Raw genomic sequence first — 57,671 nt, 5'->3', positions numbered from 1 at the left:
TGGAGATGATCCGCGCGGTGCGCGAGGTCGTCGAGGTGCCGCTGATCGCCAGCGGCGGTGCCGGTGCGGTCGAGCACTTCGCGCCGGCGGTGCACGCGGGCGCGGACGCCGTGCTGGCCGCCAGCGTCTTCCACTTCGGACAGCTGCGCATCGGCGAGGTCAAGGACGCGATGCGCGCGGAAGGGATCACGGTCCGATGAGCGAGCTCGACCCGGCGATCGCCGAGAAGCTCAAGCGCACCGCCGACGGGCTCGTCGCCGCGATCGCGCAGCAGCGCGGCACCGGCGAGGTGCTGATGATGGCGTGGATGGACGACGAGGCGCTGCACCGCACCCTCACCACCCGGCGCGCAACCTACTTCTCCCGCAGCCGCGGCACGTACTGGGTCAAGGGCGAGACCTCCGGGCACACCCAGCACGTCCACGAGGTCCGCCTCGACTGCGACGGCGACACCCTGCTGCTGGTCGTGGACCAGCAGGGCGCGGCCTGCCACACCGGCGACCGCACCTGCTTCGACGCGGACGTCCTGCTCGCCGAGTCCTGACCGCCGCCCCGTTCTCAATTTCGCGCGAAATTGAGAACGCCTCCGCGCCCGGGCGCGTCTGTGCGGTTCAGGGTGCGCGGGCGGCTTGGGACTCAATTTCGCGCGACATTGGGAGCGAGGGTGGTCCTCGCGGGTGGGTCAGCGGAGGTTGGCGAGGTCCCCGGTGAGGTAGCGCTGGAGGTTGGGGCCGATGGTGGCCGCGACCGTGTCGGCGTCCGCTGAGGCGAGCGGTTCGATGCGGACGACGTAGCGGGCCATGCCCAGCCCGACCAGCTGCGAGCCGCACAGCGCCACCCGCAGCTCCGGGCGGTCGACCTCCAAGACCGCGACCAGGCGGTTGAACAGGACGTTCTGCACGAACTCGCGCAGCATCGTGACGGCCTGCTCGTTGCTGGCGACGCTGCGCATGAGCGCGGCGAACTGACCGCCGCCGACGGTGTCCCACGTCGAGACGAACCGGCGCATGATGCGCTCGCCGATCTCCTCGCGCGGCCCGTCCAGGACCTGGCGCAGGATCTCGGCGGGGTTGATCGGGATCTGCACGGCTGCGGTGAACAGGCCCTCCTTGCCGCCGAACCAGTGCTTGACCATCGCCGGATCCACCCCCGCGCTGCCCGCGATGGCGCGCACGGTGGCGGCTTCGTAGCCCTGCTCGGCGAACACCTCGCGCGCGGCGGTCAGCAGCGCTTCCTTGGTGTCGGTGCCGTTGGGCCTGCGGCCTCGGCGCTTCGGTTCGGTCGTGCTCACCCACCCATCCTGGCCGCACCGGCGGCGGGGAGGCAAAGCGGAGGTCCCGCACCGGGCCCGTTCGGCTGCGCGGCACAATGACACGCATGGTCGGCGATGGTGAGATCGGCAGTATCAGCCCAGGACGCGAGGAGTTCCGAACCCTGGCGGCGGACCGCAGGGTGATCCCGGTGGTGCGGCGGTTGCTCGCGGATGACGAGACCCCGCTGGGGGTCTACCGCAAGCTCGCCGGGAATCGCCCCGGCACCTTCCTCTTCGAGTCCGCCGAGAACGGTCGATCCTGGTCGCGATGGTCGTTCATCGGCGCCAGCAGCGCCGCCGCCCTGACGGTCCGGGACGGCGAAGCGCACTGGACCGGCACCCCGCCGGTCGGCCTGCCCAGCAGCGGCGACCCGCTGCAGGCGCTGCGCGAGACCGTCCGGTTGCTGCACACCGACCCGCTGCCCGGTCTGCCACCGCTGACCGGCGGGATGGTCGGCTACATGGGCTACGACACCGTGCGCCGGATCGAGCGGCTGCCCGAGCTGACCGAGGACGACCTGCAGATCCCCGAGATGGTGATGCTGCTGGCCACGGACCTCGCGGCGCTGGACCACCACGAGGGCACGATCACGCTGATCGCCAACGCGGTGAACTGGGACGACAGCCCCGAGCGGGTCGACGCGGCCTACGACGACGCGGTGCGCAGGCTCGACGAGATGACCGAGCGGCTGCAGACCCCGGCGGCGCCGACGGTGGCGACGTTCTCGCGACCGCCCGCGGACTTCCAGCGGCGCCGCCAGCCCGCCGAGCACCACGCGGCGGTGGAGAAGGCCAAGGAGGCGATCCGCGCGGGCGAGGCGTTCCAGGTGGTGGTCTCGCAGCGCTTCGAGATGGACACCCGGGCCGATCCGCTCGACATCTACCGGGTCCTGCGGACCACCAACCCGAGCCCGTACATGTACCTGCTGCGTCTCGACGACCCCAACGGCGGCAGCCCCTTCGACATCGTGGGCTCCAGCCCGGAGTCCCTGGTCACCGTGCACGACGGGCAGGCGACCACGCACCCGATCGCCGGGACCCGCTGGCGCGGCGCCGACGAGGACGAGGACGCGGTGCTGGAGAAGGACCTGCTGGCCGACGAGAAGGAGCGCGCCGAGCACCTGATGCTGGTCGACCTCGGCCGCAACGACCTGGGCCGGGTCTGCAAGCCGGGTTCGGTGCGGGTGGTCGACTTCTTCCGGATCGAGCGCTACAGCCACGTCATGCACCTGGTGTCCACGGTCACCGGTCAGCTCGCCGACGACAAGACGGCCTTCGACGCGATCACCGCCTGCTTCCCGGCGGGCACGCTCTCGGGGGCGCCGAAGCCGCGCGCGCTGGAGCTGATCGAGGAGCTGGAGCCGACGCGACGCGCCCAGTACGGCGGAGTGGTCGGCTACCTGGACTTCGCGGGGGACGCCGACACCGCGATCGCGATCCGCACCGCGCTGGTCCGCGACGGCCGCGCCTACGTGCAGGCCGGTGGCGGCATCGTGGCCGACTCGGACCCGGAGGCCGAGGACCAGGAGTGCCTGAACAAGGCGCGGGCGGTGCTCAACGCGGTCGCCACGGCCGAGACGCTGGCGGCCCCGAGCGACCGGGAGGAGGCGCGCGTTGACCAGCGCGTCTGAGCCGGTGCCGCCCTCGAAGGGCCTGCTGTGGTCGGTGCTGCTGCTGGTGCTGGCGGGCGCCGGGGCGCTGTGGGGCGCTTCGGGCCTGACCTGGGTCGGCCAGCGCTACCGCACGCCGTTCGGCACCGAGACGGTCAGCGGGGCCACCGGGGCGGTGCTGCGCCCGGAGCTGGTGCCGATGGCGCTGGCGGCGCTGGCAGCCGTGGCCGCGGTCCTGGCGACGGGAGGGTTGCTGCGGCGGCTGGTGGGAGTGCTGATCGCGCTGGCCGGAGCTCTGCTGGCGTGGCGGGCCTACCAGCAGTTCAGCGGTGGCTGGTCCACCCACGCCGGCGGTGACGTCCCGGCGGGCAGCTCGCCGATCGGCGAGCTCTCGACGCAGCCCGCCGGGCCTGCGCTGATGGCGCTGGGCGCGGTGCTGCTGCTGATCGCGGGCGTGCTGGTGGTGGTGCGCGCAGGCCGGATGCCGGCGATGGGCGCGCGCTACTCCGCGCCGGGAGCCGCCAAGGAGCAGAAGTCCCAGGATCCGGACCGGCAGCTGTGGAACGAACTGGACGCCGGACGCGATCCCACCGAGGAAGACGATCGCTGAAGGATCTCCGAGGCGGCGAAAACCGCTGTTCGACGTCGTCCGGAGCCGGACGTTCCGTCTGGCGACAGGGCCAAAGGTCCTTGCTGCGCTGGGACTCCGGGCCCACCCCTTGGTAAGGGGGCAGGTCGGCGAGGTTTAGCATCGGCCATGCGACGGCACGGCGGGAAGGGGAGTGTCGTGATCGAGCGCAATGAGTTCAACCGCGCATTCAGCAGGGTCTGGGCATTGCGGGTGAGTGTTCGGGGCACAGCCGGCGAGGTGTTCGCGTGACCGTTCTGGAAGACATCATCGAAGGCGTCCGCGAGGATCTCGCGGTGCGCGAGGCTGCGATCCCGTTCGACGAGATCAAGCAGCTGTCAGCGGCGGCGGTCCCGCCGCACGACGTGCTCGGCGCCCTCAAGGCGCAGGGCGTGGGCGTCATCGCCGAGGTCAAGCGGCGCAGCCCCTCGAAGGGCGAGCTGGCGGAGATCGCCGAACCGGCGGATCTCGCGGCCGACTACGCCGACGCGGGGGCCCGCGTGATCAGCGTGCTCACCGAGCAGCGCCGCTTCGGCGGTTCGCTGGCCGACCTCGATTCGGTGCGCAAGCGGGTTCCGGCCACGCCGATCCTGCGCAAGGACTTCGTGGTCAGCCCGTACCAGGTGCACGAGGCCCGCGCGCACGGCGCGGACATGGTGCTGCTCATCGCGGCCGCCATGGAGCAGAACGTGCTGGAAGCGCTGCTCGACCGGGTGGAGTCGCTGGGCATGGCCGCGCTGGTGGAGGTGCACACCGCCGAGGAGTCCGACCGGGCGCTGGAGGCCGGGGCGAAAATCATTGGCATCAACGCGCGCAACTTGCATACGCTCGAGGTGGACCGCGACGTGTTCGGCCGGATCGCTCCGGGACTGCCGCAGGACGTCCTCAAGATCGCCGAGTCGGGCGTGCGCGGCCCCAGCGACCTGATGGCCTACGCCGGTTCCGGTGCCGATGCGGTGCTGGTCGGTGAGGGCTTGGTGACCAGCGACAATCCCAAGTCGGCCGTCAACCAGCTGGTGACCGCCGGGTCGCACCCGGCATGTCCGCGTCCGAGCCGCTGAAGCTCGGGGCGCGGAGCAACACAGGAGGTAAGGCAATGACCGTCGGGGCTGACTCCGCGCGCTCGCACCGCCAGGGCGAGCCCGTGCCCGAAGGGCACGATCCGGACGGGCGCGGGCACTTCGGCGAGTACGGCGGCCGGTTCATGCCGGAGGCGCTGATCGCGGCGCAGGACGAGCTCGCCGCCGAGTACGCCAAGGCCCAGCAGGACCCGGAGTTCCTCGCGGAGCTCGACGAGCTGCTGCGCAACTACGCCGGTCGCCCGTCGTTGCTGACCGAGGCCAAGCGCTTCGCCGAGCACGCGGGTGGTGCCCGGGTGCTGCTCAAGCGCGAGGACCTCAACCACACCGGCTCGCACAAGATCAACAACGTGCTCGGGCAGGCGCTGCTGGTCAAGCGGATGGGCAAGAGCCGCGTCATCGCCGAGACGGGTGCCGGCCAGCACGGCGTCGCCACGGCCACGGCCTGCGCGCTGCTCGGCCTGGAGTGCGTCATCTACATGGGCGAGGTCGACACCCAGCGGCAGGCCCTCAACGTCGCCCGCATGCGGTTGCTGGGCGCCGAGGTGATCCCGGTGGCCAACGGCTCGGCGACGCTCAAGGACGCCATCAACGAGGCCCTGCGCGACTGGGTCGCCAACGTCGACCACACCCACTACCTGCTGGGCACGGCGGCAGGCGCGCACCCGTTCCCGATGATGGTGCGCAACTTCCACCGGATCATCGGTGACGAGGCCCGCGAGCAGGCGCTGGCGCTGGTCGGCAGGCTGCCCGACGCGGTCGTCGCCTGCGTCGGCGGCGGCTCGAACGCGATCGGGATCTTCCACGGCTTCATCGACGACGCCGACGTGCGGCTCGTCGGCTACGAGCCGGCCGGGCACGGCATCGAGTCCGGTGAGCACGGCGTGACCCTCGGCGAGGGCACCCCGGGCACGCTGCACGGCGCCCGCTCCTACCTGCTGCAGGACGAGGACGGGCAGGTCACCGAGGCGTACTCGATCTCCGCCGGGCTGGACTACCCGGGCGTCGGCCCCGAGCACTCCTACCTCAAGGACACCGGCCGGGCGGAGTACCGCTCGGTGACCGACGACGAGGCGATGCAGGCCTTCCAGCTGCTCTCGCGCACCGAGGGCATCATCCCGGCGATCGAGTCGGCGCACGCGCTGGCCGGGGCGATCAAGCTCGGGCAGGAGCTCGGGCCGGACGGGCTGATCATCGTCAGCCTCTCGGGCCGGGGCGACAAGGACATGGACACCGCGGCGAAGTACTTCGGTCTCGTCGATGACGAGTCGGAGGCGTGATGAGCCTGCGTGAGGTCTTCCAGACGTGCCGCGACGAGTCGCGGGCCGCGCTGATCGGTTACCTGCCCGCCGGGTACCCGACCGTCGAGGGCAGCAAGGAGCTGTTCCAGGCGATGCTGCCGGGCGACGGTCCGGGCTGCGACATCGTCGAGGTCGGGCTGCCCTTCTCCGATCCGGTGATGGACGGGCCGACGATCCAGGCGGCCAGCGAGACTGCGCTGAAGGCCGGTTTCCGGGTCCGCCAGGTCTTCGACATCGTCTCCTCCATCGCCGACGCCGGTGGCAAGGCGGTCGTGATGACCTACTGGAACCCGGTGCACCGCTACGGCGTGGACGCCTTCGCCCGCGACCTCAAGTCCGCGGGCGGGCTCGGCGTGATCACTCCGGACCTCATCCCCGACGAGGGCGAGGACTGGATCGCCGCCACCGACGAGCACGGGCTGGACCGGATCTTCCTGGTCGCGCCGTCCTCCACCGAGGAGCGGCTGGCGCTGACCGCCAAGGCCAGCAGCGGCTTCATCTACGCCACGTCGGTGATGGGCGTGACGGGTGCGCGCGATTCCGTCGGCACGGCCGCCTCAGGCCTGGTGGGTCGCACCCGCGCGCACACCGACCTGCCGATCGGCGTCGGCCTGGGCGTGCGCTCCCGCGAGCAGGCCGCCGAGGTGGCGCGCTTCGCGGACGGCGTGATCGTCGGATCGGCCTTCGTGACCCGCGCGGAGCAGGACGGCCCAGCGGGCGTCCGCGCCCTGGCCGCGGATCTCGCCGAGGGCGTGCGCGAAGCCTGACGCTTGACACGTTCTTCGCGAACGGGTCACGGGTTCGTTGTGCAGCCGTGATGCGGCGTGGGGGGTGCTCACCTGCGGTCGTGCGCCCGATACCGTAAGCGCTGTGAATGCCCCGGTTGTCGCTTCGGCGAGTCCCTTGCTGACCAACATCCCCAGCCCTCCGCAGGGGGTGTGGTACATCGGTCCGATCCCGCTGCGAGCGTATGCGCTGTGCATCATCGCCGGCATCGTGCTGGCGGTGTGGATCAGCAGCCGCCGCTGGATCGCGCGTGGCGGTCGTGAGGGCACGGTCGTCGACGTCGCCGTGTGGGCCGTGCCGTTCGGCCTCATCGGCGGTCGGCTGTACCACGTGGCCACCGACTGGTACAAGTACTTCGGGCCGGACAAGAACCCGCTGGACGCGCTGAAGGTCTGGGAGGGCGGCCTCGGCATCTGGGGCGCGGTCGCGCTCGGCGCCGTGGGGGCCTGGATCGGCTGCCGCCAGCGAGGCGTTCCGCTGCCCGCGTTCGCCGACACCGTCGCGCCCGGCCTGGTCCTGGCGCAGGCCGTCGGCAGGCTCGGCAACTGGTTCAACCAGGAGCTCTACGGCGGCGAGACGACGCTGCCGTGGGGACTGGAGATCTACCGGCGCATCGATCCGGGCACCGGCCTCGCCGACCCGATCGCGGGCGTGGCGGTCGACCCGACGCCGATCACCGTCGTGCACCCGACGTTCCTGTACGAGCTGCTGTGGAACGTCGGCGTCTTCCTGCTGGTGCTGTGGGCGGACCGCAAGTTCCGGATGGGCCACGGCCGCGTGTTCGCGCTCTACGTCGCCGGTTACACCGCTGGTCGCGTGTGGATCGAGATGATGCGCAGCGACGAGGCCACCCACATCCTGGGCATCCGCATCAACGTGTTCACCTCGCTGCTGGTCTTCATCGGCGCGGTCATCTACCTGCTGGTGGTCCGGGGCAAGCGCGAGGACCCGGCGCGACTCGCGGGCAAGCCCTACCCCGAGGACATCCCGTCCACGACAGCCCCCAAGTCGGACGATGACACCGAGTCCGCCCAGGACGACAAGCCGAACGCGGACGAGAAGTCGGCCCCGGACGAAAAGCCGTCCGGCACGGACGACAAGCCGTCGGACGAGAAGAAATCCGGCACGGAGGAGAAGCCGTCGGACGAGCAGAAGTCCGGTACGGACGACAAGTCGTCGGACGAGAACGACGAGGGCACCGCGGAACCGAACGACGAGAAGCCGGACGAGGAATCCGTCCGGCCCGAGAAGGACGCTGACGAGCCCGCGAAGTCCACGAAGGACGACGAGGACGCCAAAACCCAGTCCTAACGCCAGAGCTCTGAGCGAAGAGCGAAGAGCGAAGACCCGAGTGGGGGTGGGGAAGTTTTCATGAAAACTTCCCCACCCCCACTCGGGTCTCTCCTACCCCCACTCGACTCTTCCCCACCCCCACCCAGGTGGTGTCGGACCGGGTGATGCCGGAGGGGTCACGTTGTCATCGAGCGTGGGCAGGTCCCAGTTTTAGTCCAAACTGAGCGGACATTTCGGGCATGAAGGGTCCTCGGTTTGGACTAAGGGGTCGTTGCAGAATCACCTTGCTTGGCGGTGCGGGTGGCGGAACCTCACACGCCGTCTGGACTCCGTGCGCCACTCCTGATGTATGCCAATACACGGCGTCGCGGCGTACTCGCCAGACGACGTGTGAGAACCCGCGGCGGTGCCAGCTGAGTCCCACACCTGAAACAGCGGCTCCGCCGCATTCTGAAACGACTCCTAAAGCTGGGAGATGCCGAGGTCGAGGGCGGCAGGACTGTTCGCGGAGATCGGGACCCCGACCCCGTTGAGGTTTATGAGTGCTAGGGGTTGGGGATGTGGTGGGGAGGGTCAGTCGGTGCCGGGCGTGGAGTTGCGGGTGGGGGCTATGACCGGGGTGCCGTCGGGGGTGCGGAGGATCGCTGCGCGGGCGGCGTAGTGGGTGTGCAGCGCTTCCGGGGTGAGGACTTCGGCGGGAGTGCCGTGGGCGGCGGGGGTGCCGTCGGCGAGCAGCAGGAGGTCGTCGGCGTACTGGGCCGCGAGGGTGAGGTCGTGCAGGGTGGTGACGACCGTGGTCCCGAGCTCCGCGCGCAGTTCGTCGACGAGGTCGAGCAGGGACTGGGCGTGCCCGATGTCGAGCCCGGTGGTGGGTTCGTCGAGCAGCAGGACGCCCGCGCGCTGAGCCAGCGACCGGGCCAGCACGGTCCGCTGCCGCTCGCCGCCGGAGAGCGTGTGCAGCGCGCGCCCGGCGAGGTGGGTGAGGTCGAGCCGGGTGAGGAGCTCGTCGACGACGTCGAGGTCGCTCCGCCCCTCCCGGCCGAGCGCGCCGAGGTGGGGAGTGCGGCCGAGCAGGACGTAGTCGGTGACGGTCAGGCCGACCGGCAGCTGCGGGATCTGCGGCGCGTAGGCGACGGTGCGGGCGCGTTCGCGGCGGCGCAGCGAGGTCAGCGCACGCCCGTCGACCAGCACCTCCCCGGTGTGGCCGAGCAGTCCGGCGATGGCCTTGAGCAGCGTCGACTTCCCGGCTCCGTTGGGTCCTATGATGCCCAGCCAGCCACTGGTGTCCACAGTGGTCGACACCCCGGAAACCACCGTCGTGCGCCGGTATCCGGCCGAGAGGCCCCGGACCTCCAGCCGGCTCACGCTCGCCTCCGGTGCAGCAGGACGGCGAAGAACGGGGCGCCGGTGAAGGCGGTGATCACGCCGATCGGGATCTCCGCCGGTGCCAGCAGGGTCCGCGCCAGCATGTCGGCGAAGACCAGGAACACCCCGCCGACCAGCAACGACATCGGCACGACGATCCGGGAGCCGCCGCCCAGCGCCAAACGCACCAGGTGCGGCACGACGAGCCCGACGAACCCGATCAGCCCGGCCACCGACACCGCGGCGGCGGTGGCCAGCGAGGCCGCGATCAGCACCAGCGCGCGCACCCGGCCGGGGTGCACGCCCAGCGAGGCGGCCTCCTCGTCACCGGTTCCCAGCACGTCGAGCAGCCGCGCGCACAGGCACAGCACCACCGCCGAGATCGCGAGCTGCGGCAGCACGATCAGCACCTCGTGCCACCCGGTGGTGCTCAACCGCCCGAGGATCCACAGGTAGACCTGCTGCAGCGACTCCACGCGCAGCTGCTGCAGGAACGTCTGCCCGGCGGTGAGGAAGGCGCCCACCGCCACTCCGGCCAGCACCAGCGTCGCGGTGTCGCGACCTGCCGACCGGCCGACCAGCCAGGTGAGCCCGACGCCGCCGAGGGCGCCGGCGAAGGCCGCGGCCTGCACCGGGATCGACAGCCCGGTGTCCGGTGCAGCGGTGATCACCAGGGTGACGGCCAGGCCGGCACCGGCCGCCGAGCCCAGCAGGTAGGGGTCGGCGAGCGGGTTGCGGAACACGCCCTGGAAGGCCGCGCCGGACACGGCGAGCGCCGCCCCCACGAGCACTCCCAGCACGGTGCGGGGGACCCGCAGCTCCCACAGGATCGCCGCTTCGCGCTCGGACAGCGGGGACACGCCGCCGGTCAGCTGGGCGACGATCTCGGCCAGCACGCGCTGCCCACCGAGCTCGGCTGCTCCCAGCAGCACCGAGAGCAGCACGCTCCCCAGCAGCAACAGCGATCCGGCGGCGAGGTGCCAGGGGCGGAGCCGAGTGGGTGCGCTCAACCCTGCTGGGCCTTGCCCGCCGCTTCGCTGATGGCCCGCACCAGCTCGACGACGCGCGGGCCCCAGCGGCCCGCCACGTCGTCGTCGAGTTCCACCACGTGGTTGCGGCGGACCGCGTCGATTCCGTGCCAGCCGGGCCGCGCCGCGATCGCGCCGGCGTTGACGCCGCAGCACTTGGTGTCGGCGGCGAAGATCAGGTTCGGGTTGGCCTGCACGACGTGCTCCTGCGACAGCTGCGGGAACGGGCCAGGGGCCGAATCGGCGATGTTGACCATCCCGAAAAGCGAGTAGACGTTGCCCACGAAGCTTCGCGAGGTCGCCGTGTAGAGATCGGGGCTGACCTCGTGGAAGTAGGTCATCGGCTGCGGCGGCTTGGGGGTGGCGGCCACGATGTCGGCGATCTCGGTGCGCATCTTCTGCACGAGCGCCCCGGCCTGGTTGCCGTGCCCGGTGGCCTGCCCGATCACCTGGATCTGCTGGTAGGCGTCGTCCAGGCTGGCGGCCGAGGGCGTCAGCAGAACCGGCACGTCCACGGCCTTGAGGCCCTCGGCGAGCTGGGTGGCGTTGTCCGGCGCGATGACCAGGTCCGGTTCCTTGCCAGCGACGGCGGCCGCGTCGGCGTTGAAGCTGGACAGCTCGGTGCGCGGGGCGTTCGCCGGGAAGTTCGAGGCCTGGTCGACCGCGACGACCTGGTCACCGGCACCGAGCGCGTAGAGCGTCTCGGTGGCCGACGGCGACAGCGACACGATCTTCTTTGGCTGTTGCAGCAGGGTGACCGGCTCGCCGCCGGGCAGCGAGACCTTCGCGGGGAAGGCCGAGGCGGGATCGTCGGGTACCACCGGTACCGGGGAGGGCTGGCGGGTCGCGCACGCCGTGATCATGGTGAACAGGGCGAACGCGGCCATCATCAGGGCGGCGAGACGGCGGAACCCGGTCATGTCTTCCCTCGGGTCGGAGCTGGCGAACGAGCGCTCACCGTGGTGAGTGCCCTGAGCTGGAAAGATATCAGCAAAGATCGGGTGGTGGCGTTGCTGGAGGTCACACCAGTGAGAGAGGTGCACAGGCGGCGACGCAGCAGGTAAATTCGATGACGGGCCGTGTCCGGCGACGAGCGGTTCGCTCGTGCTGCCGCCCGCCGACCGGCGCGGGGCCGTGTGACGTGTTCAGGCCGCCACGCCGCCCGCGGCATGACGCCGCGGTCTCCGCGGTGCCTCTGAGCAGCGAATTCGCCGGTGTTCGGTCAGCGCCGGGCGCAACAACAAGATGGTCGGCATCACGTTTCGCGTTGGTGCTTCCGGGTGTCCCGGCTGTAAAGTTTGCTCAACGCTCCGGTTACAGCGAACGGGCGAGAGCGCCCGACCTCATCTTCACGGCAGAACCGGATCTTTCAGCTGCGGGCCAAAGCCGTCCCGTGCCCAGAAGTCGAAGAAGTCAGGTCGAGGCCGACCGTCGACTTTCACGCACGAGCATGACGAGGAGGGCTGCGCAGTGGTCTTCTCTGCGATCCCAGCGGCAACGGGTTTGTACGACCCGGCAGCCGAGCAGGACTCCTGCGGTGTGGCGATGGTCGCCGACGTTCGCGGTCGGCGTTCGCACGGCATCGTGGCGGATGCGCTGACCGCCCTGGCGAACCTGGAGCACCGCGGTGCCGCGGGCGCCGAGCCCACCAGCGGTGACGGCGCGGGCATCCTGCTGCAGCTGCCCGACGAGCTGCTGCGCGCCACGGCGGACGTCGCCCTGCCCGAGCCGGCGGTCGACGGTGCGAGCCGCTACGCCGCCGGGATGGCGTTCCTGCCCGCCGACGCCGGGCAGCGCGAGCGCGTGGTGGCCCTGGTCGAGCGGATCGCGGCGGAGGAGGACCTGGAGGTCCTGGGGTGGCGGGACGTGCCCACCACGCCGGATGGCGCGGACGTGGGCACCACGGCGCGCGAGTGCATGCCGCACTTCGCGATCCTGATGGTCGCCGGCAAGGGCGGCGAGTCGGGCCTGGCGCTCGACCGGCTGGCCTTCTGCCTGCGCAAGCGCGCCGAGCGGGAAGCGGCGCGGCAGGACCTGGAGCTGTACTTCCCGTCGCTGTCGGGCCGCACGTTCGTCTACAAGGGCATGCTCACCACCGGGCAGCTGCCCGCGTTCTTCCCGGACCTCACCGACGAGCGGCTGGCCAGCGCCATCGCACTGGTGCACAGCCGGTTCTCCACCAACACCTTCCCGTCGTGGCCGCTGGCGCACCCGTTCCGCTACGTGGCGCACAACGGCGAGATCAACACGATTCGCGGCAACCGCAACCGGATGCGGGCGCGCGAAGCGCTGCTGGACTCCGACCTGATCCCGGGTGAGCTGTCGCGGCTGTACCCGATCTGCGCCGACGACGCCTCCGACTCGGCGTCCTTCGACGAGGTCCTGGAGCTGCTGCACCTGGGCGGGCGGTCGCTGCCGCACGCGGTGCTGATGATGATCCCGGAGGCGTGGGAGAACCACGCCGAGATGGACCCCAAGCGCAAGGCGTTCTACCAGTTCCACGCCAGCCTGATGGAGCCGTGGGACGGCCCGGCCTGCGTCACCTTCACCGATGGCGCGCTGGTCGGCGCGGTGCTGGACCGCAACGGCCTGCGCCCGGCCCGCTGGTGGCGGACCTCCGACGACCGCGTGGTGCTGGCCAGCGAATCCGGCGTCCTGGGCGTGGAACCCTCCGACGTGGTGGCCAAGGGTCGTTTGCAGCCGGGCCGGATGTTCCTGATCGACACCGAGCAGGGCCGCATCGTCGACGACGAGGAGTTCAAGACCGAGCTGGCCTCCGAGCACGCCTACGACGAGTGGTTGCACGCCGGCCTGCTCAACCTCGACGAGCTCGCCGACCGCGAGCACGTGGTCAGCACGCACGAGTCGGTGGTGCGCCGCGAGCTGTCCTTCGGCTACACCGAGGAGGAGCTGAGCCTGCTGCTCGCCCCGATGGCCACCGGCGGCGCCGAGCCGCTGGGGTCGATGGGCGCGGACACCCCGCCTGCTCCGCTGTCGCAGCGCTCGCGGATGCTCTACGACTACTTCGTGCAGCAGTTCGCGCAGGTCACGAACCCGCCGCTGGACGCGATCCGCGAGGAGATCGTCACCTCGGTGGCGCGGATCATGGGGCCGGAGCAGAACGTGCTGACTCCGTCGGCGGCGTCGTGCAGGCACGTCGTGCTGCCCAACCCGGTGATCGACAACGACGAGCTGGCCAAGCTCATCCACATCAACGACGACGGCGACCTGCCCGGGTTCGCCACGTCGGTGATCTCCGGTCTGTACGAAGTGGACGGTGGTGGGCAGGCGCTCGCCGAGGCCATCGAGCGGGTTCGGGCCGAGGCTTCCGATGCCATCGCCGGTGGTGCGCGGGTGCTGGTGCTCTCCGACCGCGACTCCGATCACCGGCTCGCGCCGATCCCGTCGCTGCTGCTGGTGTCGGCCGTGCACCAGTACCTGATCCAGACCAAGGAGCGGCTGCGCGTCGCGCTGGTCGTGGAGTCGGGCGACGCCCGCGAGGTGCACCACGTGGCCGCGCTGCTGGGCTACGGCGCGGCGGCGGTCAACCCGTACCTCGCCTTCGAGGCCATCGAGGACATGATCTCGACCGGCCAGATCTCCGGCGTGCGCCCCAAGATCGCCATCCGGAACTACGTGCAGGCCTTGGTCAAGGGCGTGCTGAAGGTGATGTCCAAGATGGGCATCTCCACCGTCGGCGCCTATACCGCCGCGCAGGTCTTCGAGGCCGTCGGCCTGTCGAAGGACGTCGTGGAGTCCTACTTCCTGGGCACGACCTCCAAGCTCGGCGGCGTCGGTCTGGACGAGCTGGCCGAGGAGGTCGCGCAGCGGCACCGCAGCGCCTACCCGGACAACCCGACCGAGCGCGTGCACCGGAAGCTGGAGATCGGCGGCGACTACTCCTACCGCCGCGAGGGCGAACTCCACCTGTTCACCCCGGAAACCGTGTTCCTGCTGCAGCACTCCACGAAGACCGGCCAGTACGACAAGTTCCGCGAGTACACCGCGGAATGCGACCGGCTCGCCGCCGAGGGCGGGACGCTGCGCGGGCTGTTCGGGTTCGACAGCGGCCGCGAGCCGATCGACGTCGACGAGGTCGAACCGGCTTCGGCGATCATGCGGCGGTTCTCCACCGGTGCGATGAGCTACGGCGCGATCTCCGCGGAGGCCCACGAGGTCCTGGCGATCGCGATGAACCGCATCGGCGGCAAGTCCAACTCCGGCGAGGGCGGCGAGGACGTCGACCGGCTCCACGATCCCGAGCGGCGCTCGGCGGTCAAGCAGGTCGCCTCCGGCCGCTTCGGCGTGACCAGCGAGTACCTGGTCAACGCCAGCGACATCCAGATCAAGATGGCCCAGGGCGCCAAGCCCGGCGAAGGCGGTCAGCTGCCCGCGCACAAGGTGTACCCGTGGATCGCCAAGACCCGGCACTCCACGCCGGGCGTCGGGCTGATCTCGCCGCCTCCGCACCACGACATCTACTCGATCGAGGACCTGGCGCAGCTGATCCACGACCTCAAGAACGCCAACGAGCAGGCCCGCGTGCACGTCAAGCTGGTCAGCGAGGTCGGCGTCGGCACGGTCGCGGCGGGCGTGTCGAAGGCGCACGCCGACGTCGTGCTCATCTCCGGTCACGACGGCGGCACCGGTGCGGCGCCGCTGACCTCGCTCAAGCACGCGGGCACGCCGTGGGAGGTGGGGCTGGCCGAGACGCAGCAGACGCTGGTGCTCAACGGCCTGCGCGACCGGATCACGGTGCAGTGCGACGGTGGTTTCAAGACCGGTCGCGACGTGGTGGTCGCCGCGCTGCTGGGCGCCGAGGAGTACGGCTTCGCCACGGCTCCGCTGGTGGTGGAGGGCTGCATCATGATGCGGGTCTGCCACCTCGACACCTGCCCGGTCGGCGTCGCGACCCAGAACCCGGACCTGCGCAAGCGTTTCACCGGCCAGGTCGAGCACGTGGTGAACTTCTTCGAGTTCATCGCCCAGGAGGTTCGGGAACACCTGGCGCAGTTGGGTTTCCGGACGCTGGACGAGGCCATCGGTCAGGTCTCGGCGCTGCGTCGCGACGAGGCCGTGCAGCACTGGAAGTCCCGGGGCCTGGACCTGGAACCGGTGTTCGCCGAACCGCGGACCCCGTACTCGCCGGTGCGCCGCCGGGTCCGCGAGCAGGACCACGGTCTCGACCGGGCGCTGGACCGCACGCTGATCCAGCTCGCCGAGGCGGCGTTGGAGGACGCCCATCCGGTGCGGCTGCGGCTGCCGGTGCGCAACGTCAACCGGACCGTCGGAACGCTGCTGGGCGCGGAGGTCTCGCGCCGCTTCGGCGGTGACGGCCTGCCGGACGACACGATCCACGTCGAGCTGGAGGGATCGGCCGGGCAGTCGCTGGGCGCGTTCCTGCCGTCCGGCGTCACGCTGGACATGGTCGGCGACGCCAACGACTACGTCGGCAAGGGCCTCTCCGGCGGGCGGATCGTCGTCCGCCCCGACCCGCGGTCGGCGTTCCGCGCCGAGGACCAGGTCATCGCGGGCAACGTCATCGGCTACGGCGCGACCGGCGGTGAGATCTACCTGCGCGGCCAGGTGGGCGAGCGCTTCGGCGTCCGCAACTCCGGTGCGCAGCTGGTCTGCGAAGGCGCGGGCGACCACGCCTTCGAGTACATGACCGGCGGCCGGGCGATCGTGCTCGGCGGCACCGGCCGCAACGTCGGGGCCGGCATGTCCGGCGGCATCGCCTACGTGCTGGACCTGGATCCGGTGCGGGTGAACACCGCGATGGTGGACCTCAAACCGCTCAGCGCCAAGGAGCTCAAGTGGCTGCACGAGGTCGTGCACCGGCACCACGAGCTGACGGGGTCGGCCGTGGCCGCCTCGCTGCTGGGTGACTGGCGGCGCAGGTCGGCGGCCTTCACCAAGGTGATGCCGCGCGACTTCCAGCGGGTACTGGACGCCATGCGGATGGCCAAGGTCGAGGGCAGGGACGTGAACGAGGCGATCATGGAGGCTTCCCGTGGCTGACCCCAAGGGCTTTCTGAAGCACGCGCGGACCAACGCCCCCAAGCGGCCCACCGACGAGCGGCTGGGCGACTGGCGCGAGGTCTACGCCGCGCTGTCCACCGAGGACCGCAACGAGCAGGTCGCCACGCAGGCGGCGCGGTGCATGGACTGCGGAATCCCCTTCTGCCACTCGGGTTCGGCGGGCTGCCCGCTGGGGAACCTCATCCCGGAGTGGAACAACATGGTCCGCCGAGGCCAGTGGGAGATGGCCGGCGAGCGCTTGCACGCGACCAACAACTTCCCGGAGTTCACCGGGAAGTTGTGCCCGGCGCCGTGCGAAGCCGGTTGCGTGCTGGCGATCTCGCCGGAGGCCGGTGGGGCGGTGGCGATCAAGCGGGTCGAGGAGACCATCGCCGAGGTCAGCTGGGAGAACGGCAACGTCGGACCGCAGTTCTCCGAGGAGCACACCGGCAAGCGGGTCGCCGTGGTCGGCTCCGGCCCGGCCGGCCTGGCCGCCGCGCAGCAGCTGACCCGAGCGGGCCACGAGGTGACCGTCTACGAGCGCGACGACCGCATCGGCGGGCTGCTGCGCTACGGGATCCCCGAGTTCAAGATGGAGAAGTCCGTCCTGGACCGGCGTCTCGCGCAGATGCGCGACGAGGGCACGAGGTTCATCACCGGGTGCGAGGTCGGCGCTGACCTGACCGTCGAGGACCTGCGCGCCGGCTACGACGCCGTGGTGCTCGCGGTCGGCGCGCTGCGCGGGCGTGACGACACCACCGTCCCTGGCCGCGAGCTGGGCGGTGTGCACCTGGCGATGGAGCACCTGGTCCCGGCCAACAAGGAGGTCGAGGGCGACGGCCCGTCGCCGATCTCCGCCGAGGGCAAGCACGTCATCATCCTCGGCGGCGGTGACACCGGCGCCGACTGCTACGGGACCGCGACCCGCCAGGGCGCGCTGTCGGTGACGCAGCTGGACAACTACCCGCAGCCGCCCACCGAGCGCGACGACGAGCGATCGCCGTGGCCGACCTGGCCGTACATCCTGCGCACCTACCCGGCGCACGAGGAGGCCGGCGAGCGGATGTTCGCCGTGGCCATCGAATCCTTCGCGGGCGACGAGGACGGCAACGTTCGCGCGGTGCGGTTGCGCCACGTCGAGGTCCGCCGCGACGAGAACGGCCGCCGCCAGGTGGTTCCGGTCTCCGACGAGGTCGAGGAGCTGCCCTGCGATCTCGCGCTGCTGGCCATCGGCTTCGAGGGCGTCGAGCGCATGCCGCTGCTGGACGGCCTGGGCATCGAGCTCACCAAGCGGGGCACGATCGGGTCGGGCTCGAACTGGGAGACCACCGCCCCGGACGTGTTCGTCTGCGGTGACGCCCACCGCGGCGCGTCGCTGGTCGTCTGGGCCATCGCCGAGGGCCGCTCGGTCGCGCACGCGGTCGACAGCCACCTGATGGGCACCTCCGAGCTCCCGTCCCCGGTCCACCCCACGGCGCTCCCGCTGGCGGTCTGAGGCGACCGTCCCGCGGAACCCCGGCAATCCTCGTGCGATTGCCGGGGTTTCGTCGTCGGGCTGGTCAAAGCTCGTCAAGAACCTGCTGCGGTCGCTGACGATGCGGATCGACGAGCGCGGGATCCTGATGCACCACTCCGCGCAGCGGGTGAAGGTGGAGCTGGGCTGGCAGTACGCGGCGCCGGTGCTGCGCCGAGGCTCACTCGAAGGAACGGGCCAGGCTGGGCGGCAGTTCGCCGGAGTGCACGATGCCCAGGCGCTGGGTGGCGCGGGTCAGGGCGACGTAGAGGTCGTTGAGGCCCCGGGCGGAGGATTCGGCCACCACCTGGGGTTCGACCAGCAGGACCGCGTCGAACTCCAGGCCCTTGGCCTCGTCCACGGTCAGCAGCACCACCGGGGCCTCCAGGTCGTCGGGCCGGGTGCCCACGACCGCCTCCGGCAACGCCTCCGCGAGCCCGGGCCCGATCTCGGCGAGCAGGTCCGGCGGCAGCAGCACCGCCAGCCTCCCGTCGGCGACCTCCGCCAGCTCCTCCGACACCACCTCGGGGAGCTCGGCGATCAGGTCCTCGCGCGGGACCTGCTGCGCCCAAGGAAGATTCCCGGTTGTGCGGACCGACTGCGGCGGTTCCAGGTCGGTGTCCATGTCGGACAGTACCTCGGCGGCCACGTCCATGATCTCCGCCGGAGTGCGGTAGTTGACCGTCAACTCGGCCTGCTTCCAGCGGTCCTGCACGTAGGGGCTGAGCACCTCGTCCCACGACCTCGCACCGGCTGGCGCGCCCGTCTGCGCCACGTCGCCGACCAGCGTCATCGACCGGCTCGGGCAGCGGCGCATCAGCACTCGCCACGCCATCTCCGAGAGCTCCTGGGCCTCGTCGACGATGACGTGCCCGAAGGTCCAGGTCCGGTCCTCGGCGGCGCGCTCGGCGGCGGTCAGGTCGCTGCTCGTGCGGAAGCGCTCGGCCAGCAGCTCAGCGTCCAGCACGTCGGAGACCCGGAGCCGCTCCTCGTCGGCGATCTCCTCGTCCTGCTCCATGATGTGCAGAACGCCTTGCGCGTAGGCGAGTTCTTCGCGCTCCTGGCGCTCGCGATCGGCGCGCTGCTGCGCGTCGTCCTCGCCGAGCAGCTCGGCCAGCTCGTCCAGCAGCGGCACGTCGGCCGGGGTCCACGGCGTGCCCGCCGGGCGCAGCAGGGCGTCGCGCTCGTCGTCGTCGAGGGACTTCGCGGTGGCCGTGGCCAGCCGGTCCGGCGAGCTGAGCAGCTCCTCGAGCAGCACCTGCGGGCTCATCTCCGGCCACAGCTCGTCGAGCGCGGTGGTCACGGCGGGCTCGGCCCGCAGCTCGGTGTTGATCTCGTCCAGATCGCGCCGGTCCAGCAGTTCCCGGCCGAGCCGGTCGGCGACCTGAAGGGTCAGAGCGCGGAACATCTCGTCCTGGAAGACCCTGCGGGCCAGGTTGTGCGGGCGGCGAGTCCGGCGGGCGCGGGTGCGCGCGGCGGTCGCGTCCTTGCGGCGCAGGTGCAGCGGCTCGCGGTCGAAGGTGACCTCGACGGCGTCGCGCGGCACCTGCTGCCGGTCCCGGACCGCGGCGGAGAGCACGTCGGTCATGCTGTGCCGGCCCTTGATCTCAGCGGTGCGCGCGGATTCGGTTCCGGTGGCGACGATCCCGGGGTAGAGACTGCCCACAGTGGACAGCAGGACGCCGGTCTCGCCCAGAGACGGCAGCACCTGGCCGATGTAGCGCAGGAACGTCGGGTTCGGCCCCACCACCAGCACACCGCGCTTGGAGAGCTGCTCGCGGAACGTGTAGAGCAGGTAGGCCGCGCGGTGCAGCGCGACGGCGGTCTTGCCGGTGCCGGGTCCGCCCTGCACGACCAGCACGCCGTTCATGCCCGCGCGGATGATGCGGTCCTGCTCGGCCTGGATCGTGGAGACGATGTCCTGCATCTGACCGGTGCGCCGCGCGTCGAGCCGCGACAGCAGAGTCGCCTCTCCCGCCAAGCCGAGATCGCTGCCCTGCTCGGCCGAGTCGAGGTCGAGGATCTCGTCCTCGTAGTCGAGGACCTTGCGCCAGCTGGTCTTGAGGTGCCTGCGCCGCTGCACGTCGTCGCGAGCGGCAGCGGTGGCCAGGTAGAACGGGCGCGCCGCCGGTGCGCGCCAGTCCAGCAGCAGCGGCTCGTACTCGTTGTCCTCGTCGAACAGGCCGAGCCTGCCGACGTGGAAGGTCTCGCCGCCGTCGAGATCCAGGCGTCCGAAGCACATCCCGTGTTCCACCGCGCTGAGCTGGGTCAGCTTGTCGGTGTACATCCGGGTGGAGATGTCGCGCTCGGTGCGGGCCTGCGGCGGGCCGCCGCTGTCGCGCAGCGTGTCCTTGAGCCGCTGGGTGGTCTCCGCTCTCAGGTCGTCGAGCTTGCCGTACAGCACGTTCAGGTAGCGCTGCTCGGCCGCGATCTCCTCGGCACGGACGGTTTCCCGATCAACTCGGGCGTCGGACAATTCGCCACCTCAAACCAGGCGCGGACAAGACAACCGGACCCCCAGGGCCCGACCTGCCAATATACCGCGCCTCCGAGACCCGGGCGTCCAGTCGAGCGCTGGTGCTTGCCGATCGGCGCGCAGGGGCCGGAAAGCGGTGAACCCCCTGGGCCCGGGGGACGGGGCCGCAGGGGGTTCACCTGGGTGGCAGTCGTCAGACGACTGCGGAGATTCCGAGGATCACGACGAAGGAGACCACCGACAGGAGGGTCTCCATCGCCGACCAGGTCTTGAGGGTCTGCCCGACGGTCATCCCGAAGTACTCCTTGACCAGCCAGAACCCGGCGTCGTTGACGTGCGAGAGGAACAGCGAGCCGGAGCCGATGGCCAGCGCGACCAGGGCGCCCTGCGCGGGCGGCAGGCCCACGACCATCGGGGCGACCATGCCGGCGGCCGAGATCGTGGCCACCGTCGCCGAACCCGTCGCGACGCGGATGCCGACGGCGATCAGCCAGCCCAGCACGAGCGGCGAGAGGCTGGCGCCGGTCGCCAGTCCGGTGATCGTGTTGTTCACGCCGGAATCCACCAGCGTCTCCTTGAAACCGCCACCGGCGCCGACGATCAGGATGATCCCGGCGATGGCGGGCAGCGAGCCGCCGACGACGTCGGAGAGCTGGTTGCGGGAGAACCGGGCGCCGCGGCCCAGCACCACGATCGCGATCAGGACCGTCAGCATCATCGCCACGACCGGCGTGCCGATGGTGTCCAGGATCGTGTACCCGAGCGAGTCCTCGGGAAGCGTCAGGTCGGCGACCGACTTGCACAGCATCAGCACGACCGGCAGCAGCAGCATCGCCACGGCGGCGACGAAGCTCGGCCGGTGCGGGTGCTCCTCCTTCTCCGGGGTCTTGCCCAGGAGCTGAGTGGCGGGCGGCAGGTCGACGCGCTGCGAGATGTAGGAGCCGAACAGCGGGCCGGCCACGATCGCGGTCGGGATGGCCACCACGATGCCCAGGGCCAGCGTGATCCCGAGATCGACGTGCAGCGCGTCGACGGCCGCCAGCGGTCCGGGGTGCGGCGGGACGAGCCCGTGCAGGATCGACAGGCCGGCCAGCGCCGGGATGCCGATCCGGAGCATCGGCTGCTCGGTGCGGGCGGCGACCATGACCACCACCGGCACCAGGAGCACGACGCCGACCTCGAAGAACATCGGCAGACCCAGCAGCGCGGCGATGAACACCATCGCCCAGGGCAACGTCTTGCTCGTGGTCCGGCGCATCACCGTCTCGACCACCCGGTCGGCACCGCCGGTGTCGGTGAGCAGCTTGCCGAGCATCGCGCCCAGCGCGACGAGCAGACCGACGTCGCCGACGGTCTTGCCCAGGCCCTCGGTGAAGGTGTCCACGAGGTCGGCGAAGGGCATCCCCGCGACCACGCCGAGGGTGGTCGCGCCGAGGGCGAGGGAGAGGAAGGGGTGAAGCTTCGCCCAGCTGATCAGCAGCACGATCACCGCGATGCCGGCGACCGCGGCGCTCAGCAGGCGGGTGTCGTGCGCCGTCCAGGCCGCTGCCTGGACGAGCGGGGCGGGAAGGCTGGAAAGCATGGGGTGGCTCCTCGTTGAGCAGCTGGTGCGCGCCACAGCCTAAGCAATAAGTATGACTTTTAGCTCTTCCTTACCGATTAAGTATGACTGTTACGCCCGTCACCCGGGGTCGCCGCCTACTCTCGGGCACTGGTCGAACGCGTTTTTCACCGGTGAAGGAGCGTGTCGGATGAGCGGCGGGCTGCACGGCAAGGTGCTGGAAGTGCTCGGGCGGGAGATCGCCGCCGGCACCCACGCGCCCGGCAGCGTGCTGCGCATCGAGCAGCTGGAGGAGCGGTTCGGGATCTCCCGCAGCGTCGCCCGCGAAGTCGTCCGCACGCTCGGTTCCATCCGGCTGGTGGTGGGCCGCAAGCGGGTCGGCATCGTGGTGCGCCCGCGCGACGAGTGGAACAGCTTCGACCCGATGCTGATCCGCTGGAGGCTGGCCGCCGACCGCTCGGCCGAGCTCAAGAGCCTCGCGGAACTGCGCACCGCCGTCGAGCCGGTCGCCGCCGCGGCCGCCGCCGACCGCGCGGCCGACGAGCACGCCGCCCGGCTGGTCACGCTCGCCGAGCGGATGGTGGCCACCTCCCGCGCGGGCGATCTCGACGCGTTCATGGACGCCGACGTCGAGTTCCACCGGTTGATCCTCAGCGCGTCCGGCAACGAGCTGTTCGCCCAGCTGCACGAGGTCGTCGAGGAGCTGCTGCGCTGGCGCGCCGGGCACGGCCTGATGCCGATCCACCCGCGCGCGGTCGCGGTCCGCCTGCACTGCGAGATCGCCGAGTGCATCCGCGCGGGCGACAAGGTGCGCGCCGAGTGGGCCATGCGCGAACTCGTCGCCGAAGCCCTCGAAGGCACGCTGGAGGGCCTGGATCCCTGAGCGGCACCAGGTCCCAGTTTTAGTCCAAACCGAGCCATGATCATGTCCGAAATGTCGGCTCAGTTATGACTAAAACTGGGACCTGGTGCGGGGGAGCCGCCGGACGCAGGAATCCCCCGCGGCCTCGGGGGAGCGGTCGCGGGGGATTCGCCGAGTCGGGATCAGCAGCCCAGGATCAGTAGCCCTGGTAGCTGCCGCCGGAGCGCAGACCCGAGACACCCGGAACGTCGGCGACGGAACCGTAGCGGTCGATCGAGTAGCGGGTGGCGGCGACGATGTTGTCGACGGGGTTGTAGATGTCCTGGTGGCCCGGAACGGCGAAGGACTCGAAGGTCGGCTCGATGGTCTGCATCAGACCGATCGACGGGGTGCCGGCCGCGGCGTTGGAGTCCCAGTTGTTCGTGGCGCTCGGGTTGCCGTTGGATTCCTTCATGATGATCGTCCGGATGGCCTCGGAGTCGATCTGGTCGCGGGAGACGCCGTGGCGCTCCAGAACCTTGATCGCTTCCTGGATCCAGGCGTCGACCTGGTCCTTGGGCTTGACCTCCGGCGCCGGAGCCGCTGCGGGAGCCGGGACGGACTCGGCGAGCGGGGCGGGCAGGTCGACCGGCGCGGGCTCGGCGACCGGAGCGGGCTGCGCGACGGGGGCGGGCTGCGCGACGGGGGCGGGCGCAACCTGGGGCTGGACGATCGGAGCGGGGGCAGGCGCGGGGTGCTGCGCCGCGGGGGCTGCGGCCAGCGGGGCGACCTCGGCGGCCTGGTGGACCGGCGCGCTCTGCGTGGCGACGTCCTCGCCGCCGGCTCCGGCGGTGAACACGCCGAGCACGCCGAACGCCGCGACGGCGGTTCCCACCTGCAGCGAGCGCATCTTGGGGGCGACGCGGTGCGAGCGGTCGCCGGGCTCACCGAGGAAGGTCGCGCGGAGTCGGCTGCCGAACGGCACCGTCCTCTCCCAACGGTGCCGGCCGGTAGAGCCCTGCGGGGTGTCGGGGTTGATCTGGTCGGAGTTCTTCGTATCGTCGGGGGTCACGAGGAACCAGACTCCGGAACGGAGAGTCACCCTGCATGGTGGTTTCTACGGGGTCGACTACCTAGATTGCGCCGTTCGGGCGGTTCGAAGAACGTTTTTAACTACCCAATGTGATAGTAGGCAAGAACGTTACAGGGCCTCGCTGTCGGCTCCGTCACCCGTTCGCTGACCCGCGACCCACCCCGCGATCTGCGCGCGGGAGGTGAAGTCGAGCTTGGTCAGGATGTTCTGCACGTGGCCTTCGACGGTCCGCTGGGCGATCACCAGGTTCTCGGCGATGTCCTTGTTGGTCCGCCCCTGGCTGACCAGATCGGCGATCTGCCGCTCCCGGCGGGTCAGCGGCATCGGGTGCACGTTGTCCTCGGACTCCGAACCGGAGGACGAGCGCCTGCCGCTCTGCTTGATCTCCAGCGCGTAGTCCACCGCGTGCGTCAGCGACATCTCCCGGCCGCGCTCGTACTGCTCGTCGAAGGACTCCGGCCCCAGCGCCGTGCGGATCTGCATCAGGTGCTGGTCGTGATCACCGGCGAACCGGGCCCAGAACCCGGGCGCCGAGCGCACCGCGTCCCACAGCGCCGAGGAGGTGCCCAGCAGCCGGGCGGCGCGCTCGAAACGCTGCTGCCGGTGCGCGATCCAGGCGAGCGTGTCGAGGCTGAACGCGCTGCCCAGCCGGTTGTCGAGCTTGCGCTGCAGGCGCAGCGCTTCCTTGACCGAGTTCTCCGCCCGGTCGGCGCGGTCGCGCAGCATCTGCACCTGCGCGATCGCCCACTGCGCGTAGGAGCGCCAGTACAGCTCGCCGTGCTCGGTGGACAGCTGGATGCACTCGGCGAGCAGCCGCAGTCCCGCGTCGGGATCGCCGCCCACCCCGTTGATCAGGCCGAGCGCGTGCAGCGACCAGAGCTCACCGGCCAGCTCCTCGTGCTCGCGGAACTGCTCCAGCGCGCCACCGGCCAGCTCGGCGCCGCGCGGCTGGTCGTTCTGGAAGAACGCGATCAGCCCGTGCAGCAGCGTCAGGTAGGCCCGCTCGATCTCGTCGCCGCGCTGGGTGGCGAGGACGGTCGCGCGCTCCAGCGCGGGCTGCACCTTCTCCAGGTCGCCCTGCAACAGCGCGAACCACGCGCTGACCCGCAGAGCTTTGGCGCGTTCTGGCAGGTCGCGCGGGGTTCCTTCGAGGACCTCGTCCAGCCAGTGGCGGGCCTCGGTGTTCAGGCCGCGGATTCCCCAGTACTGCCAGAGGTCGGTGACCAGCCGCAGCGCCGTGCCCCCGGTGTCGGTGCCCTCGGCGGCGTGCCGCAGGGCGATCCGCAGGTTGTCCTGCTCGTGCCGCATCCGCTGCACCCACGCGGGCTGGTCGGGGCCGATCCACTCGGCGGCGAATCGCGCGCTGAGCTCCGCGAAGAAAACGCAGTGCCGGTCGCGCACCAGCTCGACCTCGCCGTAGGCGGCGAGCTTGTCCATGCCGTACTCGCGCAGCGTGTGGGTCAGCCGGTAGCGGACCTCGCCGCCGTCCTCCTCGCGCATCAGCACCGACTTGTCGACCAGCGAGTGCACCGCGGTGAGGATGTCGACGCCCTTGCCGTCGCCCGCGACGTGCTCGGCGGCGGCGAGGTCGAAGCTGCCGGAGAACACCGACATCCGCGCCCACGCCCGCCGGTCGCGCTCGTCGAGCAGCTCGTAGCTCCAGTCGATCAGCGCCCGCAGCGTCTGCTGGCGGGCCGGAGCACCGCGGCGGCCCTCGGTGAGCAGGTCGTAGCGCTCGGCGAGGCGCTCCTCCAGCTGCTGCAGCGACAGCGACCGCAGCCGCACCGCCGCCAGCTCTATCGCCAGCGGGTTCCCGTCGAGGTGGTGGCACAGCCGCATCAGCGCCGGCGCGTTGTCGGCGGTGACCTCGAACTCCGGGACGGCGGCCTTGGCGCGGTCGACGAACAGCCGGACCGAGGCGAACTGCTCGTAGGCCTCGGCAGGCGGCAGGTGGTCGAGGTCGGGCACCTGCATCGGCGGCACGACGACGGTCGATTCGCCGGCCACGCCCAGCGACTGCCTGCTGGTGGCCAGCACGCGGACACCGGGGCACCAGCGCATGATCGCGTCGACCAGCAGCGCGACGTCCTCGATCACGTGCTCGCAGTTGTCCAGGACCAACAGCATCTCCCGGTTCTTGAGCTGGTCGACGATCGTCTCCAGGCTCGCGGCGGCCGACGGGCCGCCGAGGCCGAGCTGCTCGATGACGGCGTCGAGCACCAGCGCGCCGTCGTCGAGGTTCTCCAGCTCCACGAACCAGGCCTTGTCGCGGAACGAGCGGCGCATGTTGGCGGCCACGCGCACGGCCAGCCGGGTCTTGCCCACTCCGCCGGGCCCGGTGAGCGTGACCACCCGCGACTCGGAGAACAGCCGCTTGGTGAGGGTGATCTCACGACGCCGGCCGACGAAGCTCGTCACGTCGGCCGGGAGGTTGCCCGCCGATTCGCGCACGCGGGCCTTGGCAGTGGAGACCACGCATGCGAGCTTAGCTCGCGAACGGCCCGCTGACCTGGGATCTTGGTCCGGCCGCAGCCTCCACCCGGTCGGGTGGACTTCGAATTCGGCCAGCTCCGGTCGGTGAACCGCCCGCTGCGATGCGCCGACCGGGTCGTGTTCCACCGAACCCGGCCGGAGCGGCTGATCATCTCGATAGTGTTCGCTTCGTCACCCCTCGTGGTCGAACGGAGTCGTGTGGTGCTTGATGAGCAGCAGGCCGGGCCGACCACCACCGGCGGAGCCGTCCGGCATCCCGGTCATGACGCCTTCCTCTCCTACAGCCACGCCGCCGACGGCCGCCTGGCACCCGCGCTGCAGCGGGGCCTGCACCAACTGGCCAGGCCGTTCAACCGGCTGCGCGCGCTGCGGGTCTTCCGCGACCAGACCGACCTGTCGGCCAACCCCGACCTGTGGTCGACCATCGAAGCCGCGCTCGCCGGCTCCCGGCACTTCGTCCTGCTGGCTTCCCCCGAAGCGGCGCGCTCGGAGTGGGTGGGGCGCGAGGTCGAGCACTGGATCCGGAACCGCGAGCGGGAGAGCTTCCTGGTGGTGCTCACCGACGGTGAGATCGTCTGGGACGAGGAGGCCGGGGACTTCGACTGGGAGCGCACCACCGCGCTGCCCGAAGCGTTGCGCGGCTGGTTCGGCTCGGAGCCGCTGTGGGTGGACCTGGCCTGGGCGCGCACCGACGAGCACCTGTCCGTGCGGCACGCGCGGTTCCGCGATGCGGTCGCGACCATCGCCGCCCCGATGCACGGACGCTCCAAGGACGAGCTCGACAGCGACGACGTGCGCCGGTACCGCCGGTTCAACCGGATCCGCAACGCCGCGGTCGCGCTCATCGTGATCCTCGGCGTGGTCGCGGCCCAGCAGGCGTTCCGCGCGGAGTCGCGGGCCGACGACGCCCAGGCCGCGCTGGAACGGGTGATGTCCAGGGACCTGGCCGGGCGCAGCGAAGACCTGGGCGACACCGATCCGGCGGTGTCCAAGCTGCTCAGCGTCGCCGCGTGGCGGATCGACCCGAGCGCCGAGGCTCGCGGCGCGATGGTCGCTGCGCTGGACCGTCCGGGGATGGGGATCTTGGAAGCCGGCAACGGCGCGTTCGCGCTCAGCGCCGACGGCCGGGTGCTGGCCGTCGCCCGGCCCGACCGCAGCGTCCGGTTCTACGACACCGCTTCGCAGCGGCAGCTGGGCGCGCCGATCGACAACCGCGCCGAGATCTACTCGATGAAGTTCAGCTCGGACGGTCGGCGGCTGATCACCGGTGACGTCGAGGGACGGGTCCGGGCCCTCGACGTCATCACGCACGAGCAGATCGGCGATGACTTCGTCGCGCGCACGGATCAGGTCGTGGCCACCGCTCTCACCCGGGACGGCCGAACGCTGGCGACCGCCGGCACCTACGGCACGGTCCGGTTGCACGACCTCACCACCGGCACGCAGATCGGCAACGCGATGCCGAACTACACCAACGGGAACCTGGCCTTCAGCCCCGATGGGACGACGCTGGCCTACTACGACGGCGACGGCGTCCGGTTGTGGAACACCGCGACGCAGCAGCCCGTCGGAGCTCCGATGACGGCCCTCGGCGAGATCACGGCCATCGCGTTCAGCCCGGACGGTGCGATGCTGGCGATCTCCGGCTACGACGGCGCGATCCGCATCTGGGACGCGGCCACCCAGCAGCTGCGCGGCGATCCGATCGGCGGCGGGTTCCGGGGAGGCTCGGAAGGCGGCGGTGCGAGCGCCGTGGCCTTCACCGAGGACGGTTCGGTGGTCTCGGCCGTCGGCCTCGACGGGTCGGTGCGCGCGTGGAACGTCGCGGAGCCGCGCCGCGAGCTCGGTGCCGACCTGACCGGCAACGAGACCCTGCGCGGCGCGGTGTACAGCGCGGACGGTGGCACCCTCGCGGTGCTCAGCGAGAACGGCGACGGTATCCGGCTCTGGGACATCAACTCCTTCGCGCCGCGCGGTATCCCGGTCGGCGAGACCGACGAGAGCGTCATGGGAGCCGAGGTCAGCCCGGACGGGCGACTGCTGGCGACCGGCGATTTCCTCGGGCAGGTGCGTGTTTTCGACCTCGCCACCGGAGAACCGGTCGCAGGCCCGTTCCAGAAGGCCGATGGCGGGCAGGTCAGTCGGATCGTCTTCAGCCCGGACAGCCGCCGGATCGCTTTCGGCCACGACATCAGCACCGGCATCGGCAACGATCCCGTCGTCGAGGTCTGGGACGTCCCCGGCGAAGAGCGGGTCGGGATCTCCACCGGCACGCCGCTCTCGTTCAGCGCGGACGGATCGACGCTGGTGGCCGCCCTGGGGAATGCGGTGTTGGACCGGTGGGACCTCGAATCCGATCGGCACCGCCCGATCTCGACGCTGGGCGACGACTTCCAGAACGCGGCGCTGAGCGGAGACGGACTCCTGGCGCTGAGCGAGGCCGACGGCACGGTGTCGTTGTGGGACGCGGAGAAGGGGGAACGCGTCGGCGAGCTGCGCAACGGACCTGGTGCGCACCTTCTGGAGCTCGCCTGGAGCCCGGACGGCAGGGTGTTGGCGGTCGGCAGCACCGACGGCACCGTCCGGTTCTGGGACGTCACCACCCGCACGCCGCTGGGCGACCCGCTGCCGCTGGACGGGCCGGTCGACGCGCTCCGGTTCGGCCCGGGCGGTGACACGCTGGCGATCTCGGCGGGGTACGAGATCATCCTGTGGGACTTCCCGTCGCGCAGGCAGATCGGACCGGCGCGGTCGGCCCGCGGGGAGAGCCCGACCTCGCTGTCGTTCACCCCGGACGGCCGGGCCTTGGCGTCCAACACCGGTGCTGCACCCGGTCATCCGGCGGCCCGGCTCTGGGCGTTGCCGCCCAGGCAGGACCTCGACCGCGCGCTCTGCGACCGCGTGGGCCGTTCGCTGTCGGCCGAGGAGTGGCAGCGCTACCTCCCCGACCTGCCCCACCAGGAGGTCTGCCCCTGACCACTAGGGTGGGTGCGTGCGGTTCGAGGGTTTCGGTGACGGTGCGGTGGAGTTCTACGAAGGGCTCCTGGCGGACAACTCGAAGGCCTACTGGGCCGACAACAAGGAGCTCTACGCCGAGCACGTGCGGGCGCCGATGGAGGCGCTGCTGGCCGAGCTGGAGCCCGAGTTCGGTCCCGGCTTCGGCAAGGGCAAGGTGTTCCGGCCGTTCCGCGACGTGCGGTTCAGCCACGACAAGTCGCCGTACAAGACCCACTGCGGAGCCGTCATCGAGCAGGGGAGAGGTGGCGGTGCGTACTACGTCGAGGTCGGCCCGGAGGGCATGCGGGTGGCCGGCGGCTGCTACCACACCGAATCCGACCAGCTGGCGCGCTTCCGGGCCGCCGTGGACGCCGAGATCCACGGTGAGGAGCTGCGGAGGCTGCTCGACGCGCTGAGCGAACGCGGCTGGGAGATCGCCGGGACCGCGCTGGCGACGCGTCCGCGCGGCTTCGCGCCGGACCACCCGAGGCTCGACCTGCTCAGGCACAAGTCGCTCTACGCCACGCGCGCCTGGGAACCCGACGACGCGCTGCACGGCCGCGAGTGCCTGACGCGGGTGCGGGAGTCGTGGGAAGCCGTGCGCGACCTCAACCAGTGGTGCGCCGACCACATCGGGATCACCGAGAAGAAGCGCCGATGACGCAGACCAGTAGCAACGCAGCCTCCCCGAGGTGCGCGGTGCTCGGCCGGTCCCAGTTTTAGTCATAACCGAGCCATGATCATGCCCGAAATGTCGGCTCAGTTATGACTAAAACTGGGACCTGGTCACCGACGCTCATGGCGGGTCGCGGAGTGGAAGGTGAGGACCGCCCAGCCGATGAGGGCGCCGGCGACGTCCACGGCGGCGTCTAGGAGTTCGCAGCTGCGCCCCAGCGGTAGCGCGCCCTGCAGCACCTCTGACAGCGCGGCGTAGGCGATCAGGCTCGGGAGCAGCCACGCGGTGCGCGCGCCGGCGATCCGGCCGGTGACCGCGAGCGCCGCGAAGAGGGTGAAGTGCACCACCTTGTCGGTTCCCGGCGGAGCTGTCGGGACGCCCGATTCCGGCGTGAACAGCACGACCCAGCTCGCCAGCAGCGCGATCAGAAGCGGAAGCCGCCTGAACTGGCTTCTGTAATGATCCAGCAACGAAATCCCCGATCAGCTTCTTGGGGCGTGGCTGAGTGCTGCACCCGGGCGGCGAGAGACTACGCTGACGTGATGTGAGTCGACGAGCCAAGATCGTTTGTACCATGGGCCCCGCCACCGCCAATCCGGAGAAGGTGGCCGAGCTCGTCAGCAGCGGAATGGACGTCGCCAGGCTGAACTTCAGCCACGGCAGCCACGCCGACCACCAGCAGGTCTACGACATGGTCCGGGCCGCGGCGAAGGAATCCGGCCGCGCCGTGGGCATCCTAGGAGACCTGCAGGGACCGAAGATCCGGCTCGGGAAGTTCGCAGCCGGACCGGTCGAGTGGCGAACCGGCGACGTCGTGCGCATCACGGTCGATGACGTGCAGGGCACGCACGACCGGGTGTCCACCACCTACAAGGGCCTGGCCGAGGACGCCAAGAAGGGCGACCGGCTGCTGGTCGATGACGGCAAGGTCGCGATGGTCGTGTCCTCCGTCGAGGGCAACGACGTCGTGTGCGAGGTGACCGAGGGCGGCCCCGTCTCCGACAACAAGGGGATCTCCCTGCCGGGCATGGACGTCTCGGTGCCCGCGCTGTCCGAGAAGGACATCGAGGACCTGGAGTTCGCCCTGGAACTGGGCGTGGACTTCATCGCGCTGTCCTTCGTGCGCAGCCCCGCCGACATCGACCTGGTGCACCAGGTGATGGACCGCGTCGGTCGCCGCGCACCGGTCATCGCGAAGCTGGAGAAGCCGGAAGCGGTCGACAACCTCGAAGCCATCGTGCTGGCCTTCGACGGCGTCATGGTCGCTCGTGGTGACCTCGGCGTGGAGCTCCCGCTCGAACACGTCCCGCTGGTCCAGAAGAAGGCGATCCGCATCGCGCGGGAGAACGCCAAGCCGGTCATCGTGGCCACCCAGATGCTGGACTCGATGATCCAGAACTCTCGCCCGACCCGGGCCGAGACCTCCGACGTCGCCAACGCCGTCCTCGACGGGGCCGACGCGGTGATGCTCTCCGGTGAGACGAGCGTCGGCCGCTACCCGATCGAGACGGTGCAGACCATGGCCCGCATCGTCGAGGCCGTGGAATCCGGTTCGCCCACGCCGCCGCAGCTGAGCCACGTCCCGCGCACCAAGCGCGGCGTGATCTCCTACGCGGCCCGTGACATCGGCGAGCGCCTCAACGCCAAGGCTCTGGTGGCCTTCACGCAGTCCGGCGACACCGTGCGCCGGCTCGCGCGGCTGCACACCCGCCTGCCGCTGCTGGCGTTCACCCCCGAGGAGTCCGTGCGGAGTCAGCTCGCTCTCACTTGGGGGACGGAGACGTTCTTGGTGCCTAAGGTGGACACAACGGACCAGATGGTGCGGCAGGTTGACCAGGCGATGCTGTCCCTGGGCAAGTCGCAGCGCGGCGACATGGTCGTCGTGGTCGCAGGTTCGCCGCCGGGCACGGTCGGTTCGACCAACCTCATCCGCGTGCACCGGCTGGGCGAGGAAGACCACGTCTGATCGGCCTTCGGGCGGGAGCGATCAGCTCCCGTCCGGCCGGTCGGGCGCACGAATCTAGGAGCACCCAGTGACGGAAGCGGCCAGGGCCGCAGCAGCCGACCCGACCGGAACTCACCTGCAGGGCGAGGTTCCGCTCGACGCCAACGGCGTGCCGCACGGCCAGCCCGTGCTGGACAGCCTGGTGGCGCTGCTGGATCTGGAGCGCATCGAGGAGAACATCTTCCGCGGTGTGAGCCCCGCTTCGTCGACCATCCGCGTCTTCGGCGGCCAGGTCGCCGGACAAGCGCTGGTGGCAGCCGGTCGCACGGTGCCGGAGGAGCGGCGGGTGCACTCGCTGCACGCGTACTTCATCCGGCCCGGCGACCCGAGCATCCCGATCGTCTACGAGGTCGACCGCACCCGCGACGGTCGCTCGTTCACCACCCGTCGTGTCGTCGCGCTCCAGCGCGGCAAGACGATCTTCTCGCTGTCGGCGTCGTTCCAGGTCGACGAGGGCGGTATCGACCACGCCGAGTCGATGCCCGAGGTCCCCGACCCGGAGTCGTTGCCGACGTTCGGCGAGCGCCTGGGCGAGCTGTCGAAGTTCGGTCCGCCGCAGCCGCGGCCGATCGACGTCCGCTACGTCACCGAACCGCCGTGGGTGAGCCGGGAGACCGGACCCCGCGAGGCCCGCAACCAGGTCTGGATGCGCGCCGACGGCCGGCTGGCCGTGCCGGACGACGACCTGCTGCACGTCTGCATCGCCGCGTTCGCCTCCGACATGACGCTGCTCGACGCGCCCCTCGCGCGCCACGGCGTCTACTGGGGGCTGGACGACGTGGTCGGCGCGAGCCTGGATCACGCCATGTGGTTCCACCGCCGCTTCCGCGCCGACGAGTGGTTCCTCTACGACTGCGCCTCGCCCAGCGCCTCCGGCGGCCGGGGCCTGGCCACGGGCCGCTTCTTCTCCCAGGACGGCCAGCTGGTGGCCACGGTCGTCCAAGAAGGCCTCCTCCGCGTCAACGACTGACCCCCTTTCCCGACGGCCGGGCCCCTCCGTTTTCGGTGATGTGGTGGTGGGGAAGTTTTCATGAAAACTTCCCCACCACCACATCACCGAAAACGGGACTTCCTCAGGCGTGGGAAGGGTGTTCTTCCGAGGGATTCTCGGTTTCGTGGTGGGGCGCAGTTTTCATGAAAACTTCCCCCTCTTCACGTGCGCTTGCGGCGTTGGGGGCGCAGGTGCTTGGGGGCCGTCAGGGCTCGGGTGCGGAGCTGTTCCAGGACGATCGAGCTGGTGAAGTTGCGGACCTCCGTGCGGGAGGCGAGCTTGTCGACCAGGAACTCCTGCAGGTGCTTGGTGTCGGACACCGCGACGTGCAGCAGGAAGTCGGCCTGACCGCTCACGTGGAGCAGCGAGCGGGTCTCCGGCTGCGCCATGACGAACTCGCGGAACTGGTCGACGATCTGGCGCGTGTGCGGCCGGACGTTGACCGCCACCACCGCCTCCAGCGCGAGTCCCGTCGCGGCCGGGTCGACGTCGATGTGCGACCCCGTGATCACTCCCCGTTCACGCAGTCTGCGGACTCGTTGCAGGCAGCTGGACGGCGCCAGCCCGATTCGTTCGGCGAGGGTGCGGTTCGGCAGGGTCGCGTCGTTCTGCAACTCCTCCAGAATCCACCAGTCGACCGAATCAAGTTCTACGGATTCGCTCATTGCCGAACATCTTACGTGCGTGATGGAAAACCGGCGAATGAACGGCGGAGGATATGCGCATCCACTTCCCACACATTCTTCGAAGGAGTTCGTCGTGCACATCGCCTGGGGGTCGTTCCTGCTGGCGCTGCTGGTGATCGTGCTGGTCCCCGGTCCTGACTTCGTCCTGGTGACCCGCAACGCCGCCACCGGGCGTCGCTACGGCTGGCTCGCCGCCGCGGGCGTGAACTGCGGCCTCCTGCTGCACGCGACGGCCGCCACCCTCGGGCTGTCGGCCCTGGTCGCGGCGGTGCCCGCGGCGCTGTTCGTGGTCAAGGGGCTGGGCGTGGCCTACCTCGGGTGGATGGCGCTGCAGATGCTGCGCCACGCCGGTGCCCCGCAGGCCGAGACCGTCGTGGAGCAGCCGCGCTCGGGTCGCTCGGTGTTCCTGCGCGGACTGCTCACCGACGTGCTCAACCCCAAGGTGATGCTGACGTTCCTGACGCTGCTGCCGCAGGCGATGGACCCGAGCGCGGCGCCGATGCCGCAGGCCGCCCTGCTCAGCTCGGTCGCGGTGCTGGCCTTCGCCGCGTGGTGGCTGGTCGTGGTCCCGTCGGTCGGCAGGCTCGCGGCCCTGCTGGCGAGCCCCAAGCGCCGCGCGGTCTTCGAGCGCTGCTGCGGGGGAGCTCTGCTGGCGATGGCCACCTCGATCGCGGTGGGCTGATCCCGGTTTTCGATTTGCGACCTTCGGGTTGACTTCGTTGACCTCCCACATCCGGGCTGCCTAGTCTCCGTGATCTCGGAGAGGAGCCGGAATGCGGAGACGGTGGGCGTTCGTGGTCGGTGTGGCGGCGGCGTTCCCGCTGCTGGTGGTGCCTTCGACGGGTGCTGCGCCGACCGGGGTGGACGCGTTGAAGGTCGACCTCGACGACATCCTCGCCGATCCGCGGCTCGCCGGAGCGCAGGCCGGTGTGGTCGTGCGCGATCCGGCCACCGACGAAGTGCTCTACAGCAGGCAGGCCGCCGATCGCGCCACCCCGGCCTCCAACGCGAAGCTGTTCACCGCCGCCGCGGCGCTGCAGGCCCTCGGCCCGGACTACCGGTTCCGGACCCAGGTCCTCAGCGCCGCGCCGCAGCAGGGCTCGACGCTGGCGGGCGACCTCCACCTGCGCGGGACGGGCGATCCGACGGTGCTGGCCGCCGACTACGACCGGCTCGCCGCCCGGCTCGCGGAGCAGGGCGTCCGGGAGGTCCAGGGCAGGCTGCTGGCCGATGACACCTGGTTCGACGACGTTCCGCTCGGCTCGGGCTGGGCGTGGGACGACGAGCCCTACTACTACTCCGCTCCGATCTCGGCGCTCAGCGCCGCGCCGGACACCGACTACGACGCGGGCAGCGCGATCGTGCGGGTCACGCCCGCAGCGCCAGGGCAGGCGCCGGAGGTCGCGCTCGACCCGGGAACCGATGCGCTGACCATCGACAACAGGGCGTCCACGGTCGCAGGCGGCGAGCCGGACATCACCGTCGAGCGCGACCACCGCAGCGGCCGGGTCGAGGTCACCGGAACCATCCCGGAAGGCGCCGAGCCGTTCGAGGAATGGGTCGCCGTTCCCGATGCGACGGCCTACGCCACCGATGTCTTCGCCCGGGCGCTCGCCGCGCACGGCATCAGCGTCGCGGGCACCGGGAAGGCTCCCGTTCCGCCGGGTGCGCGCGAGCTCGCCGCGCGCGAGTCGATGCCGCTGCGCGATCTGCTGGTCCCGTTCCTCAAGCTCAGCAACAACGGTCACGCGGAGGTCTTGGTCAAGGCCATGGGCCGGGAGCGGGCCGGTGAGGGGAGCTGGGAGGCCGGTACCGGCGTGCTGGCCGAGGAGTTGCGCGGGCTCGGCGTGAACCCTGACGTGCTGAGCCTGGTGGACGGATCCGGGCTGTCCCGGATGGACGGTGTCACGCCGGAACAGCTCACCGTCCTGCTGGACAACGCCGCTGAGCGCCCGTGGGCCCAGGTCTTCCGCGATGCCCTGCCGGTCGCGGGTGAGCCGGACAGGCTGGTCGGCGGGACGCTGCGCAACCGGATGGCGGGCACCGCGGCGGCGGGCAACGTGCACGCCAAGACCGGTTCGCTGACCGGCGTCACCTCGCTGTCGGGCTACGTCACCGCAGCTGACGGCCGGCCGCTGGTGTTCTCGGTGGTGTTCAACGACCACCTCTCGGAGGCTCCGCAGGACCTGGAGGACGCGATCGCGATCCGGCTCGCCGAGCACGCGGGAGCCGAGGACCAGCCGCGCGGGCGCCCCCGGGTCCCGCATCAGCGCACGACCTCCGACGACCCGCGAACTTCGCGCGACGAGAGCGCGCTGGAGTGCTCCTGGACCAAGTCCTGCTGATCTGTTCTCCCGAAATCCCTTAGGGGCAACGGTTTCGGGTTCCGCTGTCGTATCCGTGCCATACCTGAGAACAGCTCATCGGTCCCCCGGTAGCGTGACCGCCGTCAGTTGCCGCGCTCAGCCGAGGAGCTCGTTCCCGTGACGTTCATCAGCGACACCCTGGCCATGATCGCCGGACTGTCCCGGCCGCTCCTGGTGCTGGTCACCGGTGCCCTGGTGCTCGGCGAGTGCACGATCGGGCTCGGGTTCCTGGTGCCGGGCGAGGCCGGGCTGCTGGTGGCCTCGGCAGCGGTGAACGACGTCGGCTTCTTCCTGACGCTGGCCGGGACGGTCGCGGCGTGCGCGGCGGTGGGCGACAACATCGGCTTCTGGCTGGGTCGCCGGTACCGGCTGAAGATGCGCGAGACGAAGGTGGTGCGCAAGCTCGGCCAGCACCACTGGGACCGCGCGGGCACGCTGCTGCGGCGCTGGGGGATCGGCGCGGTGCTGCTGGGCCGGTTCCTGCCGGTGGTGCGGACGTTGCTGCCCGCCGCCGCCGGCGCCAGCGGCATGTCCTACCTGCGGTTCTTCTTCTCGTCGCTGATCGGCGCGATCGCCTGGTCGGCGACGCACGTCGGCATCGGCTGGGCCGCGGGAGCCTCGGCGAAGTACGTCGAGTCGGTGTTCGGCCGGGCGACCTGGGTGCTGGCGATCGTGATCGTGCTGGTCGGGGTGGGTGTCTGGCTGTGGAAGCGGCGACACCCGCGCGGCCAGGTCGTGGCCCAGGAGCGGCAACCGGAAGACGTCGAAACCGCCGCTTAGGAGGTTCTGCTGTGGTTCAGCGAGATGCGGACGCCTCGGGTGAGCGCCTGCTGCTCCTGCGGGGTGGCGTAGCAGCGAGTCTCATTCATGTTTCTGGACTCTAATGCATGTTTTCTCCGCGAATCCAATGGTGAAGGGGCAGGAGGCCGTTGGTAGGCAGGCTCCGACTCCGTTGAGCGGAGTGCGCTTGGTCGCACGGGTGGGACTAGACTCGAATGCATGGCACACGCTGGCGCGAGCGACGTGACCGCAGGTTCAGAGGACAGCGATTTCGTGGAGTACCTCGAACGTCATCTGGCGGAACGCGGCTGGACCGTGCACGACTTCTGCGAGCACAGCGGGCTGAAGCCCAGCGTGGTCTTCCGCTGGCGGAAGGGGTATCGGCCCGACATCGGCAACGCCCGGATCATGGCCCGCTCCCTCGGCGTCCCGCTGCTGGAAGTGCTGGTCAAGGCCGGTCGGTTGAGTCCCGCCGAGGCCGGAGCCGAAGTGCGGCTCATCCCCGAACTCGACTCGGTGCCGACGCAGGTCCTGCTGCGCGAGGTCAGCGCGCGCGTGCAGCGGCTGGAGCGCTCCGCCGAGTCCGGGCACGCGGAAGCCGGGGTCTAGGCGCACGCCTTGGGAGAATCGGAAGCGGTTGGCTCTCGCAGCGGTTCGCGGTCCGGCAGCCGACCGGCGGAGGAGAGGTGACACCGTGAACCCACCGTCCAGCGCGGCCGCCATCGCGGCTCCGCGAACGGGAGAGCGACTGCACGTGGCGGTCGAGACCTCGGCGGGTGAGACCTACCTGATCGCGTTCATCGACAGCGCCCGCGACGGCGGATGCGAGCCGTGCGAGCTGTCCCCGGACGAGGCCAGGGACCTGGCCAGAGCGGTGCTGCGGCTGCTCGAAGTCGCGGACGGGCAGGTCGCGTTCCCCCTCCCGCGCTCCGACCAGCAGCTCAACCTCGCGATCGAGACCGACGACCGCGAGCCCTACCTGGTCACCTGGCTCGGCCGCACGGCGTGCGAGGCCGGCTACGAGCCCAGCGAACTCAGCGGCGCCGAGGCCAGGCAGCTGGCGCGCGCTCTGCAGGACCTCGCCGACGTCGCCGAAGGCGCATGACGAAGGCCCCGACCGATCCGGTCGGGGCCTCCGTCGAGCGGGTCAGACCCGGGCGGTCTGCTTCTTGCGGCTCGCCAGGTAGCCGACGACCACCGCGATCGCCAGCGGTGGCGTGATGTAGAGGGCGATGCGCGTCTCGGAGTCGAAGGCCAGCAGCACGACGACGAACGCCAGGAACGCCAGCACCACGTAGTTGGAGTACGGCGCCAGCGGCATCCGGAAGCTGCCCTGGGTCAGGTCACCGCGCGCGACCTTGCGGCGGTAGCCCAGGTGCGAGATGAGGATCATCCCCCACGTGAAGATGGCCCCCACGGTGCTCGCGCTGGTGATGTAGGTGAACGCCTGCTCCGGCGCGAGGTAGTTGAGGGCGACGCCGATCAGCATCGCGCAGAACGTCACGCCGATCGCCCGCGCGGGAACCGCCCGGCCGGAGAGCTGCCCGAGCCTGCGCGGCGCCTGCCCGTCCTCGGACAGGGTGCGCAGCATGCGGCCGGTGGAGTAGATGCCGCTGTTGCACGACGACAGCGCGGCGGTGGTGACCACGAAGTTGATGACACCCGCGGCGGCAGGGATGCCGATCAGCGTGAAGGCGTGCACGAACGGGCTGCCGCTGGCCGGGAACTGGTGCCACGGCACCAGCGCGGTCAGCGCGATCAGGGCGCCCACGTAGAAGATCAGGATCCGCAGCATCACCGAGTTGATGGCGCGCGGCAGCACCTTCTGCGGATTGGCGCTCTCGCTGGCGGTCTGGCCGACCATCTCCACGCCCACGAACGCGAACATGACGATCTGGAAGGCCAGCAGCGAGGACGCGGTGCCGTTGGGGAACCAGCCGCCCTGGCCCCAGATGTTGCTCAGCGACGCGGTGTCGCCGACGTTGGAGAAGCCGAACACCAGGATCAGCGCGGTGAGCACGATCAGCCCGACGATCGCCAGCACCTTGATCAGCGCGAACCAGAACTCGAACTCGCCGAAGAGCTTCACGGCGATCAGGTTGACCGCGCTGAGCACGATCAGCGCCCCGAGCGCCGGGATCCACTGCGGGACCTCCGGGAACCAGAACTGGAAGTACTCACCGACCGCGGTGATCTCGGCCATGCCGGTCACGATCCACACCAGCCAGTAGCCCCACCCGGTGGCGAATCGCGCCCACGGGCCCACGAACTCGCCCGCGTACTCCGCGAACGAGCCGCTGACCGGCCGGTACATCAGCAGCTCACCCAGCGCGCGCATGACGAAGAAGATCATCACGCCGGCGATGGCGTAGATCAGGATCAGCCCGGGGCCGACCTGGTGCAGCGCCTTGCCGGAGCCGAGGAACAACCCGACACCGATCGCGCCACCGATGGCGATCATGTTGATGTGCCGAGTGCTGAGGTCTCTCTTGTACTCGGCCACTGGTTGGCTCATGGGAGTGAAGCTCCTTCATGGACACAGGGCGGTGGTGGGGCGACGGGAAGTTTTCATGAAAACTTCCCGTCACCCCACCAATCTCCGGCGCGTTCCGCCGGTGGGTTCGCCGAGATGATCCACCCGTCGCCGACCTGCGGCAAGAGATCGCGCAATTCCGAAAGGACAACTTCGCCGGGCGCGATCGGTCCACATCGGAGCGTGAAGAAAAAACGCCGCATTCCGGACGCGGTGGACCGGAATGCGGCGTTTCGCTCAGACGATCAGAGGTTCGGGTAGAGCGGGTGCTTGGCGGCCAGGGCCTCCACCCGGGCGCGCAGCTCAGCGCTGATCGACTCGTCGAAGTTCGGCTTGAGGGCCTGCGCGATCACCTCGGCGACCTCGGTGAACTCCTCCTTGCCGAAGCCGCGGGTGGCCAGGGCCGGGGTGCCGATCCGCAGACCCGAGGTGACCATCGGCGGCCGGGGGTCGTTCGGGACCGCGTTGCGGTTCACGGTGATGCCGATCTCGTGCAGCCGGTCCTCGGCCTGCTTGCCGTCCAGCTCGGAGTGGCGCAGGTCCACCAGCACCAGGTGCACGTCGGTGCCGCCGGAGACAAGCGAGACGCCGGCCTCGGTGGAGTCGGCGGCCAGCAGGCGCTCGGCCAGGATGCGGGCGCCCTCGACCGTCCGGCGCTGGCGGTCCTTGAACTCCTCACCCGCGGCGATCTTGAAGGCCACCGCCTTGCCCGCGATGACGTGCTCCAGCGGGCCGCCCTGCTGACCGGGGAAGACCGCGGAGTTGAACTTCTTGGTGAACTCCTCGTCGTTGGACAGGATCACACCACCGCGCGGGCCGCCCAGGGTCTTGTGCGTGGTCGTGGTGACCACGTGCGCGTGCGGCACCGGCGACGGGTGCACGCCGGCGGCCACCAGGCCCGCGAAGTGCGCCATGTCGACCATCAGGTACGCGCCGACCTCGTCGGCGATCTCCCGGAACCGCTTGAAGTCCAGCTGGCGCGGGTAGGCCGACCAGCCCGCGACGATCAGCTGCGGCTTGTTCTCCCGCGCCAGGCGAGCGACCTCGTCCATGTCGACCCGGTGGTCGGACTCGGTGACGTGGTACGGCACGACGTTGTAGAGCTTGCCGGAGAAGTTGATCCGCATGCCGTGGGTGAGGTGACCACCGTGGGCGAGGTCGAGGCCCATGATCGTGTCGCCCGGCTTGAGCAGCGCGAACATCGCCGCCGCGTTCGCCTGCGCACCCGAGTGCGGCTGCACGTTGGCGTAGGTGGCGCCGAAGAGGTCCTTGATCCGGTCGATCGCCAGCTGCTCGACGACGTCGACGTGCTCGCAGCCGCCGTAGTAGCGCTTGCCCGGGTAGCCCTCGGCGTACTTGTTGGTCAGCACGGAGCCCTGCGCCTGCAGCACGGCCTGCGGCGCGAAGTTCTCCGAGGCGATCATCTCCAGGGTGTTCTGCTGGCGACCCAGCTCGGCGCCGACCGCCGCTGCCACCTCCGGGTCAACCGCTGCCAGGGCATCGTTGAACAGATCCGGGTTCGACATCAGTGTGTGCCTCCTGTTTCTTTCTTTCAGTCAGGCGTTGCGGCGGTAGAACGGCAGCTCGACGACCTGGGCCGCGACGCTGCGGCCCCGGATGTCGACCTGCAGGGGCGTGCCGGGCTCGCTGAGCTCCCGGTCGACGTAGGCCATCCCGATGGGATGCCCGAGGGTGGGGGACGGGGCGCCGCTGGTGACCTCGCCGACCTCGGCGCCGTCGGCGTCGAGGACGCGGTAGCCGTGGCGCGGTGCCCGCCGACCCTCGGCGGTCAGTCCCACCAGGGTGCGCTCGGTGGGCTTCTCGGCAACCGCGGCCAGCGCGGACTTGCCGACGAAGTCGCCTTCCTTGTCGAGCTTGACCACTCGACCGAGGTTCGCGTGGTACGGCGTCAGCTCGGCGGACAGCTCGTTGCCGTAGAGCGGCATGGCGGATTCGAGGCGCAGGGTGTCGCGGCAGGACAGGCCGGCCGGCTGCAGGTCGTGCTCGGCGCCGGAGTCGGTCAGCGCCTGCCACACGGCCACGGCGTCGCCGGGCGCGGTGAACAGCTCGAAGCCGTCCTCGCCGGTGTAGCCGGTGCGGGCCAGCAGGACGTCCTTGCCCGCGACGGTCGCCGTGTAGCCCGCGAAGTACTTCACGGTGCTCAGGTCGGTGTCGGTGAGCGGCGCCAGGATCGCCACCGCGTTCGGGCCCTGCACCGCGAGCAGCGCGTAGTCGTCGGAGGCGTCGGTGTGCGTGGCGTCGAAGCCGCTGACCCGCTCGGCGAGCTCGGCGGAGACCACGGCCGCGTTGGCGGCGTTGGCCACGACCAGGAACTCCTGCTCGGCGAGGCGGTAGACGATCAGGTCGTCGAGCACGCCGCCGGACTCGTTGCAGATCATGGTGTAGCGGGCGCGGCCGGGCGTGATGGCCGAGGCGTTGGCGACCAGCGCGTAGTCCAGGGCTTCGGCGGCCTGCGGGCCGCTGATCAGGATCTCGCCCATGTGCGTGAGGTCGAACAGGCCGGCGCTGGTGCGGACGGCGTTGTGCTCGGCGGTGTCGCCGCTGTAGCGGAGCGGCATCTGCCAGCCGGCGAACTCGGTGAAGGTGGCGCCGAGGGCTTCGTGCACCTCGTGCAGCGGCGTCTGTCGGGGCGACGACATCGGTGAAACTCCTCCTGATGGGCGTGCCGGTCGGCAGTCGAGGGCCGGTCAGCTCACGCGCCCAACCTTATCCGGGGCGCCTCGACCCCCGACCGGCGCGGGATGCGCTGGTCGGGCGGGGTCTCCCCGGAGTCATTGGCCTGAGAGTTTCACCACCCGGGAGGGCGGTTTGCACCGTGGGCGAGGAGCGCGATGCTCCTGCTTTTCTCCGTGATTCGCCTGGTGTCCTGCGGTAACGGTGCCTGAGAGTTTACTGGGGAGTATTGCTCCTTCGGCGCCTCGTCCGGCGAGGACGAGGTCTCTCCCGCGAGACGTCATCGGCGCGGTATTCGGTTGTACCGCTCACAGACGCTACGAATCGGCGCTCCCCCGGTCAACAGGAAGACCGAGTGATCTCGACCCTTGCGCACCGGGTTCTGACTTGAGAGGCGCGTTCTCACCAAGTAGCGAAAAGCCCCAGTGCGCGCCGCAATGCCTCGTCGACCTCTTCGATCTCCTCTCTCGTCAAAGTTCCTGCTTGTTGGCCGAACCGCTGCAGGGGATCGACGGCCTGGATCTGTTCCACCAGGACACGTGTTCGTTGATCTCCGATGCGAATCTCGGGGCGGTGTGCGGCAGGACGTGCGCTGGTCGACGTCGGCGCGGCGATCACGGTGGAGGTCAGGAGCGCGTCCGACTGCAAGATCACGGCGAAGCGCCGACCGCGCTGCTCGTGACCTCGTGCGTTGGGGTTGTCCTTCAATCGGTAAACGTCACCACGCATCGCCCGCGCCCATCGCTTCGCGGGCTGCGTTGACCTCGGCGAGGTCTTCTGGATCTTGAAGCAGTCTGGCGGATTCCTCTCGCATCTGTTCGTTGACGAGGTGTCGATACGACACGTCCAGCGCATAGCGGATGGCGCTGTTGCGTGAGCTGCCATCGCTCATGAGGGCAGCCAGTTTCCGCTCGGCGCTGTCGTCGAGGCGGACGGTGAAGCTGGTGGACATGCCCCAACGATACGCGGCGTGAACCGGACTGAGAACCAAAAGTGGTTCGCTCGATGGTGTCCCGCTTGGTTCAGCTTTCGCCGGTGAGATCTCCGAGTTGGGCTTCGAGGCCGTCGATGAGGGCCGTGAGGGCGAGTTCGAAGCTCGCGGCGTCGATCTCCGCTGCTTTCTGGTGGAGCAGGTGAGCTCTGCTGAGGTGCGGGAAGCGGTTGGCGTAGACCGTCGCGTCGGCGGGGAAGCCGCCGCTGAAGGATCCCATGGCCGAGCCGACGACCAGGTACTTCGTCGAGGCGCCGATCATCGTGGCGTAGCGCTGAGGCCAGCCGGCGCGGGTGAGGCCGCCGTGCACCGCGTCGGCGGCGCGCAGGGCCGAATCGCGGCGGGCCGGGCCGTAGGCGATGAAGGGGACAAGGTTGGGGTGGCCGACCAGGGCCGCTCGGTAGGAGCGGGCCCAGGTGCGGAGGCCGGTGGTCCAGTCCTGGTCGAAGCCGGAGACGTCGACCCCGCTCATCACCTCGTCGGCGATCTCGTGCAGCAGGTCTTCCTTGGTGGAGACGTGGTTGTACAGCGAGGCGGCGCGCACTTCCAGGCGTTCGGCGAGCCTGCGCATCGAGAGCGCTTCCAGGCCCTCGGCGTCGATGAGGTCGAGCCCGACCTTCCGGATGCGTTCCGGGGAGAGCAGCGGTGTGCTGGGTCTGGGCAACGTTCGTCTCCTCACCGGAACCGGAACCCTTGCGGCGTGCGCCGGGACGGTTCTAGGCTGCCACAAAACTAACGGCGTTAGTTACCGGCCTGCAGGGAAAGGAACGACGCGATGGTCGACTTCTCGCTCACCGACACCGAGCGCGACATCCGCGACTGGGTGCGCAACTTCGTCCAGCGGGAGCTCATGCCGCTGGAACCGGAGGTGCTGCGCAGGGAGCGGGCCGGTCAGCGCGGGCTCACCAAGGACGAGCTGCTCGAACTCCAGAACAAGGCCAAGGAGGCCGGGTTCTGGGGAGTGCAGACGCCCGAGGAGTACGGCGGCATGGACCTCTCGGCGGTCATGACGGCGCTGATCGAGGTCGAGCTCGGCCGCACCTACGTGCCGTTCCGCTTCGGCGGCTACGCCGACAACATCCTCTACTACGCCAACGAGGAGCAGAAGCAGCGCTACTTGCTGCCGACCATCGAAGGCACCCGCAAGTCCTGCTTCGCCATCACCGAACCCGGCGCGGGTTCGGACGCCAAGAACCTGCGCGCCACGGCCGTCCGCGACGGTGACGACTGGGTCATCAACGGCGAGAAGACCTTCATCACCGGCGGCATCGACGCCGACTTCGTGATGGTCTTCGCCGTCACCGACCGGGACAAGGGCGCCAACGGCGGCGTCACCTGCTTCCTCGTCGACCGCGACATGGGCTGGAAGTCCGAGCCCATCGACATCATGGGACCCGACGAGCGCCAGCCGGCCGCGCTGGTGTTCGACAACGTCCGGGTGCCCGCCGAGAACGTGCTCGGCGAGGTGGGCAACGGGTTCGGACTGGCCATGCAGTGGATCGGCCGCGGCCGCTACCTGCTCCCGGCCCGGGCGCTGGGGGCCTGCGAGCGGCTGGTCGAGATGGGTTCGGAATACGCGCAGAACCGCGAGACCTTCGGCGCGCCGATCGCCGACCGGCAGGCCATCCAGTGGATGATCGCCGACTCCGCGGTGGAGATCGAGGCGCTGCGCTGGCTCATCCTGCAAGCCGCGTGGCAGGTCGACCAGGGCATGGACTCCCGGCACGCGCAGTCCATCGCCAAGCTGTTCGGCGCCACGCACGCCAACCAGATCGTCGACCGGATCCTGCAGATCCACGGCGGGATGGGCTACACCAAGGAGCTCCCGGTCGAGCGCTGGTACCGAGACCTGCGACTGCTCCGGATCTTCGAGGGCACCGACGAGATCCAGCGCCGCACCATCGCGCGCAACGTGCTCAAGGGCCACGCAAGCATCAGCGGTGTCCTCGGCTGACGCGAGTGGGGAAGTTTTCATGAAAACTTCCCCACCCCCGTCGACACGCCACGCGTGAGTCGTGGGTGATTTGTCGGTACCCTGTGTGGCAACGGCCTCGATACATCGGGAGTGATGATGTCGCTGTTCAAGAAGGTCACCGACTTCGCCAAGAGCCCGCAGGGCAAGAAGGTCGTTGACCAGGCCAAGAAGTACGCGTCCGACCCCAAGAACAAGGAAAAGATCGACCAGGTCAAGAACAAGTTCATGGGCAAGGGCGGCTCCGGCTCCCAGGGTGGGCACCACTGAGCGGAAGTCCCAGGAACGGCTCCCGGCTTCACGGCCGGGAGCCGTTTTTTGTTGCCGCCGGGGCGATCGACAGTAGAGTCCGATCCCGGGACGTTCTCGAAGGCGAGCAGCACGGAGGTCGTGATGGGCAGCGCTTACGTCGCCGGGACGTTCGACACCAAAGGTGCCGAACTGGGCTACGTCGCCGAACTCATCGCCCGAGGGCACCCGGTCATCACCGTCGACCTCTCCACCAGCGCTGAGCGCTCCTCGGCCGCCGACGTCGCGGCCGCCGAAATCGCCGCGCACCACCCCGAAGGCGCCGACGCGGTGTTCACCGGCGACCGCGGCACGGCCGTGACCGCCATGGCCGAGGCGTTCGCGCGCTACCTGGCCGAACGCGACGTCGACGGCATCATCGGGCTCGGCGGTTCCGGCGGGACCGCGCTGATCACCCCCGCCATGCGGGAACTCCCGGTCGGCGTGCCCAAGATGATGGTGTCCACCGTCGCTTCCGGGGACGTGTCCGGGTACGTCGACGCCACCGACATCGCGATGTTCCCCTCGGTCACCGACGTCGCAGGGCTCAACCGGATCTCCCGCCGCGTCCTGGCCAACGCCGCGCACGCGCTGCTCGGCGCCATCAGCCACCCGATGCCGCAGGCCGAGGACAAGCCCGCCGTGGCGCTGTCGATGTTCGGCGTCACCACGCCCGCCGTCGTCGCCGCCGCCGACCAGCTCGCCGCCGAGCACGACCCGCTGGTCTTCCACGCGACCGGGACCGGCGGTCGAGCGATGGAGAAGCTGGTCGACGACGGCCTCGTGCGCGCCGTCCTGGACATCACCACCACCGAGATCTGCGACCTCATCGCGGGCGGCGTGATGAGCGCGGGCGACCAGCGGCTCGACGCCATCGCCCGCACCCGGGTCCCCTACGTCGGCTCCTGCGGAGCGCTGGACATGGTGAACTTCGGTGCGCGGGAGACCGTTCCGGAGCGCTACCGCGACCGCACCCTCTACGTGCACAACCCCCAGGTCACGCTCATGCGCACCACGCCGCAGGAGTGCCGGGAGATCGGCGCGTTCATCGCGCGCAAGCTCAACGCCTGCCAAGGCCCTGTCCGCTTCCTGCTGCCGACCGGCGGTGTGTCCATGTTGGACGCACCCGGACAGCCCTTCCACGACCCCGAAGCGGACGCCGCGCTGTTCGACACCATCGAGCGCGAGGTCCAGCAGACCGAGGACCGGCGCGTGCTGCGGGTGGACCACAACGTCAACGACGAGGAGTTCGTCACGGCGCTGCTGGCAGCATTCCGTGAAATCCTGGAACCGCAGGGAAAACCCCACAGCGCTGAGGCACATCCCGGCACGACACTGGAGAAGCGATGAACGGATTCGATCGCGCGGAACTGCTGCGCGAGTTCCACGCCAAGGCCCAGCGCGGCGAACCGATCGTCGGTGGCGGCGCCGGAACCGGGCTGTCGGCCAAGTGCGAAGAAGACGGCGGCATCGACCTCATCGTCATCTACAACTCCGGCCGCTACCGGATGGCCGGACGCGGCTCGCTCGCCGGACTGCTCGCCTACGGCAACGCCAACGACATCGTCGTCGAGATGGCCCGCGAAGTGCTGCCCGTCGTGCAGCGCACCCCGGTGCTCGCCGGGGTCAACGGCACCGACCCGTTCATGCTGCGCGAGCACTTCCTGCGCGAACTCCGCGAACTCGGATTCGCCGGCATCCAGAACTTCCCGACCGTGGGACTCATCGACGGCACCTTCCGGGCCAACCTGGAGGAGACCGGCATGGGCTACGGGCTGGAGGTCGAGCTAGTCGCCGCCGCCCGCGAAGCCGACCTGCTCACCACGCCCTACGTCTTCTCCGCCGACGACGCCCGGCTGATGACCGAAGCCGGAGCCGACATCATCGTCTGCCACATGGGCCTGACCACCGGCGGCTCCATCGGCGCCGAAACCGCCAAAACCCTCGACGACTGCGTGCGGCTCATCGACGAGTGGTCCGAAGCCGCCGCCGAGATCCGCGAAGACGTGCTCGTGCTCTGCCACGGCGGGCCCATCGCGACGCCCGCCGACGCCGCCCACGTCCTGTCGAAGACCAAGCGCTGCCACGGCTTCTACGGCGCCAGCAGCATGGAGCGGCTCCCCGTCGAAACCGCCCTCACCGAGCAGACCAAGGCCTTCACCAACATCAAGTTCTAGAAGGGGGAGTGGTCCGGCCGCTTTCGAAGCGGGATCTTCCGGGGTTGGGGGAAGTTTTCATGAAAACTTCCCCCCGATCCGACCCAACCAGCACCAGCACCAGGACCAGGACCAGGAGGAAGCATGCGCAGTTTCGCGAGTGCGGTCATCGAAGCCCCCGTCGAGAAGGTGTGGGAGGTGGTGCGCGACTTCGACGCGCTGCCGGTGTGGCACCCGGCGATCGCCTCCAGCGAGATCGAGGACGGCCTGTCCGCCGCCAGCGTCGGTTGTGTGCGGCGTCTGAAGCTCGCCGACGGGGGTGAGGTGCGGGAGCGGCTCGTCACCCTCGACGACGTCGCTCGCAGCTACACCTACGAGTTCGTGACCAGCCCGTTCCCGGTCCGCAGCTACCGGTCGACGATCCACGTCCTGCCGGTCACGGTGTCCGGGCACAGCTTCGTCGAGTGGTTCGCCGACTTCGACTCCGATGCGGATGTCGAGGCCGAGATGGACAAGACGTTCTCGCAGGGCGTCTACGCCACCGGGCTGAAGGGGCTTGCAGCGCATCTTTCCCGTTGAGGGCCCTTCTGTGGATGAACGTTGCTCAGGGCTGCTCTGAGTGGCTGCGCTTCTGTTGCTGGGCGGTTCGGGTCTACTGAAACTACTCAGTGGTCCTTCTGCTTCGCGGTGCCAGAAGCGGAACCTGAGCGGCTCTCTGGCTCCGGGATCCGAGACTGATGTATGTCCAATACACGGCGCTACGGCTGTCCTCCCCAGAGAGCCGCTGGCGAACCCGCGGCGGTGCCGGTTGCTTGGGTGGGGCACGGAGAAAGCACCTTCGGTGCTTGCCTGACGTGGGGAGGTTTTCATGAAAACTTCGGTCTTGTGCCCCAGCAGGAGCCTCAGAACCCGCGGCGGTGCCAGTTGCTGGGGTGGGAAGTGAGAAACCGGCTTCGCCGGTTGCCTGACGTGGGCTTGTTTCCTGACCGGCCTTGCTCGGTGCGGAAAGTTCAGGGCTGGGGGAGTGCGGTAACACGTTCCGGTTAGAGTCGGGCCGTGCCAAGCAGGTCTACTCCCGCAGACATCGCCCACTCCGATCGGGTCGTGGTGACCGGAGGCTCCGGCTTCGTCGGCCGTGCCGTGGTGCGCGCGTTCATCGAGCGCGGCACGCCCGTCACCATCGTCGACCTGGCGGCGCCGCCCGAGTCCCTGCGGGACCCGCTAGTGACCTTCGTGGAAGGCGACCTGCGCGACGCCGACGTGCGCGAGCGGGCCGTGGCGCCCGGCAGCGCCGGCATCGTCCACCTGGCCGCGATCACCTCGGTGCTCAAGTCCGTCGAGCAGCCCGCTGCGACCTACACCAACAACGTCGAGGTCACCCAGCACCTGCTGGAGCTGGCGCGGGAACGCGAGATCGGGCAGTTCATCCTCGCCTCCACCAACGCCGTGGTCGGCGACATCGGGCACGGCACCATCTCCGAAGCCCTGCCGGTCCGCCCGCTCACGCCCTACGGTGCCACCAAGGCCGCCTGCGAGATGCTGCTGTCCGGATACGCGGGCGCCTACGGGATGTCGACCTGCGCGCTGCGGTTCACCAACATCTACGGGCCCGGCATGGGCCACAAGGACAGCTTCGTGCCCCGCCTCATGCGGGCCGCGCTGGCCGGTGAGGGCGTCGAGGTCTACGGCGACGGCTCGCAGCAGCGCGACTTCGTGCACCTCGATGACGTGGTGCAGGGCGTGCTGGCCGCGTGGGACAAGCAGTACACCGGCACGGCCAGCATCGGCTCGGGCGAGTCGATCACCGTCCTGCAGCTCATCGACGCCGTCCGCGCCGCCACCGACATCGACATCCCCGTCCACCACGTGCCCGCCAAGAACGGCGAGATGCCCGCGGTGATCGTCGACGTGTCCAAGGCGCAGCGCGAGCTCGGCTACCAGCCGGCGATGGAGCTGACTGACGGTCTGCGCACCGTCTGGGTCGACTTCACCAGCGGAGCGCGGTGACGGCCGCGCTCACGCGCGCGCTGCGCCGGCACTGGCTGCTGGCGCTGCTGGTGCTGGCCGGACTCGCGCTGCGGATCGTCACGCAGCTCGCCTACCGGCCTGCGCTGCTCTACATCGACTCGTTCCGCTACCTCGACGACGTCGGGGTGTTCCACCCGGGCGGCATCAACCCGGTCGGCTACGAGTGGTTCCTGTGGCCCCTGCTGGGCATCGGCGGGCTCACCGGCATCGCCGTCGTGCAGCACCTGCTCGGCATCGGCATCGGCATCGGCGTGTACGCGCTGCTGCGCCGCTTTGGCGTCCGCGAGTGGCTGGCCGCGCTCGCCGCCGCGCCGGTGCTCCTGGACGCCTACCAGCTGCAGATCGAGCAGCTGATCATGTCCGACCTGCTGTTCCAGGTGCTGCTGCTGATCGCCGTGTACCTGCTGTGCTGGTGGGGACCGCCGACGCCGAAGATCGCCGCGCTGGCCGGTGGCGTGCTCGCGCTGTCGGTGATGGTGCGCTCGGTGGGCCTGACGCTGGTGCTGCCCGCCGCCCTGTTCGTGCTGCTGGCCACCGGGCTGCGACCGCGTGGCGGCTGGCGGCCGCGGCTGATCGCCTCCGGAGCCCTGGTCGCCGGGTTCGGCGCGGCGGTGCTCGTCTACGCCCTCTACGGCGCGGTCGTCGCGGGCAAGTTCGGCGTCGGAGGTTCCGGCGGCGGCGGAGTGCTCTTCGGCCGCGCGGCCGTCGTGGCGAACTGCGACGAGCTGGAGCTGACCCGCGAAGAGCAGCTGCTGTGCCCCGACGAGCCGCACGAGGTCCGCGAGGAACTCGGCATCGACTTCTACCTGCACCTGTGGGACGTCACCGCCAACGTCGAGAAGCTGCTGCCCGAGGGCACCGACGTCAGCGCCGCGCAGCGCTCGCTCACCAGGAAGGTCGTGCTCGCCCAGCCGCTGGACATCGCCGGCGGCGTCGCCCGCGACTTCGTCAAGGGCTTCGCGCCCACCCGGACGCAGACGGTCGGCGACGTGCCGCTGGACCGCTGGCAGTTCCAGCTCGACTACCCGATGTTCGCGCCCGACTGGTACGTCCGGGAGTGGGCTGAGCTCTACGACGGCAGCGACCTGCACACCGACCGCGACCTCGCCTCCTTCCTGCGCGGCTACCAGCTCGGCGGCGGCTACACCCCCGGCCTGCTGCTCGGAGGAGCGCTGCTGCTGGCGGGCGCGGCCGTGCTCGGCGCGGGCCGCGCGCGGCGCAGCGGACTGCGCGCGGTGACGCTGCTGCCCGCGGGCCTGGTGACCACCTCGCTGCTGACCGCATCGGTCATGGAATTCTCCTGGCGCTACCAACTGCCCGGGCTGGTGCTCATCCCGCTCGCCGGCGCGCTCGGCGCCACCGCGATCTTCGGCCGTCCCGAGGCCACCCGCACACAACCGCGAACGACGCCCTCCGAGGAGAGCCAGATGCTGACGACCTTCCCCGACGAGGTGGACCGGGACGCGCTCGACGAGTACGCGTCCCGCTACGGCGAACACCGGTTCGCGCCGGTGGTCGTGCTGATCGCCGCCTACAACGAGGAGGAGTCGATCGGCGAGGTGCTCGACGCCATCCCGGGCCGCAGCTGCGACCTCGACGTCGACACCCTCGTGGTGGTCGACGGCGCCAAGGACCGCACCGCCGAGGTCTCCCTGGAGCACGGTGCCCACACCTGCGTGGCACCCACCAACCGGGGTCAGGGCGCGGCGCTGCGGCTGGGATACCGGCTGGCCGCGCAGCGCGGCGCGCGCTACGTGATCACCACCGACGCGGACGGCCAGTACGACATCACCGAGCTGCCGAAGCTGCTGCAGCCGCTGATCGACGACCGCGCGGACTTCGTCAGCGGCTCGCGGCGGCTGGGCAGCAACGAGCGCCCGGCGCTGGTCCGCCGCATCGGGACCCACGTCTTCGCGTGGGTCGTCACCGGCCTGACCAGGCAGAAGATCACCGACACGTCGTTCGGGTTCCGCGGCATGAGGGTGGAGGTGCCCAACTCGGTGACCCTGCAGCAGCCGCAGTACCAGTCCTCCGAGCTGCTGGTGGGACTGCTCAGCCACGGCTACCGGGTGCTGGAGCAGCCGATGCGGATGCTGCAGCGCACCGCGGGTGAGAGCAAGAAGGGCTCCAGCCTGAGCTACGGCTACCGCTACGCGAAGGTCGTGCTCGGCACCTGGTGGCGGGAACGCCGCAGCACCGGCCGCGTCCCGGCGGCCGAGAAGATCAGCGAGCGGCCCGCTGCTGTGGCCGAGTGAAGACGAGCCGGTCGATCAGCACGAACTTGATCACGAACATCACCGCGTAGGTCCCGATGAAGGCACCCCACACCACGGCCACCTGAGCCGGCCGGGTGTGGGGGAACGCCGAGGTCGCCGCGATCTCGGCGAGGTGCGTCGCGCCCGCTGCCAGCAGCGCGGTGCCGACCGAGATGACGCCGTAGCGCAGGAGCTCGCCGCGCAGCGCCTCACGTCCACCGCCGCCCCAGGTGCGCCGGTTGAGCGTGAAGTTCGGGATCGCCCCGGCGAACCACGCCAGCACGGTCGAGATCACCGGCGTCGCCCCTAGCGAGTAGCTCAGCAGGAACACGACCTGGCTGATGGCGGTCGCGACCGCCGAGGCCGCTGCGAACCTGCTGATCAACCGCCAGTAGCGAGCGCGGCCGGTGACCGTCTGCTGCGCCACGAGTCCTCCAGAAAAATTCATTCGCACGTGGGATGGACGCACACGATACCGATCGCTGTGCGTGGTCTTCTTGGAGCGCTCAAGAGATGAGAGCATGCGTGATGTTCATGCTGCACTACTGGCGGGAAAGAGGGAGACAGGCGTGCGAATCCTCGTCCTCGGAGGCGACGGCTACCTCGGTTGGCCGACCGCTCTGCACCTGTCCGACTGCGGGCACGATGTTGCCGTAGCGGACAACTACGCCCGTCGGGGCTACGACCACGAGATGGGCGTCGAGAGCCTCGTGCCGATCGAGTCCATGCAGGTCCGCCTGAACGCGTGGCACGAGGTTTCGGGCAAGACCATCAAGCACTACTACGGCGACCTCGTCGACGGTGACTTCACCACCGAGATGATCGCCGACTTCCGGCCGGACACCATCGTGCACTTCGCCGAGCAGCGCGCGGCGCCGTACTCGATGATCGATCGCAAGCACGCGGTCTACACCCAGCAGAACAACGTGGTCGGCAACCTCAACGTGCTGTTCGCGATCCAGGAGGTCGATCCGGAGATCCACCTGGTCAAGCTGGGCACGATGGGCGAGTACGGAACGCCGAACATCGACATCGAGGAAGGCTGGCTGGAGGTCACCCACAACGGGCGGACCGACCGGATGCTCTACCCGAAGAAGCCGGGCTCCTTCTACCACCTGAGCAAGGTGCACGACAGCCACAACATCGAGTTCGCCTGCCGCATCTGGGGTTTGCGAGCCACCGACCTCAACCAGGGCGTCGTCTACGGGCAGGAGACCCCGCAGACCGCGCGGGACCCGCGGCTGGCGACGCGGTTCGACTACGACGCCATCTTCGGCACCGTGCTCAACCGGTTCGTCATCCAGGCGGTGCTGGGCCACCCGCTGACGGTGTACTCGCCTGGTGGTCAGACCCGCGGCATGATCGACGTGCGGGACACCGTGGAGTGCATCCGGCTGGCGGCGGAGAACCCCGCCGACCGCGGTGAGTTCCGGGTGTTCAACCAGATCACCGAGAGCTACTCGGTCGGTGAGATCGCGAAGACGATCGCGAACAACTTCGACGGCCAGGTCGAGATCGAGCACGTCGAGAACCCGCGCGTCGAGCAGGGCGAGCACTACTACAACGTCAAGCACACCGGTCTGGTGGAGCTGGGCCTGGAGCCGCACCTGCTGTCGAACACGCTCATCGAGTCGCTGTTCGCGGTGGCCGACAAGCACAAGCACCGCGTCGACCTGGCCGCGATGCGGCCGACGGTGAACTGGCGCAAGGCCAGCAACCCGATGCGGGACGAGAAGTAGCGGACCCAGAAGAGTGCCCCGGGCTGTGTTCCGGCCCGGGGCGCCTTACCGCGTGTCGGGGGGCTTCCACGCGGCAGGTTCGAACATTAGCTCTTCACCGATGATCTCGGCGATACGGCACGCGGGTACATCTGGGGCCCGGTGTGAACGCCGGTTAACCACCGGAGCGCCGCCCGCCAACTCGGACGAACGCGGCGATTCCGCCACAAAACGCACCCGGGCTCACGTCCGGTCGACTCCGCGCGGAACCGCCGAATTGCCTGCTCAGCTCTGCGCGGTCGCCGGAGCGTCCTCTTCGAGGCCCTCGATCTCGCGACGTTCGCTGATGATCACTCGAATGGTGTAGGCCAATGCCGCGATCCAGGCCACCACGATCGCTCCGTAGATCACCGTGGGCGTCGGAGCCGGGAAGTCGAACGCCTTGATCAGCGTCCGCGCGTTGGTCAGCACGATCAGACCGCCGGCGCCGACACCGATCAGCCGCATCGGCACGATCCGCACCAGGTAGGCGGCCAGCGGAGCCGCCAGCACGCCGCCCAGCAGCAGGGCGCCCACCGTCGTCCAGGACAGCTTCTGGTCGGCCAGCGAGAACAGGAAGCCCAGGCTCGCCGCGACCGCGATCAGGAACTCGCTGGTGTCGACCGAGCCGACGACCTTGCGGGGCTCGACCTTGCCGGTGCTCAGCAGGGTCGGCGTCGCGACCGGGCCCCAGCCGCCTCCACCGGTGGCGTCCACGAACCCGGCGACCAGGCCGAGCGGGGCCAGCAGCTTGGAGCTGACGCCGGTGAGCTGGCGGCGGCGCAGCGGCCGGATCGCGAAGCGCAGCAGCACGTAGAGGCCCAGCGCGAGCAGGATGGCCGACATCCACGGTTCCGCGGCTTCGGTGGAGACGTTGCTCAGCGCGGTCGCGCCGAGGAAAGCGCCGACCGCACCCGGAACGCCGAGGGTGAGCACGATCTTCCAGTCGACGTTGCCGAACTTCCAGTGCGAGATGCCGGAGGCGACCGAGGTGCCGATCTCTGCCAGGTGCACCGAGGCCGAGGCCAGCGCCGGGGTGAGGCCGGCGGTCAGCAGGATGGTCGTCGAGGTGACGCCGTATGCCATGCCGAGCGAGCCGTCGACCAGCTGCGCGACGAAACCGCCGATCGCGAAGATCAGGAATGCTTGCACGATGTCTCCGTACGGGATCCGGGACGCGACGAGCTCGCGGCGCGAGGTCTCGTGGCGGATTGGTGAGGATGCGCGGACAGGTGGGCGCGACTAGGGACTAGCGCGAGCGCCGACACCGTGCGGAGGTGACGCGGCGCAGGTCTACGTGGAGGCGCTGCGCGAGCAGCCGCCACTGATCACCGGGCGTCATGGGGGACAGTCAAACAGATCGCGCGTTCGAGTGGCAGCGTCTCCCAGAGTGCGGGAACGCTCACCAGGCTCGTCGAGGCCGCCTTGTGTTGAAAGCCACCCTTCACTCGTTTCGATCTTGCGCTCGTCCGGAGCACCCCTCCGGCGAGGTTCGTCCACTGTGGACTACCTACCTGCGGGTAGTGGGTCCGGCAGCTGTTGCGCGCCTTGACGATCTAGCGGTGGCCGCTCTCGTGACCTGCGTGGATTGTTCGAATCAAGGTTGTCGGAGTGGTCGCCTCCGGTTGCGGAAAGGCGCGCTCGCGTTGCGAATGCCGGGTCTCCGGTGTTATCGAACAGCGATCTCTGAGCGTCACTAAAAGTCACGATATGTATGGCGCAGACGGGTGAACCATCTGCTGAGTGACCCATCGGTTGCGGCCCCCTGTGACTGTCAGCTACGTTCTGATCCGCACGTCACGGTTCGATCACGACGAGATCTCTTTCCCCGAGGAGCTCTTGCCCGCACCCCCGAAACGCGGGAGTGGCCGGACCGACCCCCGACGGAAGGTAGTGATGGGCAAGCATCGCAAGGAAGACCGGCTCCCCCCGACCGCCGGTCTTCCGCTCCGCAACAAGGTTGTGGCTGCGGTGGTGGCCGGCGGCGCGTTCGCGGCGGTGGGGCAACCCCTCGCCGCGAACGCGGGCGCCGGTCAGCAGCGCGACGTTCAGCCCTTGGCCGGCGCCAAGAACCTGAGCACCGCAATCACCGGAACGCAGAACAGTCCCGCAGCCGTCCGGCTGCTGAAGGCCCAGCTCCCGGCCCAGGTCGAGGAGCGGTCCGAAGCGCAGGAGCTGGCCAAGGCGAAGGCCATCGAGGCCGAGCGCATCGTCCGCGAAGAAGCCGCCCGCCAGGCGGCTGAGGCCGCTGAAGAGGCGAAGCGGGCCGCTGAGGAGAAGGCGCGCAAGGCCGCCGGCTTCCACGTCCCCGCCGAAGGCCGCTACACCTCCGGGTTCGGCTCGCGCTGGGGCAGCAGCCACATGGGCATCGACATCGCCAACAGCATCGGCACGCCGATCTACTCGGTCGCGCCCGGCGAGGTCATCGACGCGGGCCCGGCCAGCGGTTTCGGCATGTGGGTCCGGGTGGAGCACGACGACGGGACGGTCACCGTCTACGGCCACGTCAACACGATCCTGGCCGAGGAGGGGCAGCGGGTCGGTGCAGGCGAGCAGATCGCCACCATCGGCAACCGCGGCCAGTCCACCGGACCTCACCTGCACTTCGAGGTTCACGAGGACGGGACCAAGATCAACCCGCTGCCGTGGCTGCGCGAGCGCGGCATCGACGTCACCTGAGCGACGTCGACCAGTAACAACCGCCCGGGGTCCGCCTCCCCCGACTGACCCCGGGCGGTTCACCACTCCCGGCGCCCGCCCGTCGGGCCGGGGCTCAGTGCGCGGTGGTCCTGCTCGGGTCCTGCCTGCGGCGCAGTTTGCGCGGCAGCGAGAGCGGCCGCCGGGCCGTCACCGGTTCGTCGGCGGGCCGGTCCTGGTGGTCGGTGTCGCCTGCGAGCTTCGCCAGGTCGATGCGCGCACCCACGTGTCCTCCCTCGGCTGCTCTGCTTCGATCAAGAACAACGCTAGCCGACGGGACTGGGCGGGAAATCCGCTCTTCTACTCAATTCCTCACGGCTCGGTCGGTTGCGGAGCGTGCGCGTCGTCGTCGATGCGCTGCCGCAACCACACCAGCGTCCGCGACAGCAACCGCGAGACGTGCATCTGCGAGATCCCGACCTGCTCGGCGATCTGGGTCTGCGTCATGCCGCGGAAGAAGCGCATCACCAGGATGCGGCGCTCCCGCTCGGGCAGCTCCTCCAGCAGCGGCCGGACCATCTCCCGGTTCTCCACCTCGGCCAGCTCGGCGTCGTCGGATCCGATCGCGTCACCCAGCGGGATCTCGTCGGTGTCGGTGAGCAGCTCGTCCAGCGAGGCGCTGCGGTAGGCGTTGCCCGCCTCCAGCCCGTGGTAGACGTCGTCGGTGCTGATGCCGAGGTGCTTGGCCAGCTCGGACGGGGTGGGCGCGCGGCCCAGCTCCTGCGAGAGCCGGGCGATCGCGCCGGAGACCGACAAGTGGAGCTCCTGCAGCCGGCGGGGCATCCGCACGGCCCAGCCGGTGTCGCGGAAGTGCCTCCGGACCTCGCCCATGATCGTCGGCACCGCGTAGGACAGGAAGTCGACCCCGCGGTCCGGGTCGAAGCGGTCGACGGCGTTGATCAGGCCCAGCACCGCGACCTGGGCCAGGTCTTCCTGGGACTCGCCGCGGTGGCTGAAGCGGCGGGCGATGTGCTCGGCCACCGGCAGGTGCTCGGTGACCAGCTCGTCGCGGAGTTCGGGGCGCCGCGGATCCTTCTCGTCCAGCTTCGCGAGCTCAACGAAGAGCGGCGCCAGCTTGTCGTAGCGCTCGTTGCGCGAATGAGTGGAATCCGCTCGTCTCACACCTGAGCCGTCCGTCCCTTGGTCAACTCGATCCGCACCAGGTGGTTTCCGTTGGCAGTGGGATCCGACTCGACCGAGGTTGACACAACGTCGGCCAGCGCGCTGAGCACGCGCCAGCTGAAAGTGTCCTTGCGGGGCCCAGAATCGTTCTTGCTGAGTACTTCTGCGGTGATCGACAACTGCTCTCCGGCTTGCCGGAACCGGCAGACCAGGGGAGCGTCCCGTGCGGCCAGCCGAACCAGCGAGGAGCACGCCTCGTCGACCGCCAACCTCAGGT

50 protein-coding genes and 2 riboswitches (2 of these 52 running past the window's edge) are annotated in these 57,671 nt (G+C 69.9%); of the genes, 29 read left to right on the top strand and 21 right to left on the bottom strand.

What is annotated here, in order from left to right:
- Together hisF and hisI are read left to right on the top strand one after the other, a co-directional pair.
- A protein-coding gene (gene hisF, locus ACYVF3_RS14660; protein WP_461154768.1) for an imidazole glycerol phosphate synthase subunit HisF crosses the window boundary here: on the top strand, positions 1-200 show its 3' end. 574 nt of this gene lie to the left of the window's left edge; only the last 200 of its 774 coding nucleotides appear in the window; the start codon falls outside the window, past its left edge; its stop codon occupies positions 198-200.
- Entirely contained in the window at positions 197-544 is a 348-nt protein-coding gene (hisI, locus tag ACYVF3_RS14655) for a phosphoribosyl-AMP cyclohydrolase (protein ID WP_461154767.1), read from the top strand. Before hisF ends, hisI begins: the two co-directional genes overlap by 4 nt.
- A 138-nt stretch (positions 545-682) precedes the next feature.
- Here hisI and ACYVF3_RS14650 read toward each other — a convergent pair whose 3' ends face one another.
- The gene (locus ACYVF3_RS14650; RefSeq protein WP_461154766.1) at positions 683-1,291 is read right to left on the bottom strand and encodes a TetR/AcrR family transcriptional regulator; all 609 of its coding nucleotides are present in this window, start codon (positions 1,289-1,291) and stop codon (positions 683-685) included.
- An 86-nt stretch (positions 1,292-1,377) separates the two neighbouring features.
- Between ACYVF3_RS14650 and ACYVF3_RS14645 the strand changes: the two genes are divergently transcribed.
- The 6 genes from ACYVF3_RS14645 (at position 1,378) to lgt (ending at position 8,027) form a co-directional block, all read left to right on the top strand.
- Positions 1,378-2,943: an anthranilate synthase component I gene (locus ACYVF3_RS14645; RefSeq protein WP_461154765.1), complete on the top strand. Its 1,566-nt coding sequence runs from the start codon at positions 1,378-1,380 to the stop codon at positions 2,941-2,943.
- Positions 2,927-3,532, top strand: a complete 606-nt coding sequence (locus tag ACYVF3_RS14640) for a Trp biosynthesis-associated membrane protein (protein WP_461154764.1) — start codon at positions 2,927-2,929, stop codon at positions 3,530-3,532. The genes ACYVF3_RS14645 and ACYVF3_RS14640 overlap by 17 nt, the downstream gene beginning before the upstream one ends.
- A 266-nt stretch (positions 3,533-3,798) precedes the next feature.
- Positions 3,799-4,611, top strand: coding sequence for an indole-3-glycerol phosphate synthase TrpC (trpC, locus tag ACYVF3_RS14635; protein ID WP_461154763.1), 813 nt, complete (start codon positions 3,799-3,801; stop codon positions 4,609-4,611).
- A gap of 35 nt (positions 4,612-4,646) precedes the next feature.
- Positions 4,647-5,909 carry a tryptophan synthase subunit beta gene (trpB, locus tag ACYVF3_RS14630; protein WP_461154762.1) on the top strand — a complete coding sequence of 421 codons (1,263 nt, stop codon included), beginning with the start codon at positions 4,647-4,649 and terminating at the stop codon, positions 5,907-5,909.
- Complete coding sequence (gene trpA / locus ACYVF3_RS14625) at positions 5,909-6,697, top strand: tryptophan synthase subunit alpha (protein ID WP_461154761.1); 789 nt, start codon at positions 5,909-5,911, stop codon at positions 6,695-6,697. Before trpB ends, trpA begins: the two co-directional genes overlap by 1 nt.
- 103 nt (positions 6,698-6,800) lie before the next feature.
- The gene (gene lgt, locus ACYVF3_RS14620) at positions 6,801-8,027 is read left to right on the top strand and encodes a prolipoprotein diacylglyceryl transferase (protein WP_461154760.1); all 1,227 of its coding nucleotides are present in this window, start codon (positions 6,801-6,803) and stop codon (positions 8,025-8,027) included.
- 555 nt (positions 8,028-8,582) lie between these two features.
- On the opposite strand, the gene ACYVF3_RS14615 is transcribed toward lgt, so the two are convergent.
- From ACYVF3_RS14615 to ACYVF3_RS14605, 3 genes are read right to left on the bottom strand one after another with little or no spacing between them, the layout of a single operon-like run.
- On the bottom strand, positions 8,583-9,374 hold the full coding sequence (locus ACYVF3_RS14615) for an ABC transporter ATP-binding protein (protein ID WP_461154759.1): 792 nt from the start codon (positions 9,372-9,374) through the stop codon (positions 8,583-8,585).
- On the bottom strand, positions 9,371-10,384 hold the full coding sequence (locus ACYVF3_RS14610; RefSeq protein ID WP_461154758.1) for a FecCD family ABC transporter permease: 1,014 nt from the start codon (positions 10,382-10,384) through the stop codon (positions 9,371-9,373). Before ACYVF3_RS14610 ends, ACYVF3_RS14615 begins: the two co-directional genes overlap by 4 nt.
- The gene (locus tag ACYVF3_RS14605; protein ID WP_461154757.1) at positions 10,381-11,322 is read right to left on the bottom strand and encodes an ABC transporter substrate-binding protein; all 942 of its coding nucleotides are present in this window, start codon (positions 11,320-11,322) and stop codon (positions 10,381-10,383) included. The genes ACYVF3_RS14610 and ACYVF3_RS14605 overlap by 4 nt, the downstream gene beginning before the upstream one ends.
- Positions 11,323-11,872: 550 nt before the next feature.
- Between ACYVF3_RS14605 and gltB the strand changes: the two genes are divergently transcribed.
- Positions 11,873-16,423, top strand: coding sequence for a glutamate synthase large subunit (gltB, locus tag ACYVF3_RS14600; protein WP_461154756.1), 4,551 nt, complete (start codon positions 11,873-11,875; stop codon positions 16,421-16,423).
- Positions 16,416-17,918: a glutamate synthase subunit beta gene (locus tag ACYVF3_RS14595; protein WP_461154755.1), complete on the top strand. Its 1,503-nt coding sequence runs from the start codon at positions 16,416-16,418 to the stop codon at positions 17,916-17,918. The genes gltB and ACYVF3_RS14595 overlap by 8 nt, the downstream gene beginning before the upstream one ends.
- Positions 17,919-18,117: 199 nt before the next feature.
- On the opposite strand, the gene ACYVF3_RS14590 is transcribed toward ACYVF3_RS14595, so the two are convergent.
- The gene (locus ACYVF3_RS14590) at positions 18,118-20,412 is read right to left on the bottom strand and encodes a HelD family protein (protein ID WP_461154754.1); all 2,295 of its coding nucleotides are present in this window, start codon (positions 20,410-20,412) and stop codon (positions 18,118-18,120) included.
- 193 nt (positions 20,413-20,605) lie between these two features.
- Positions 20,606-21,994, bottom strand: a complete 1,389-nt coding sequence (locus tag ACYVF3_RS14585; protein WP_461154753.1) for a GntT/GntP/DsdX family permease — start codon at positions 21,992-21,994, stop codon at positions 20,606-20,608.
- A 169-nt stretch (positions 21,995-22,163) separates the two neighbouring features.
- On the opposite strand from ACYVF3_RS14585, the gene ACYVF3_RS14580 reads away from it, so the two are divergent.
- Positions 22,164-22,856 (top strand): FadR/GntR family transcriptional regulator, encoded by a 693-nt coding sequence (locus ACYVF3_RS14580; protein WP_461154752.1) that lies wholly within the window; start codon positions 22,164-22,166, stop codon positions 22,854-22,856.
- Between the two features lie 175 nt (positions 22,857-23,031).
- On the opposite strand, the gene ACYVF3_RS14575 is transcribed toward ACYVF3_RS14580, so the two are convergent.
- Positions 23,032-23,886 (bottom strand): transglycosylase SLT domain-containing protein, encoded by an 855-nt coding sequence (locus tag ACYVF3_RS14575; RefSeq protein WP_461154751.1) that lies wholly within the window; start codon positions 23,884-23,886, stop codon positions 23,032-23,034.
- A gap of 129 nt (positions 23,887-24,015) precedes the next feature.
- Positions 24,016-26,382: a LuxR C-terminal-related transcriptional regulator gene (locus tag ACYVF3_RS14570; protein ID WP_461154750.1), complete on the bottom strand. Its 2,367-nt coding sequence runs from the start codon at positions 26,380-26,382 to the stop codon at positions 24,016-24,018.
- Positions 26,383-26,601: 219 nt separating this feature from the next.
- Between ACYVF3_RS14570 and ACYVF3_RS14565 the strand changes: the two genes are divergently transcribed.
- Positions 26,602-29,376: a WD40 domain-containing protein gene (locus tag ACYVF3_RS14565; RefSeq protein WP_461154749.1), complete on the top strand. Its 2,775-nt coding sequence runs from the start codon at positions 26,602-26,604 to the stop codon at positions 29,374-29,376.
- Positions 29,377-29,392: 16 nt separating this feature from the next.
- Complete coding sequence (locus ACYVF3_RS14560) at positions 29,393-30,058, top strand: DUF2461 domain-containing protein (RefSeq protein WP_461154748.1); 666 nt, start codon at positions 29,393-29,395, stop codon at positions 30,056-30,058.
- 125 nt (positions 30,059-30,183) lie between these two features.
- Here ACYVF3_RS14560 and ACYVF3_RS14555 read toward each other — a convergent pair whose 3' ends face one another.
- Positions 30,184-30,543 carry a VanZ family protein gene (locus ACYVF3_RS14555; RefSeq protein WP_461154747.1) on the bottom strand — a complete coding sequence of 120 codons (360 nt, stop codon included), beginning with the start codon at positions 30,541-30,543 and terminating at the stop codon, positions 30,184-30,186.
- A gap of 74 nt (positions 30,544-30,617) precedes the next feature.
- Between ACYVF3_RS14555 and pyk the strand changes: the two genes are divergently transcribed.
- Entirely contained in the window at positions 30,618-32,039 is a 1,422-nt protein-coding gene (pyk, locus tag ACYVF3_RS14550) for a pyruvate kinase (RefSeq protein ID WP_461154746.1), read from the top strand.
- A gap of 67 nt (positions 32,040-32,106) precedes the next feature.
- Complete coding sequence (locus ACYVF3_RS14545) at positions 32,107-33,048, top strand: acyl-CoA thioesterase (RefSeq protein ID WP_461154745.1); 942 nt, start codon at positions 32,107-32,109, stop codon at positions 33,046-33,048.
- A 182-nt stretch (positions 33,049-33,230) separates the two neighbouring features.
- On the opposite strand, the gene ACYVF3_RS14540 is transcribed toward ACYVF3_RS14545, so the two are convergent.
- A complete protein-coding gene (locus tag ACYVF3_RS14540; RefSeq protein ID WP_461154744.1) occupies positions 33,231-33,734 on the bottom strand; it encodes an Lrp/AsnC family transcriptional regulator in 504 nt (167 codons plus the stop codon).
- 94 nt (positions 33,735-33,828) lie between these two features.
- Between ACYVF3_RS14540 and ACYVF3_RS14535 the strand changes: the two genes are divergently transcribed.
- From ACYVF3_RS14535 to ACYVF3_RS14515, 5 genes are all read left to right on the top strand, one after another.
- Positions 33,829-34,437 carry a LysE family translocator gene (locus ACYVF3_RS14535; RefSeq protein WP_461154743.1) on the top strand — a complete coding sequence of 203 codons (609 nt, stop codon included), beginning with the start codon at positions 33,829-33,831 and terminating at the stop codon, positions 34,435-34,437.
- A 91-nt stretch (positions 34,438-34,528) separates the two neighbouring features.
- Positions 34,529-36,100, top strand: coding sequence for a D-alanyl-D-alanine carboxypeptidase/D-alanyl-D-alanine endopeptidase (gene dacB / locus ACYVF3_RS14530; protein ID WP_461154742.1), 1,572 nt, complete (start codon positions 34,529-34,531; stop codon positions 36,098-36,100).
- Positions 36,101-36,238: 138 nt separating this feature from the next.
- Complete coding sequence (locus tag ACYVF3_RS14525; RefSeq protein WP_461154741.1) at positions 36,239-36,901, top strand: DedA family protein; 663 nt, start codon at positions 36,239-36,241, stop codon at positions 36,899-36,901.
- Positions 36,902-37,120: 219 nt separating this feature from the next.
- Complete coding sequence (locus ACYVF3_RS14520; protein WP_461154740.1) at positions 37,121-37,510, top strand: helix-turn-helix domain-containing protein; 390 nt, start codon at positions 37,121-37,123, stop codon at positions 37,508-37,510.
- A gap of 85 nt (positions 37,511-37,595) precedes the next feature.
- A complete protein-coding gene (locus ACYVF3_RS14515) occupies positions 37,596-38,006 on the top strand; it encodes a hypothetical protein (protein ID WP_461154739.1) in 411 nt (136 codons plus the stop codon).
- Between the two features lie 42 nt (positions 38,007-38,048).
- Here the strand turns inward: ACYVF3_RS14515 and ACYVF3_RS14510 are convergent, their stop codons facing one another.
- From ACYVF3_RS14510 to ACYVF3_RS14485, 6 genes are all read right to left on the bottom strand, one after another.
- Positions 38,049-39,416, bottom strand: coding sequence for an amino acid permease (locus ACYVF3_RS14510; protein WP_461154738.1), 1,368 nt, complete (start codon positions 39,414-39,416; stop codon positions 38,049-38,051).
- Between the two features lie 263 nt (positions 39,417-39,679).
- On the bottom strand, positions 39,680-40,960 hold the full coding sequence (gene glyA / locus ACYVF3_RS14505) for a serine hydroxymethyltransferase (RefSeq protein ID WP_461154737.1): 1,281 nt from the start codon (positions 40,958-40,960) through the stop codon (positions 39,680-39,682).
- A gap of 30 nt (positions 40,961-40,990) precedes the next feature.
- Positions 40,991-42,094, bottom strand: coding sequence for a glycine cleavage system aminomethyltransferase GcvT (gene gcvT / locus ACYVF3_RS14500; protein ID WP_461154736.1), 1,104 nt, complete (start codon positions 42,092-42,094; stop codon positions 40,991-40,993).
- A gap of 119 nt (positions 42,095-42,213) precedes the next feature.
- Positions 42,214-42,313: riboswitch (glycine riboswitch) on the bottom strand.
- Between the two features lies 1 nt (position 42,314).
- Positions 42,315-42,411: riboswitch (glycine riboswitch) on the bottom strand.
- Between the two features lie 119 nt (positions 42,412-42,530).
- Positions 42,531-42,836 carry a type II toxin-antitoxin system PemK/MazF family toxin gene (locus ACYVF3_RS14495; RefSeq protein WP_461154735.1) on the bottom strand — a complete coding sequence of 102 codons (306 nt, stop codon included), beginning with the start codon at positions 42,834-42,836 and terminating at the stop codon, positions 42,531-42,533.
- Between the two features lie 10 nt (positions 42,837-42,846).
- Positions 42,847-43,080, bottom strand: a complete 234-nt coding sequence (locus ACYVF3_RS14490; protein ID WP_145737424.1) for a hypothetical protein — start codon at positions 43,078-43,080, stop codon at positions 42,847-42,849.
- Positions 43,081-43,150: 70 nt separating this feature from the next.
- The gene (locus ACYVF3_RS14485) at positions 43,151-43,783 is read right to left on the bottom strand and encodes a TetR/AcrR family transcriptional regulator (protein ID WP_461154734.1); all 633 of its coding nucleotides are present in this window, start codon (positions 43,781-43,783) and stop codon (positions 43,151-43,153) included.
- 111 nt (positions 43,784-43,894) lie between these two features.
- Between ACYVF3_RS14485 and ACYVF3_RS14480 the strand changes: the two genes are divergently transcribed.
- The 7 genes from ACYVF3_RS14480 (at position 43,895) to ACYVF3_RS14450 (ending at position 51,818) form a co-directional block, all read left to right on the top strand.
- The gene (locus ACYVF3_RS14480) at positions 43,895-45,073 is read left to right on the top strand and encodes an acyl-CoA dehydrogenase family protein (RefSeq protein ID WP_461154733.1); all 1,179 of its coding nucleotides are present in this window, start codon (positions 43,895-43,897) and stop codon (positions 45,071-45,073) included.
- Between the two features lie 117 nt (positions 45,074-45,190).
- A complete protein-coding gene (locus ACYVF3_RS14475; RefSeq protein ID WP_461154732.1) occupies positions 45,191-45,361 on the top strand; it encodes a hypothetical protein in 171 nt (56 codons plus the stop codon).
- 123 nt (positions 45,362-45,484) lie between these two features.
- On the top strand, positions 45,485-46,729 hold the full coding sequence (locus ACYVF3_RS14470) for a Tm-1-like ATP-binding domain-containing protein (RefSeq protein ID WP_461154731.1): 1,245 nt from the start codon (positions 45,485-45,487) through the stop codon (positions 46,727-46,729).
- On the top strand, positions 46,726-47,556 hold the full coding sequence (locus ACYVF3_RS14465; RefSeq protein WP_461154730.1) for a phosphoenolpyruvate hydrolase family protein: 831 nt from the start codon (positions 46,726-46,728) through the stop codon (positions 47,554-47,556). The genes ACYVF3_RS14470 and ACYVF3_RS14465 overlap by 4 nt, the downstream gene beginning before the upstream one ends.
- A 123-nt stretch (positions 47,557-47,679) precedes the next feature.
- Positions 47,680-48,114: an SRPBCC family protein gene (locus tag ACYVF3_RS14460; RefSeq protein WP_461154729.1), complete on the top strand. Its 435-nt coding sequence runs from the start codon at positions 47,680-47,682 to the stop codon at positions 48,112-48,114.
- A gap of 477 nt (positions 48,115-48,591) precedes the next feature.
- On the top strand, positions 48,592-49,542 hold the full coding sequence (locus tag ACYVF3_RS14455; RefSeq protein ID WP_461154728.1) for an NAD-dependent epimerase/dehydratase family protein: 951 nt from the start codon (positions 48,592-48,594) through the stop codon (positions 49,540-49,542).
- Complete coding sequence (locus ACYVF3_RS14450) at positions 49,539-51,818, top strand: glycosyltransferase family 2 protein (protein WP_461154727.1); 2,280 nt, start codon at positions 49,539-49,541, stop codon at positions 51,816-51,818. Before ACYVF3_RS14455 ends, ACYVF3_RS14450 begins: the two co-directional genes overlap by 4 nt.
- On the opposite strand, the gene ACYVF3_RS14445 is transcribed toward ACYVF3_RS14450, so the two are convergent.
- Entirely contained in the window at positions 51,787-52,245 is a 459-nt protein-coding gene (locus ACYVF3_RS14445; RefSeq protein ID WP_461154726.1) for a GtrA family protein, read from the bottom strand. The two genes, ACYVF3_RS14450 and ACYVF3_RS14445, sit on opposite strands and share 32 nt — an antisense overlap.
- 142 nt (positions 52,246-52,387) lie before the next feature.
- Here ACYVF3_RS14445 and ACYVF3_RS14440 point away from each other — a divergent pair, with 142 nt between their 5' ends.
- A complete protein-coding gene (locus ACYVF3_RS14440; protein ID WP_461154725.1) occupies positions 52,388-53,557 on the top strand; it encodes an NAD-dependent epimerase/dehydratase family protein in 1,170 nt (389 codons plus the stop codon).
- Between the two features lie 264 nt (positions 53,558-53,821).
- Here ACYVF3_RS14440 and ACYVF3_RS14435 read toward each other — a convergent pair whose 3' ends face one another.
- A complete protein-coding gene (locus ACYVF3_RS14435) occupies positions 53,822-54,727 on the bottom strand; it encodes a sulfite exporter TauE/SafE family protein (protein WP_461154724.1) in 906 nt (301 codons plus the stop codon).
- A 744-nt stretch (positions 54,728-55,471) separates the two neighbouring features.
- On the opposite strand from ACYVF3_RS14435, the gene ACYVF3_RS14430 reads away from it, so the two are divergent.
- Positions 55,472-56,254 (top strand): M23 family metallopeptidase, encoded by a 783-nt coding sequence (locus ACYVF3_RS14430; protein ID WP_461154723.1) that lies wholly within the window; start codon positions 55,472-55,474, stop codon positions 56,252-56,254.
- Positions 56,255-56,348: 94 nt separating this feature from the next.
- Here the strand turns inward: ACYVF3_RS14430 and ACYVF3_RS14425 are convergent, their stop codons facing one another.
- The 3 genes from ACYVF3_RS14425 to ACYVF3_RS14415 all read right to left on the bottom strand — a co-directional run.
- On the bottom strand, positions 56,349-56,498 hold the full coding sequence (locus ACYVF3_RS14425; protein WP_461154722.1) for a hypothetical protein: 150 nt from the start codon (positions 56,496-56,498) through the stop codon (positions 56,349-56,351).
- Between the two features lie 86 nt (positions 56,499-56,584).
- Positions 56,585-57,394 (bottom strand): RNA polymerase sigma factor SigF, encoded by an 810-nt coding sequence (locus ACYVF3_RS14420; RefSeq protein ID WP_461154721.1) that lies wholly within the window; start codon positions 57,392-57,394, stop codon positions 56,585-56,587.
- Positions 57,391-57,671, bottom strand: the 3' portion of a protein-coding gene (locus ACYVF3_RS14415; protein WP_461154720.1) for an ATP-binding protein. 160 nt of this gene lie beyond the right edge of the window; the window shows 281 of its 441 coding nt (coding positions 161-441); its start codon lies off the right edge, out of view; it ends in the stop codon at positions 57,391-57,393. The genes ACYVF3_RS14420 and ACYVF3_RS14415 overlap by 4 nt, the downstream gene beginning before the upstream one ends.

Source organism: Saccharopolyspora tripterygii (genome assembly GCF_054778355.1).
Note: the sequence above shows the minus strand (reverse complement) of the source record. Positions and strands in the feature narration are given on the sequence as shown.

What these genes read in the sequence shown, in the direction of transcription:
- hisI (WP_461154767.1), top strand. Translation starts at nt 197, where the DNA reads ATGAGCGAGCTCGACCCGGCGATCGCCGAGAAGCTCAAGCGCACCGCC.
- ACYVF3_RS14645 (WP_461154765.1), top strand. Translation starts at nt 1,378, where the DNA reads ATGGTCGGCGATGGTGAGATCGGCAGTATCAGCCCAGGACGCGAGGAG.
- trpB (WP_461154762.1), top strand. Translation starts at nt 4,647, where the DNA reads ATGACCGTCGGGGCTGACTCCGCGCGCTCGCACCGCCAGGGCGAGCCC.
- trpA (WP_461154761.1), top strand. Translation starts at nt 5,909, where the DNA reads ATGAGCCTGCGTGAGGTCTTCCAGACGTGCCGCGACGAGTCGCGGGCC.
- ACYVF3_RS14605 (WP_461154757.1), bottom strand. Translation starts at nt 11,322, where the DNA reads ATGACCGGGTTCCGCCGTCTCGCCGCCCTGATGATGGCCGCGTTCGCC.
- ACYVF3_RS14585 (WP_461154753.1), bottom strand. Translation starts at nt 21,994, where the DNA reads ATGCTTTCCAGCCTTCCCGCCCCGCTCGTCCAGGCAGCGGCCTGGACG.
- ACYVF3_RS14580 (WP_461154752.1), top strand. Translation starts at nt 22,164, where the DNA reads ATGAGCGGCGGGCTGCACGGCAAGGTGCTGGAAGTGCTCGGGCGGGAG.
- ACYVF3_RS14540 (WP_461154744.1), bottom strand. Translation starts at nt 33,734, where the DNA reads ATGAGCGAATCCGTAGAACTTGATTCGGTCGACTGGTGGATTCTGGAG.
- dacB (WP_461154742.1), top strand. Translation starts at nt 34,529, where the DNA reads ATGCGGAGACGGTGGGCGTTCGTGGTCGGTGTGGCGGCGGCGTTCCCG.
- ACYVF3_RS14520 (WP_461154740.1), top strand. Translation starts at nt 37,121, where the DNA reads ATGGCACACGCTGGCGCGAGCGACGTGACCGCAGGTTCAGAGGACAGC.
- ACYVF3_RS14510 (WP_461154738.1), bottom strand. Translation starts at nt 39,416, where the DNA reads ATGAGCCAACCAGTGGCCGAGTACAAGAGAGACCTCAGCACTCGGCAC.
- glyA (WP_461154737.1), bottom strand. Translation starts at nt 40,960, where the DNA reads ATGTCGAACCCGGATCTGTTCAACGATGCCCTGGCAGCGGTTGACCCG.
- gcvT (WP_461154736.1), bottom strand. Translation starts at nt 42,094, where the DNA reads ATGTCGTCGCCCCGACAGACGCCGCTGCACGAGGTGCACGAAGCCCTC.
- ACYVF3_RS14490 (WP_145737424.1), bottom strand. Translation starts at nt 43,080, where the DNA reads ATGTCCACCAGCTTCACCGTCCGCCTCGACGACAGCGCCGAGCGGAAA.
- ACYVF3_RS14480 (WP_461154733.1), top strand. Translation starts at nt 43,895, where the DNA reads ATGGTCGACTTCTCGCTCACCGACACCGAGCGCGACATCCGCGACTGG.
- ACYVF3_RS14475 (WP_461154732.1), top strand. Translation starts at nt 45,191, where the DNA reads ATGTCGCTGTTCAAGAAGGTCACCGACTTCGCCAAGAGCCCGCAGGGC.
- ACYVF3_RS14470 (WP_461154731.1), top strand. Translation starts at nt 45,485, where the DNA reads ATGGGCAGCGCTTACGTCGCCGGGACGTTCGACACCAAAGGTGCCGAA.
- ACYVF3_RS14465 (WP_461154730.1), top strand. Translation starts at nt 46,726, where the DNA reads ATGAACGGATTCGATCGCGCGGAACTGCTGCGCGAGTTCCACGCCAAG.
- ACYVF3_RS14460 (WP_461154729.1), top strand. Translation starts at nt 47,680, where the DNA reads ATGCGCAGTTTCGCGAGTGCGGTCATCGAAGCCCCCGTCGAGAAGGTG.
- ACYVF3_RS14430 (WP_461154723.1), top strand. Translation starts at nt 55,472, where the DNA reads ATGGGCAAGCATCGCAAGGAAGACCGGCTCCCCCCGACCGCCGGTCTT.